At 42.8% G+C, this 57671-nt stretch carries 42 protein-coding genes and 1 pseudogene; 14 read left to right on the plus strand and 29 right to left on the minus strand.

Features of this window, described 5'->3' with window-relative positions; translation table 11 throughout:
- Positions 1-779: 779 nt before the first annotated feature.
- Positions 780-1469, minus strand: coding sequence for a hypothetical protein (locus K8O68_RS04550; RefSeq protein ID WP_230895757.1), 690 nt, complete (start codon positions 1467-1469; stop codon positions 780-782).
- A 721-nt stretch (positions 1470-2190) separates the two neighbouring features.
- Between K8O68_RS04550 and K8O68_RS04555 the strand changes: the two genes are divergently transcribed.
- Positions 2191-2676, plus strand: a complete 486-nt coding sequence (locus K8O68_RS04555) for a hypothetical protein (protein WP_230895758.1) — start codon at positions 2191-2193, stop codon at positions 2674-2676.
- 257 nt (positions 2677-2933) lie between these two features.
- Here the strand turns inward: K8O68_RS04555 and K8O68_RS04560 are convergent, their stop codons facing one another.
- From K8O68_RS04560 to K8O68_RS21390, 4 genes are all read right to left on the minus strand, one after another.
- A complete protein-coding gene (locus tag K8O68_RS04560) occupies positions 2934-3326 on the minus strand; it encodes a type II toxin-antitoxin system death-on-curing family toxin (RefSeq protein ID WP_230895759.1) in 393 nt (130 codons plus the stop codon).
- Positions 3327-3329: 3 nt separating this feature from the next.
- Positions 3330-3596 carry an AbrB/MazE/SpoVT family DNA-binding domain-containing protein gene (locus K8O68_RS04565; protein WP_230895760.1) on the minus strand — a complete coding sequence of 89 codons (267 nt, stop codon included), beginning with the start codon at positions 3594-3596 and terminating at the stop codon, positions 3330-3332.
- 311 nt (positions 3597-3907) lie between these two features.
- Positions 3908-4327, minus strand: a complete 420-nt coding sequence (locus tag K8O68_RS21385; RefSeq protein WP_255717026.1) for a leucine-rich repeat domain-containing protein — start codon at positions 4325-4327, stop codon at positions 3908-3910.
- 744 nt (positions 4328-5071) lie between these two features.
- Positions 5072-5194: a hypothetical protein gene (locus K8O68_RS21390; protein ID WP_255717014.1), complete on the minus strand. Its 123-nt coding sequence runs from the start codon at positions 5192-5194 to the stop codon at positions 5072-5074.
- Positions 5195-5380: 186 nt separating this feature from the next.
- On the opposite strand from K8O68_RS21390, the gene K8O68_RS04575 reads away from it, so the two are divergent.
- Positions 5381-6265, plus strand: a complete 885-nt coding sequence (locus K8O68_RS04575; RefSeq protein WP_230895762.1) for a helix-turn-helix domain-containing protein — start codon at positions 5381-5383, stop codon at positions 6263-6265.
- Between the two features lie 156 nt (positions 6266-6421).
- Here K8O68_RS04575 and K8O68_RS04580 read toward each other — a convergent pair whose 3' ends face one another.
- Both K8O68_RS04580 and K8O68_RS04585 read right to left on the minus strand, forming a co-directional pair.
- Positions 6422-6670: a hypothetical protein gene (locus tag K8O68_RS04580; protein WP_230895763.1), complete on the minus strand. Its 249-nt coding sequence runs from the start codon at positions 6668-6670 to the stop codon at positions 6422-6424.
- 392 nt (positions 6671-7062) lie between these two features.
- On the minus strand, positions 7063-7557 hold the full coding sequence (locus K8O68_RS04585) for a hypothetical protein (protein WP_230895764.1): 495 nt from the start codon (positions 7555-7557) through the stop codon (positions 7063-7065).
- Positions 7558-8386: 829 nt separating this feature from the next.
- Here K8O68_RS04585 and K8O68_RS04590 point away from each other — a divergent pair.
- The 4 genes from K8O68_RS04590 (at position 8387) to hcp (ending at position 11954) form a co-directional block, all read left to right on the plus strand.
- Positions 8387-8806 (plus strand): hypothetical protein, encoded by a 420-nt coding sequence (locus K8O68_RS04590; protein ID WP_230895765.1) that lies wholly within the window; start codon positions 8387-8389, stop codon positions 8804-8806.
- A gap of 363 nt (positions 8807-9169) precedes the next feature.
- Complete coding sequence (locus K8O68_RS04595) at positions 9170-9445, plus strand: hypothetical protein (RefSeq protein WP_230895766.1); 276 nt, start codon at positions 9170-9172, stop codon at positions 9443-9445.
- A gap of 149 nt (positions 9446-9594) precedes the next feature.
- On the plus strand, positions 9595-9726 hold the full coding sequence (locus K8O68_RS04600) for a GapA-binding peptide SR1P (protein WP_230895767.1): 132 nt from the start codon (positions 9595-9597) through the stop codon (positions 9724-9726).
- Between the two features lie 575 nt (positions 9727-10301).
- Entirely contained in the window at positions 10302-11954 is a 1653-nt protein-coding gene (gene hcp, locus K8O68_RS04605) for a hydroxylamine reductase (protein ID WP_230895768.1), read from the plus strand.
- A 173-nt stretch (positions 11955-12127) separates the two neighbouring features.
- On the opposite strand, the pseudogene K8O68_RS04610 reads toward hcp, so the two are convergent.
- The 3 genes and pseudogenes from K8O68_RS04610 to K8O68_RS04620 all read right to left on the minus strand — a co-directional run.
- Positions 12128-12214: pseudogene (locus tag K8O68_RS04610) on the minus strand (SEC-C metal-binding domain-containing protein); the annotation flags it as partial.
- Between the two features lie 3433 nt (positions 12215-15647).
- The gene (locus K8O68_RS04615) at positions 15648-16463 is read right to left on the minus strand and encodes a S1C family serine protease (protein ID WP_230895769.1); all 816 of its coding nucleotides are present in this window, start codon (positions 16461-16463) and stop codon (positions 15648-15650) included.
- A gap of 194 nt (positions 16464-16657) precedes the next feature.
- Positions 16658-17503 (minus strand): GAF domain-containing protein, encoded by an 846-nt coding sequence (locus tag K8O68_RS04620; protein ID WP_230895770.1) that lies wholly within the window; start codon positions 17501-17503, stop codon positions 16658-16660.
- A 252-nt stretch (positions 17504-17755) separates the two neighbouring features.
- Here K8O68_RS04620 and K8O68_RS04625 point away from each other — a divergent pair, with 252 nt between their 5' ends.
- A complete protein-coding gene (locus K8O68_RS04625; protein WP_230895771.1) occupies positions 17756-18079 on the plus strand; it encodes a rhodanese-like domain-containing protein in 324 nt (107 codons plus the stop codon).
- Between the two features lie 84 nt (positions 18080-18163).
- Here the strand turns inward: K8O68_RS04625 and K8O68_RS04630 are convergent, their stop codons facing one another.
- Positions 18164-19066 (minus strand): Gfo/Idh/MocA family protein, encoded by a 903-nt coding sequence (locus tag K8O68_RS04630; RefSeq protein ID WP_230895772.1) that lies wholly within the window; start codon positions 19064-19066, stop codon positions 18164-18166.
- 169 nt (positions 19067-19235) lie between these two features.
- On the opposite strand from K8O68_RS04630, the gene K8O68_RS04635 reads away from it, so the two are divergent.
- Complete coding sequence (locus K8O68_RS04635; RefSeq protein WP_230895773.1) at positions 19236-19868, plus strand: RraA family protein; 633 nt, start codon at positions 19236-19238, stop codon at positions 19866-19868.
- A gap of 136 nt (positions 19869-20004) precedes the next feature.
- Here K8O68_RS04635 and K8O68_RS04640 read toward each other — a convergent pair whose 3' ends face one another.
- Positions 20005-23694: a GH32 C-terminal domain-containing protein gene (locus K8O68_RS04640; protein WP_230895774.1), complete on the minus strand. Its 3690-nt coding sequence runs from the start codon at positions 23692-23694 to the stop codon at positions 20005-20007.
- A gap of 650 nt (positions 23695-24344) precedes the next feature.
- On the opposite strand from K8O68_RS04640, the gene K8O68_RS04645 reads away from it, so the two are divergent.
- Positions 24345-24812, plus strand: coding sequence for a hypothetical protein (locus K8O68_RS04645; protein WP_230895775.1), 468 nt, complete (start codon positions 24345-24347; stop codon positions 24810-24812).
- A 139-nt stretch (positions 24813-24951) separates the two neighbouring features.
- Entirely contained in the window at positions 24952-25464 is a 513-nt protein-coding gene (locus K8O68_RS04650; RefSeq protein WP_230895776.1) for a VanZ family protein, read from the plus strand.
- Positions 25465-25674: 210 nt separating this feature from the next.
- Here K8O68_RS04650 and K8O68_RS04655 read toward each other — a convergent pair whose 3' ends face one another.
- The 15 genes from K8O68_RS04655 to K8O68_RS04725 all read right to left on the minus strand — a co-directional run bounded on the left by K8O68_RS04655 (position 25675) and on the right by K8O68_RS04725 (position 41733).
- Positions 25675-26466, minus strand: a complete 792-nt coding sequence (locus K8O68_RS04655) for an endonuclease/exonuclease/phosphatase family protein (RefSeq protein ID WP_230895777.1) — start codon at positions 26464-26466, stop codon at positions 25675-25677.
- A 202-nt stretch (positions 26467-26668) separates the two neighbouring features.
- Positions 26669-27769 carry an ABC transporter permease gene (locus K8O68_RS04660; protein WP_230895778.1) on the minus strand — a complete coding sequence of 367 codons (1101 nt, stop codon included), beginning with the start codon at positions 27767-27769 and terminating at the stop codon, positions 26669-26671.
- On the minus strand, positions 27766-29037 hold the full coding sequence (locus tag K8O68_RS04665) for an ABC transporter permease (protein ID WP_230895779.1): 1272 nt from the start codon (positions 29035-29037) through the stop codon (positions 27766-27768). Before K8O68_RS04665 ends, K8O68_RS04660 begins: the two co-directional genes overlap by 4 nt.
- An 11-nt stretch (positions 29038-29048) precedes the next feature.
- Positions 29049-29981, minus strand: a complete 933-nt coding sequence (locus K8O68_RS04670; protein WP_230895860.1) for an ABC transporter ATP-binding protein — start codon at positions 29979-29981, stop codon at positions 29049-29051.
- A 238-nt stretch (positions 29982-30219) separates the two neighbouring features.
- Positions 30220-30855 carry a response regulator transcription factor gene (locus K8O68_RS04675; RefSeq protein ID WP_230895780.1) on the minus strand — a complete coding sequence of 212 codons (636 nt, stop codon included), beginning with the start codon at positions 30853-30855 and terminating at the stop codon, positions 30220-30222.
- Positions 30848-31990 carry a sensor histidine kinase gene (locus K8O68_RS04680; RefSeq protein ID WP_230895781.1) on the minus strand — a complete coding sequence of 381 codons (1143 nt, stop codon included), beginning with the start codon at positions 31988-31990 and terminating at the stop codon, positions 30848-30850. Before K8O68_RS04680 ends, K8O68_RS04675 begins: the two co-directional genes overlap by 8 nt.
- 420 nt (positions 31991-32410) lie before the next feature.
- A complete protein-coding gene (locus tag K8O68_RS04685; protein WP_230895782.1) occupies positions 32411-33592 on the minus strand; it encodes a phosphopentomutase in 1182 nt (393 codons plus the stop codon).
- Between the two features lie 6 nt (positions 33593-33598).
- The gene (locus K8O68_RS04690) at positions 33599-34759 is read right to left on the minus strand and encodes an alanine racemase (protein ID WP_230895783.1); all 1161 of its coding nucleotides are present in this window, start codon (positions 34757-34759) and stop codon (positions 33599-33601) included.
- A gap of 20 nt (positions 34760-34779) precedes the next feature.
- Positions 34780-35907 (minus strand): aminotransferase class V-fold PLP-dependent enzyme, encoded by a 1128-nt coding sequence (locus K8O68_RS04695; RefSeq protein ID WP_230895784.1) that lies wholly within the window; start codon positions 35905-35907, stop codon positions 34780-34782.
- Positions 35908-35917: 10 nt separating this feature from the next.
- Complete coding sequence (locus tag K8O68_RS04700) at positions 35918-36832, minus strand: phosphotriesterase family protein (RefSeq protein ID WP_230895785.1); 915 nt, start codon at positions 36830-36832, stop codon at positions 35918-35920.
- Between the two features lie 37 nt (positions 36833-36869).
- Positions 36870-38153 carry a YhfT family protein gene (locus tag K8O68_RS04705; protein WP_093051252.1) on the minus strand — a complete coding sequence of 428 codons (1284 nt, stop codon included), beginning with the start codon at positions 38151-38153 and terminating at the stop codon, positions 36870-36872.
- A 22-nt stretch (positions 38154-38175) separates the two neighbouring features.
- Complete coding sequence (locus K8O68_RS04710; RefSeq protein WP_093051255.1) at positions 38176-38538, minus strand: DUF2620 domain-containing protein; 363 nt, start codon at positions 38536-38538, stop codon at positions 38176-38178.
- On the minus strand, positions 38538-38921 hold the full coding sequence (locus tag K8O68_RS04715; protein ID WP_230895786.1) for a PRD domain-containing protein: 384 nt from the start codon (positions 38919-38921) through the stop codon (positions 38538-38540). Before K8O68_RS04715 ends, K8O68_RS04710 begins: the two co-directional genes overlap by 1 nt.
- Before the next feature lie 63 nt (positions 38922-38984).
- Positions 38985-39917: a GntR family transcriptional regulator YhfZ gene (gene yhfZ, locus K8O68_RS04720; RefSeq protein WP_230895787.1), complete on the minus strand. Its 933-nt coding sequence runs from the start codon at positions 39915-39917 to the stop codon at positions 38985-38987.
- Between the two features lie 244 nt (positions 39918-40161).
- Positions 40162-41733, minus strand: coding sequence for a serine hydrolase (locus K8O68_RS04725; protein WP_230895788.1), 1572 nt, complete (start codon positions 41731-41733; stop codon positions 40162-40164).
- Between the two features lie 484 nt (positions 41734-42217).
- Between K8O68_RS04725 and K8O68_RS04730 the strand changes: the two genes are divergently transcribed.
- From K8O68_RS04730 to K8O68_RS04740, 3 genes are all read left to right on the plus strand, one after another.
- On the plus strand, positions 42218-42874 hold the full coding sequence (locus K8O68_RS04730) for an adenine nucleotide alpha hydrolase family protein (protein WP_230895789.1): 657 nt from the start codon (positions 42218-42220) through the stop codon (positions 42872-42874).
- Between the two features lie 286 nt (positions 42875-43160).
- Positions 43161-43916: a PadR family transcriptional regulator gene (locus K8O68_RS04735; protein WP_230895790.1), complete on the plus strand. Its 756-nt coding sequence runs from the start codon at positions 43161-43163 to the stop codon at positions 43914-43916.
- A gap of 528 nt (positions 43917-44444) precedes the next feature.
- Positions 44445-44621, plus strand: a complete 177-nt coding sequence (locus K8O68_RS04740; RefSeq protein ID WP_230895791.1) for a hypothetical protein — start codon at positions 44445-44447, stop codon at positions 44619-44621.
- A 197-nt stretch (positions 44622-44818) separates the two neighbouring features.
- On the opposite strand, the gene K8O68_RS04745 is transcribed toward K8O68_RS04740, so the two are convergent.
- Entirely contained in the window at positions 44819-45373 is a 555-nt protein-coding gene (locus K8O68_RS04745) for a class D sortase (protein WP_230895792.1), read from the minus strand.
- A 327-nt stretch (positions 45374-45700) separates the two neighbouring features.
- Positions 45701-54265 carry a Cna B-type domain-containing protein gene (locus tag K8O68_RS04750; protein ID WP_230895793.1) on the minus strand — a complete coding sequence of 2855 codons (8565 nt, stop codon included), beginning with the start codon at positions 54263-54265 and terminating at the stop codon, positions 45701-45703.
- Between the two features lie 324 nt (positions 54266-54589).
- On the opposite strand from K8O68_RS04750, the gene K8O68_RS04755 reads away from it, so the two are divergent.
- Positions 54590-57604: an ATP-binding protein gene (locus K8O68_RS04755; protein ID WP_230895794.1), complete on the plus strand. Its 3015-nt coding sequence runs from the start codon at positions 54590-54592 to the stop codon at positions 57602-57604.
- Positions 57605-57671 lie beyond the last annotated feature (67 nt).

The following is a 57671-nucleotide window of genomic DNA, read 5'->3' on the forward strand; positions in this document are numbered from 1 at the left end:
TTTGTAGAGGATTGGGAACAAGTATTGGTCTCTCCTCTACAATAGGAGCTTTTTTTGTGTTTGTAAACTCAAAATTACATTATATTCCATTCATGCAAGGCTACTGGGTCTGTCCCCCCACTTTATGGAAATAGGAGATGCGTGAAGGGGTGGGGCTCGGGTGTTGCAGATGGACGCAGGGCGGGGATGGGAGAGCGCAGGAGGATTGTTGCACTTTAGGGGAGGATTGTTGCACTTTGAGCTGGAATTGTGGCACTTTGAACTTATTGTGACATTCTTTATCTATATTGTGGCACATCGGCCGGGGATTGTGGCAAAACAGCCTGGAGAGGTGATATTACCGGGTGAATGTTGCTTAAATCGTGAATGATGGAGCGAAGTAGGGCAACTCCGTCCTGGTTATGTTGGCTTCACCCTGGATTTGATGCACTCCCTCCAAGCCATGCAGGCATGTTCGATGATCTGATTTACAAAAAGGCAGCCTTCGGGTTGCCTTTTTTTATTTAAAATCATAAGGAGCAGACAAATTTGCCTGCTCCTTAATCCCGACCTTATTAAGACGGTGTCATATCAGTCTCTTATTTCATCTAATTGCCTACGAAACCTTACAGCCGAAATTGCGAATATAGCAAAAGCTGTTGTGGAACTAGCAGTAACTATCATCAATATATTTCCTATTGGGGGGTTGAATAACAGAGAAACCGAGATGATTAGTACAGCACCAGATAGCCCCATCCCTAAAATTAATAACGCTAAAATTGTATGCATAGAATCACTCTTTACGCATAAGCGAAACAAGCTACTACTCCACCAATACCAGCACTACCAAGGGTGGCATAGGCACCAATACACGCAGCGCATATTTTAGCCGTCACTGGTGTAGGTGCCGCACACGACCCGCCACACGCATATGCAATAACAGTAGCCATCGTACCACCAACACCAAGTACCCCTGCAAGACAACCTGCGACTGATCCTATACCCATCGGTTGGATTCCAGCAACTGGTTCTTCTGCAAGTAACTCCTCATCTGTCATGTAGGCGATACCAGTATCCTCTGAATTTACAATTGAACCATCCAAATACGTATCAACCTGGAAGTTTCCTAACTCATTCTTTGAAATCAGCGTTTCATTTACCTGCAATACAGTATTTTCCTCATCTAAGAATATTGTTATGTTACTAGGAAGGCTATAATCGCCATGCAAAGGAACTGAAACAACCGTAACACCACCACCGACAGTATAAACAGTCGAGTCTTCTAAACCAAAAGCAGACTCAGGAGCGATATTCTCAATTCCACCGTCTGCTACCGCAGTTAGTGTTACATCGACCCATTGCTCAGCTTTATCACCTGTAACTTCAACAATATCTTGAGTATCGTCACCTTGTGCAGAAACGCTAGAAAATGGCAAAGTACCTACACATAAAATAAGTAAGAGCACTAAAGCTTTTTTCATTTTCGACACAATAAACCCCTCCAGTAATTTTCAATTTTTTTCTTTCAAATAGGTAAAGAGCAACTCTCTCAAAATGACATTATTTTTGTTCTTATAATGAGTTCTACAAATAGATATATGAGTTAAATAGTGTCAAGATAGTATTTTTGTGGTGAATTCATTATTCTGGTTAAATGTCACTTCAAGAAATATTTTCCAATCTCTTCTTTATAAACCACTTCGAACTCTATGTGCCTTTGAATCGCATAAGAACTACCCCCTATCATGCAAGATTTGAATTTAATTAAATTATTAGTCTTCTTGAGTATATATACTGGAAAAAAATGCTACAAATTTCATATAAAAGGATAGAGCCTTATCTCACGATTTGCCACTTAATGAAGAGGATACATCCTTTCAATATCCTTAAATTCTTTCTGCCATTATAAGTATTGTTATAAATGAGTCTTTTGGAATCAAATTAGAGGGGTGGGTACATAATGAGAGCTCTGTAAACAGGATTTTTCCCCAGTGATAAGCAAATAAACGAGCAGAGCTTCGTTAGTCGCTCACCGTCGATTTAATAACATGCCATTAAATAAATTACTCATCTTCTATAAAAACGGTCCATGCACGAAAAAGGGGCTGACCTTGTCACGATCACCAAACAAACCTCGACGCGGCGCATATTACGTCGTATACGGAACATTTAATCAAAAAGAAACACAGCCGTGTCACGATTAAACGCCACATGTCTGCGATTAAACGATTGCTGGCCTATTATCGTCTGGATCATGCCATGCCGCCAGACCACACGAAAGCCTATCAAGCGCCCCCTTTAAAACCAAGCGACTTTATTAAGACAAAAGAAATGCACAGATTACTCACATCCATGAAGCAGCCAATCGGATCAGTGGCAAGAGATACCCTGATTCACAGAAATCTGGCGATCGTGCATCTCATCAGGTACAAAGTCTTTCGCCCCAAAGACGTGTCTTTGCTTAATATGAGCATGATAACTATGGGGCAGTCGACGATTGCGCTTGAGCCATACGACCCGGAGCCGGTCTATAAGTTATCCGGTGACCACATGCAGCCCATCCGTGCGTATTTACACACCATCGCCCCCCTCAAAAGACCGCAGCGAGGGTCAGATGACCCGTTATTTGTCGCCTTTAACAAGACCGGCGAGCTGCACCTCATCTTTTATCATTTCCTGTATACCTCTTACCGATAGCCGTTTAGGCTGGGTGTAGTCGTAATCGTACTGATAATCATTCTGTCGATTTCGAAAGCTGTCAGCGAAGCACTTACGGAACAGCTGCATCCTGAATCATGTCTTACGTGGTGATGATGAAAAAGACATCCAGAGCTATTTTCATTTGACGCATCCTTTTTCGCTGTACCGCTACCGCTCTTATACCGAAGCAAAAGAAAACCCTGACAGCATATAATGCCGCAGGGTTTTTTCTTATTTAAATAAGGGCGCCTCTCTCATTTCTTTACGGCGTAGTATTCAATCCGTATGGCAATATCATCTACGTCCAAATCTCCTCTTGCCACATCAACGGTAAAATCTTCAATCTCTTGATTGTATTCATGGTTAAACTTATATCCGTTTTTCTTTAAAAAGATCTCTGTTACCGCAAGAGCCGTCCGTTTGTTTCCATTATGAAACGCATGATTTCTTGAAATAGAATGAAAGAGCACGGCCGCTTTTTCCCACAATGTCTTGTAAGCATCTTCTCCAAAAACAGTTTGTTTCGGGCGATGAAGTGCTGATTCCAACAAGCCTTCGTTTTTTACCCCGGCATGCTCTCCTTCACCGTAACGCTTCATCATTAAATAATGAACGAGTACAGCATCTTTATACGATATATACTCCATCGATTATCGATCCCTTAAATGTCGGAACACCTTATCGTGTTCTTCAAAGGTTTCTGCCAACATCTCAAGAAGCTCTGGGTCTACCCTATCCTCCAGCTTACTTTTCTTCTCCAATACAATTCGATTGTTTTCATCTAAGTTAAACTGGAGCTCATCGCCCTTTTTTAACTCAAGTGTATCAATAATCGACTTTGGGATACCAATACCGAGACTGTTTCCCATGCGGTTGACTTTGCGGACTTCATTATTTCTCACGTTCATCACACTCATTTCATAAATTCTCCTCTCTCTAGTGTAATCTATGCAGAAAATATATATACGTACTTACGTAAGTACATTATGACTGATTAATCTCGATAATGCAAATAAACCTACTCCACTTAATTTCTAACTCTCCTAAAAATGTATCTATCGCCATTGCGCTAATCGCAGTCGTTGTCGCTAGTTTTAACACAAAAAAATAGCCCCCTATTCGGCAAATGGGCGAGGGCTATTTTTTCTTTTCAGATTAGATAACGCCAATCCCCTATCAGACGCATGGGTATCTATCTGACCACCGTTCCCTCGATGGCCATGCACACTTAACTAGGGCGGTCACGAAGTGCCCGAAAACTATCGATGTAAGTGGCGTGATGGTCTAGAAGGTCCTCCAGACTTTTATTGTACATCCCTCTGACCTTGACGCCTGCCATCTCCTTCGTACCAAGGTTAAAGGCGTGCCGGTGAATAAACGTCGGCATTCCTTCAAACGTCAACTCGGTCAAGGGGTTCTCACCAAACGCATCAGACTGAATTTCCTGGGTGCTCTCCGGCAACACCAGCTTAGACAGCTTATTATGCCGGAAGGCGGAATGCGAGATCGTAAACAGATTCTCTCCGATCTTTAGCGTCTCCAATTCGTTGTGCATGAACGCCCCGTCTTCGATCAGGGCGATCCCTTCCGGAATACGCACGTCTTTGAGTTTGTTAAACGCAAAGGCGTAAAACCCAATGACCGACAGCGTCGGCGGAAGGAGACCGAGGTCAACCCTTTATTCCAGAAGGCGTCCGGTCCGATGGATACCACCTCCTTCCCGAAAATCGTCGCCGGAATCACGACATTGGTGCCATCTCCCTCATAATTCGTGATTTCTCTTCTGAATTCATCAAATTTAAAATACTTTGCGTCCGTCGTTTTAATATGAATCATCGTCCTGGCATTCCCCGTTCTGATATTTGTTGTATAGTTACATTGTATCCTGAACGGCCCGTGATTTACCTCCTTCTGCCTATCTAGTATCATTAGATTTTGTTTTAAATAATCACGAATAAAGAATACTATAGCGACTGTTGTCGCCATCCCACACATTAAATTAAAAAAGACGTAACCATTTAGGCTACGTCTTTATCAACCCACCAGATTCGTCAGTTATCATCTGAATACACACGTCACAAACAACACCATAATAATAACGTTTAACGGTAATGTAACTGCCCACATAAGTAATGCTCTACGTTCAAGAGACATGTTCCTCCAATGAAGATATGTTTCAAACCCAGCATTCCCTAAAGACATTATAATCACCATTAGTAAATACCAAATAACGTTACTTTGAAAAAACCCAGTCAATATGGGCGATAATGTAATCAATAAAAAGAACTGTATTGTTGAAAACTGAAACTTTTCCCAAAAACTCATAAATCTAAACAACCTTTACGCCCCGGTATTTAGCCGGTTCTTGACCGATCCATTGGTAACACGTACATTATAAGTGTATATATGGAATGTCTTTGAGCGGTTGGATGACGGCACTTGGCTCCCCACTACCCATTGTCGCAAATACCATAAGTGTGACTGCCATTGTTGTAATCAAAAGACCTTTTTTCATTTTCTGTCCCCCCTCATCTATTTTTCTCAGCCTTATCTTGTCACATTGTGCATTTTTGTGTAGATAGAATGTGGGCATATATGAGGAGGTTATCTAGCAGATTTCCTTTATTTTTTCCATTTTTCGGGTAGTGTTAAAAAAATAGTTATATTCAGAAAAACTTTTTGAGAGAGAGGAGGGAACCGGATGGAGTTCAACATTGGCGGGAGAATCAAAGATTTAAGAGTATATAGAAATTTATCACAGAAAGAGTTGGCGGTAGGTATTTGTTCTCAAGCAATGATTAGTAAAATCGAAATGGGGGGAAACCAGCCAAGTGCCGATGTCCTATACCAAATCGCCGACCGGCTTGGGGTGGACATTAATTACTTCTTTGGGATGTCGGAATCGCCTACCCACGATTATGTGGATATGGTGCTAAAAGAATTGGATAAAGCCATCCGTCAAACAAACTACAAAGAGGCATTGGACTTAGTCGCTATCGAAAAGCACAATCCGTTATTTAAAACACCGCACCTTCAGCAAATCCTTTTATGGCGAGAAGGTATCTGCACCCTTCATCTGTCAGGGAAAAGCGATCGGGCACTCCAAAAAATTAACCAAGCGCTTAATTTATCAACGACCGCAGATAACCTTTACTCAGAAGTTGAGCTTAAAATTCTAAACACAAAAGCGATTTTACTGGCCATCAATCACCAGTTAGACGACTCAGAGAGCGTGGTGGCTGATCTGATTAACTATATCGAAACCGCCCCTTATAACATTGACCCGAAAATCATGATAAATATTTATTTTAACGCCAGTAAGAATTCAATCAATAAAAAGGCGTATGAGGAAGCCATGACCCGGTCGTCAAGAGGCATAGCGATTTGTATAAACCATGAATTACTATACTTATTAGGGGAGCTTTACTTCCAAAAAGGGAAAAGTCTTTATTTACTATCAGACAACAACTTAAAAGAGGCTTTAACCTACATGACGACAGCCATCAGCGTGTTTGACATGACCGGAAATGAGACATTCAAAGAGTATGTACAGGATGAAATTTCGCTCATGGAATCCAGCTCTTAGATTTAGAAAAAAGCGCCCGATGATGTGCGCTTTTTATACAAATCGTCTTTATTAAATGACGATCTGGCAAGTCACCTGGACCTGGTTGCTGCGATCCTCGTACGCCAGATACATCCGCATGTAAAGCATCAAATAGTCTCCCCGGTTGACATATAGCTAGCCGTGTTTCACCACGCGTTTATCCCCGTACAGATCGATCGTGTAATCGAGCTGTTCGCTCTCCGGATCGTAGGCGCGATCGATACTGATACACGGCTTCAACAGAGGATAATTTTTGTGGGCGATGTTCCACCTGAGAAGATTTTCAAATTGGCGGCGGTCTGCCGGCGATTCGTCTTCATCCACCCAATTTCTGTATCCCATATCATCCATTCGTTTCGAATATTTCCCGTTTGTGACCCGCAATCCCCGCTTGACCGATGTCTTCGTAAGTTTACTCTTAAACGGCTCGCAGTTCTCCCTTGCCCGGTCTTCAAAGTCCTCAAACCCCTTGGTGTGACTGCGTTTCTACAAAAAACCGTCTATTTTCTTCATTTTTTCTTCCTTTCAGAAAAGAATCAAAAAAGGTACCACTCTTAATCTTTGCAGTCATTAACATAAAAAAGAGGAAAACACCTTTTTAAAGTGCTTTCCTCTCTTTATCAATCTTATTTTAAGACGGCCCTTTTATAGTTGTATATACTAACATACTTATACTCACTATAATTACCCCTATAATTACAAGTAAAAAAACATCCCCTAAGTCGATAAATAACACCTCATTTATCATTTATTTAACACATTCGAAACTGTACGTGTTAGACATTTTCCACCATGCTTTTTTTGGTGCGCCATGTAAACCACCAATATCTCCAGAATCTATTGAGGTCGTGCCACCCATATCGATAACATCTATTAATTAAGTTTTGCTTCTCTACATGATTCAAATATTTTGGAGAGAAGTATAATGCGGTCCCTGTAAAGATTCCTAAAACAGCTATTCCTCCCCAAACAATAGCAGGGGCGACTAATGGTTGCATCTCACCTTCAGAAGTAGCAGTGGCGTGATCTATCATTGCTTGTATTTGATAATCATTTAGATTATCTAACTCATTTTGAATTAGCTCTAAATCATCATTGTTAAACTCATAATAATTTAAAGCTTTCTCATTATCCACATGAGCTGTTTTAGTTAGTGTGTTAACATACACGCTCTTTTCTAACGCTTCCAGAGCTTCACCGCTAAAATTAAAAGTAGCATTATTATTTGCTAATGTTGTCCCTCCTGAAATGAACGCGAGCGACAACATCATTACCGCACAAAAAGAGTGTTAAAGCTTTTTTAATATTTTTCATTATGTCATTTCCTTATAATTTTAAGTATTTTTGGACAATAAATCAATATAGCAATTCGTCTTTCAGTAGTCTACTAGTCTCCGCAACTTCCTTCTTATGTAGGGTTAAATCAAAGGTTCTAAATCCAAATTCTTCCGCCTCTTGACCTTTTTAAGTATATATACTGGTCTTAATTACTACAAAATCCAATTAAAAGGATGATGCCTCCTCTCATGACATGTCACTCAATAGCGCCGAACCATCCTCTACCTACCTTTGAATCCTTTCTTTCAGTATAACTATTGTTATAAACGGAAAAATTCCATTTACGTTTTCGCCTACATTCCCTCGCGTCCCAGGGCTCCCGACCGGTGGATGCCCAGGATCAAAAACGATATCAGGGACTACCCGTCGACCCATAAATAACAAGAAAAGAAAAAAAGAGACTAAGAGGAGAGACGTATGAAAAAGATGAAAAGACTTAAAGAGACCGAAGAAGTCACAAGAAAGGAGGACAAATAATGACTGACCTGCTGACTGTTTTCTAAACAAATGTACGGAATACTATTCATTAATGTGATTACGTATTATGTAATACTAAGTATTAATGTATTAATATGTTACTAGTTATAACTATACTTATAACGCGGCGATCAATTTAAAGGGAATGCGAGCTTATGGTTCTTTTACTAAGAGTCATCTCGTGAGAAGAGACCTTAACCTTTAATTTGAATATTGTTGTAATTTTTTCCCACCTTTAAACTGTATATGCGGTCAAAGTTAGGTGAAGAAAGGGGGCGAAAAAATTTGAAGAAGAAAAACATAATAGTAGGTTTAATATTATTTTTATTATTGGGAGCTGGACTAGCCGCTTATAGTATGGAAAATAAATATCTATCTTCCTCCCCTAATGATAGCGAAGCTGTCGATGTGTTAGAAGAATACATAACACTTATTGAGACAGAGGCTAACATGGACGAATTCCTAGAGATATTAGACACGTCTGCTTGGACAGATGAGTTTTATTCAGACTTTGAGGATCATGTGAATGAGGAAGACCGTGAAAAGTTAATTGCCTATGACATTAATGAACCTGAATGTAACATAGAAGAGACTGAATGTACGATCCCAACTTACATCAGGTGGGAAAACCTTGTAGGGGAAATCACGCATTTTAGACTTATTGAATTTGAGGATGGATGGAAGATTCAGCTCGACCCTGTTTAATATAAGAACTCCTCACCAACCAAGCCCCTTCGACTTGATGTTATTTTTATTTGTAATGATACGGCATACTGATTTGTGAAAAGTATTACATATTACGTAACACCAACTCTTAATATTTTATAAAAAGGTAGAGTATTTCACGCTCTTTCATACTGTATGCCGCATGCAGCAGCTGTTAGGATGCACCGCATGGGCATGGGGTGCAGAAGGAGAGGCTGAACCCCCGCGCGCGCGGCGCACCAGTTAATGGCATAAAGACAATAAAATTAAAGGAGCGACTCTCATGGAAAATAACTCTGTACCTAATCACACTCATACATCTAAAGCGCCGGCGTGTCTCAACGAAGGGGGTTTCTCCCGGATTTGATGCACTCACACCAATTTTTGATGCAACTCCACCCTGGATTTGAAGCACTCACTCCAATATTTGATGCACTTCACCCCGAATTTGATGCACTCACTTCAATATTTGAGGCACTTCACCCCGGATTTGATGCACTCACACCAATATTTGAGGCACTTCACCCCGAATTTGATGCACTCACTTCAATATTTGAGGCACTCCCGCCAGTTACAAAACATTTATTCCTGATCCTCTCCCCCTCCCTTACACCCCCATTTATAAATAAGATGCTCTAATCACATCACAAAACTTAATAGTATGACATATTATATAAAATATTATACAATTATTTTCGTTAAAACCATTGACTTTCTAATTGTGACATACTAAAATGCTATTTAGTAAGCGTTACCAAAAAAGAGTAAATCAAAGGGAGTGGAGTTGAATGGGTACGATTATTTGTCAAGACTGTGAGTCTGTCATCGATCATTTTGATTGTGAAAAGGTTTCTGTTTTATACGGGAAGTGCTGCGAGTCTTGTACCAATGAGGCCTCACTGCAACATACGGAGAGTTAATTACAAATTAAAGCCATAAGACTGCTTGTTATTTAACAGGCAGTTATTTTTTTTGCCTATTTTTACCTGCCCCTCTTATAGTCGGCTCCTCTTAAGGTTCTCCTATTTCACCCGCCACTCCAACTCTCAATCGATTGAGAATCAGGCCATCTCACGTATATGCAAGGCCCCCTGCAACACCTGTGATTCTCTTGTCTCCGTTCCCCGCCAATAAATCGATTTTTCACAACTAAGTGCTTAGCCCCCTTATATTTCGAAATCTCCCAAATCTTCCCACTGTTCCTGTCCCCGCTCCCCCCACCTAAAACTCAATTTTTCACAACTAAGTGTTTATTACCCTTATATTTCAGCACCGTCCAAGCTTCTCCTGTGCCAACTACCACCTTCTCCAGCTGCTTTCACCTGAACCAGCCTCCTTACTCAACAATTTGTCCACCTGTTCCCTCACTTGCCGCTTTTTGACTTTTTTGTGACCATCCGGCCAGTTGTGATTTAGGTCACCTCTATTTATTACTGTGTGCGTTATTCTTAACATGTGAAGAGATAAGCAAACGAGCTAAGGGGAGGCATATATAATGAGTATGTTTTGTTTTCAATGTCAGGAAGCTTTAAAAAATGTTGGCTGCAGTGCGATGGCAGGGGTTTGCGGTAAAACGAGTGAGGTATCAAATCTTCAGGATTTGCTCATTTACACAGTTAAAGGGGTGGCTTTAGTTAATCAGCAAGCGCGCGAAGCGGGGATTAACCGGCCGGAAACAGACAGGTTAATTATGGACGGTTTATTTGCTACCATTACAAACGCAAATTTTGATGATGAATCAATTATCAGACGAATTGAGAAGGCACTTCATGAACGGGAGACTATTAAAGAATCATTGAAAGAGGCAGGTATTTACAAGGAGAGCCTTTACCCGGATTACGCGACATGGTCCGGCCACCGTTATTCATTTATAACTAAATCTGAAGAGAAACAGGTCGGAATTTTAGCAACAGACAACGAAGATATGAGAAGCTTGCGTTCCCTAGTCTTATTCGGATTAAAAGGTATGGTGGCTTATGCTGAGCACGCTTTAAATCTTGGACATAAGAGCGATGACATCTGTGATTTTACCGAAAAAGCGCTTGTGGCTACTGAGGATGATACGTTAAGTGTCGATGACCTTGTCGCTCTTGTGATGGAAACGGGTAAATTCGGTGTTGACGTGATGGCACTGCTCGATAACGCCAACACATCCACTTACGGACACCCTGAAATGACTGAAGTGGAAATTGGCGTCAGAAACAACCCGGCAATTTTAGTAAGCGGACATGATTTAAAAGATTTCGAAGAGCTTCTTGAACAGACGGCAGGGACCGGGGTTGATGTATACACCCACTCTGAAATGCTTCCGGCTAACTACTACCCGGCATTTAAAAAATACGATCATTTTGTTGGGAACTACGGAAACGCCTGGTGGAAGCAGAAAGAGGAATTTGAAAGCTTTAATGGACCTGTACTGTTTACGACAAACTGTATTGTCCCGCCGAAAGCCAGCTATTCCGACCGCATCTATACGACAGGCGCAACCGGATATCCTGGATTTAAACACATCCCGGACCGTACAGAAGGCGGCAAAAAAGATTTTTCTGAAATCGTTGCCCATGCGAAAAAGTTACCGGCACCTACCGGCATAGAAGAAGGTACAATCATTGGAGGGTTCGCTCATAATCAGGTGACACAACTCGCCGATAAAGTCGTCGACGCAGTTAAAACAGGGGCCATTCGAAAGTTCTTTGTGATGGCAGGCTGTGACGGGCGTATGAAATCCCGTGACTACTATACTGAATTTGCCCAAACCCTTCCAGAGGATACAGTTATCCTGACAGCAGGGTGTGCTAAATACCGTTACAATAAGCTTCCACTTGGTGATATCGGCGGCATCCCGCGTGTCCTTGACGCCGGCCAATGTAACGACTCTTATTCTTTAGCGGTGGTCGCCATGAAACTTAAGGAAATTTTTGAGTTAAATGATATCAATGAGCTGCCGATTGAATATAACCTGGCATGGTACGAGCAAAAAGCGGTTATTGTTCTGCTGGCACTGCTTCATCTCGGTGTGAAAGACATTAAGCTTGGACCCACACTTCCAGCATTCCTGTCACCAAACGTGGCTAAAGTGCTCGTTGAAAAATTCGGCATCAGCGGTATGACAAATGTAGAAGAAGATATGGCAGTTTTTATGGGATAATAAGTAAATGACTTGATTACGGCTGGCGCCTTGTGAAAAACACAGGCGCCGGCCTTTTTACTGTGGTGGCTTCTACAGTCTTGAAGCCACCCTCATCCTTTTCTTCTCTAAATCTTTACAAAAAACCACACCCGGCGAAACGGGTGTGGTCTTGAAATGACTATTCAACTTGTTTATGCTCTCATACAGCATTTCTTGTATTTTTTGCCGCTTCCGCACGGACATGGTTCATTGCGTCCCACTTTAATTTCTTTCCGGCGTGACTGGCTATCCATTCCAGCCTGATACAGCCGCATTACAGCTGCCTTTATCTCGTCATAGGACACTTGAGGCTCATTAGTAGGATACCTGACTCGTGACTTGGTTTGGCCGCTTTCTGTCTGACCCGATGCCTCATCATCTGAGGAAGCTTCTTCTTCCACAGAAGTGTGTTCGTTTAAAGCTGCCTGTGTCCCTTCACTTCCATTCAAGCTCTCAACAGCTGAGGCCAGGTTCTCTTCCAGGACGCTTTCCTCTGCCATGTTTTCAGAAATTGCTTCTTCCACTTCTGCGGCTTCCTGCTCCAGTGACAAGCTGCCTGAATCTGTTTTTTCAGTCTCTTCGTAATAAGAAACGTCTTCAGCTTCATTTAAATTGTCTGCCGAATCAACAGTTTCCGGCGTTTCAAGAGATTTTTCCACTTCCGCTTGCTCTGCCGGTTTGTCAACAGAAACGGCCATCTCTATAGCGGAGGCAACCTCTTCAGTTTGTATGGACTCACTCTCAGTCATAGTTTCAGATGGAGACTCTGTCCTTTGAGCCGGTTCAGGAGGAGTATCCTGTTTTTCCTCATTTGCTTCCTTTAATTCTAAAACGGCTTTTACCGCTTGATCCTCATCATTGCCGACATCTGTCTCAGCATTTTCAGTGGTCGCGTTTCTTCCTCCCGGTTCCGGGGTGCCCGCATCCGTTTCACTTTCAACTTGAGCGTCATTGTCCGCAAGGGTGCTGCTGTTTTCGTCCGGTTCCGTTTTAGCGGCGATTCCGGTCTGAACCGGCCCTTTAGTTTTCAAGGAAGACCCGCCTTCCCGGCTGTTTTTGCCCGGCTTTTCCTCATCCGCTTCCTTTTCTTGGCCGGAAGCCCGTTCGTAAGCCGGTTCATTTGCTTCTGGATCCTCTATGTTTTCTTTTTCTGGAGCTTCTTCATCTATCGTTTGCTCTCTGCTGGCAACCAGGTTATTGTCAGTGGCTTTATCTTTCTGTTCAGCTTTATTGTCAGTTAAATCTGTTTCATCTTTAATTAAAGCTTCTTTTTCGGCCAATTCCTTATTTTCTTCATCGAGTTCTTCATTTAAAGCTTCAATATTGTCTTCAGAGTCGCTGACAGGCTCACTTATATAAGCCTCAGACGCCTTGTCTTCAGTCCGAATACTTTCTTCTTCGCGTTCGTCTGATTGAGCGTGCTCCACAGTCACGTCACTTTGCATCCCAGCATCCCCAGATGGGATAATAGCCGATTGGTGGTCATCCTGATCGTCATTAGCCACCTCATCTGGATCTGGCTGTTCCCTTGCCGGTTCCTCTTCTTCTGCAAAAGATAAAGAGGATTTATTTTTGGAAGCGGTACTTAACAGCCTTCTGTAATAGCTGGCGTCATCCTTTTTAACCGCATCAGCACTTTTTACAAGTTTGCCGGAATCCGCGCTTTCCCACTCATCAGTCGCTTCATCGGAGAGTTCGTCAGCCCCTCGTTCGAACGCCGGTTCAGAACGGGAATCACCCTCAGGCACAAGTTTGGTTTCGGGCTTGAGATCCGATTTGGCTTCGTGATCTTCAGGGCTGTGATTAGCTGCAGGCGCCGTCCTGCCTTCAAAATCACGGCCTGTTTCTTCAGCGGTGTTTTGTTCTTCGCCATGGTCGGCTTCCTCTCGTGCAGCCGGCTTCGCAATCTCTTCAGATTCAGAGATTTCTTCCAGCTTAGAAGGTTCATCAGATTCAGAGATTCCTTCCGTATCAGTATGATCCTCCAGCGAAGAGGTATCTTCAGATTCGGTGTTATCGTCTGTAGCTTTGTTTTCCTCTTGTTCTCCGCTATCCCGAGACTCAGCTGTATATTCAAACTTGTCGCTCTCACCAGTTTCAGCGTCAGCCTCAGGTTTTGTGCCGCTCTCAGGTTCAGAGGTTCCTCCAGCTTCTGAGAACTCTTCAGGTTCAGCAGGCGCATCATCAGCCGGTGTGTCCTCCCCTGCCTGCAGATCAACTCCTTCAACCGTTGAGCGCCATTGCCTCAATTTCGGATGATCAATCCCGTTTATGACACAGTTGCAGTACAACGCTTCTTCCAGGTTAAGAAGCATCGTTTCATAGCCGTTCTCCATAAACGACTCGATCAGCGGAATGGCTTCGTCGGACAGCTGTTCACATAAGCCGGCTGCCAGCATTGTTTTAATGGAACGCTTTTCTTCCTGCTCAAACGCCTCAAACAGGACGGTTCTCGCATATTCGGTTTTGATGTTAGCTACGATGTCCACCGCATAAAGGCCGACACGCGAGTCATCAAACCACAATCTAACTGCATTAACCACCTGCTTTGTTCCGATTTTGACAAGAGCCTCACTGAATTCCTCTAAAAACAAATCGTTTTTCTTATGTAAATCCACAAGAGCCATGATATGCGGAAGTGCTGCTTCCAGCCTTAATTCGCCAGCCATCGTAATATCGTAGAGGTCTCTTACTGCCAGCTTTCTTTTCCCCTTCATTTTGTATAAACGGTGCATAAGCTCGGTTCTCCCGACAAGTTCCCGCCTTGCCATTAATTCGACCATCTGCTTGCCGAATACATAATACTTCTCGTTAAATTCTTCTCTTGAGCCGATTCTGTTAATGACCGTGTGAAGCTTCTGCAATACGACGTGGGTCGGGTCCGTACAGAGATCTGTATAAAAACTCAAATTCTGAACCTTTTTTCCCCTGGCTTTATAGGCAGACGCTATGTCATCTTTAAACTTTTCGACGATACAGGGATCGGCATGATTCAACAAGTCCCCGTAGTACGTCAGCTCTTCATCAGGAATCGTTTCGTCCCTCAGGTCGGCCAGAAGACGCTTCATCCCTTCGGCAGGCATCGGCAATTTCTTCAAATAGGTCAGTTTTTCGCTCGTCTTTCTTTCATTCCAGTTCTTTTTGTTCGCTTCGAGGCCCAGCATGAACGTTTTCTCTGTGCCTATGTAACTAGTTTCCATTATATGTAGAACAAAGTCTCTTACTATATAATCATCTGAAATTAGATGGTCTTCCATTTTTCTTAAAAAATCTTGTTGATCCATCAGCGATCACCTCATTTACCAGTACTGTAAAGTGCTGTTATCTATTATACAGGTTATAGGCGCACAACCATATAAGAAAGACGACACAACTCTCACTTTTTGACCTGTTTTTTTTGCGATAAATATGGTACTGCAGTCACCTGTTTAAATAACCAGTCTTATAAAAAACAATGCTTGTTAATTATTCCCTATTAAGATTTATCGACAAGTTGCGGATGAAAGCGACAGAGATTTTTACTTTCATCAGCTAACACAAGGAAATTTTTATAAGACAAAGGCTCTGTTAAACGATTTTGTGAGTTTTAAATCGCCATTTACCTTTAACAGAGCTCAAACAAAAAAGAAGGCAAAATAGTCAATTTTACCTTCTCCCTTGATGTTTGACTGATTAATAGCCGTCAAGCAAGTCATAAATTAAGTCTTTAATATCGTTTAAAGGCACACTGTAGCCGATTGACGGATTTTCCAGATCCGTGGCCGCATTGATTGCAACAAAACTTTCTTCATCTTTTGACAATAAAGGCCCGCCGCTGTTCCCTTCTTCAACTTCAGCGGAAATCTGGTAAATACTCTCATAGTGATAATCGCTAATCACCAGATGTTTGTTATCGTCTTCAATTTCCCCGTAGGTTACCGTGTCTTCTACACCTTCCGGGCTGCCAAGTGCGGCCACATGATCTCCCGGCACCAGCCTTTCATTTTTTTCAATTGAAAAAGGCTCTTGCCCTTCAAGTTCCGGAACATGCAGAAGAGCAACATCCATATACTTAGAAGACGCCACCAAGGCCGCTTCATAGAACTCCCCTTCTTCAGGCATAACGGTAATCAGGCCGACTCCTTCCGGAACAACATGAGCGCTTGTAATAACTATTCCATCCTCGTTATATAAAAAACCGGAGCCCTGCTCTTCAGGTGTAATGACGGTATAGACTGATTCCTGAGCTTCCTCAACCATCGCTTCCATTTCGGCTGCCTCCCTTTCTTCAACAAAAAGAGGGAGCTGAAATTCGCCGTATTTATCAGTGACTTCCGCCCGCTCAGGTAAATTGGAAACCTCCTTTGTGGCTGAAGCTTCCGTGACACCCATCCAGCTGCCGGCAATAAGGAGGCTGAAAAGAGAAACGGCGAAAATCCGCGGGGCTGTCTGCATAAGTAATGAAGCCGGATCTCCCCCGTGACTCTTCCTGCTTTTATGAGAAACCATAAATAGCCTCCTTAAATAGTTTTTATCTATTATACATATTAAACAGTGACAGTTAAAATAATAGGGCTCCTCTGCCTCAGACTTTAATGAAGAAAGAAGGTAAAGCTTATTAAGGGAAAAAATAAAAGGCTGATTTCCAATCCAGTGACTAATTCAATGCTCTTCTGGAAAAATCAACCAAGTCATTCTCGCATTTATTCAGGTTTCACTAATTGAAAGCCGATCCACTTCAATGCTTCTTTTAAGTTTGATTTAGCAGTAAGCCGGTTAATTTGTGATTCGCTGTGGTGAAAGAATATCGCCTGATCCGGTCTCACACCGGTTAAAATAGGCGTCGCTCCAAGCAATTGGATTGACACAGAAAGCCTGCAGATATTATCGCTGACATTATGATTTTCTATAGCCAGACCTGACACATCTATAATTAAATACTCAATTGCGTCCTGATAACTTCTTTGAAGCACCTGCTCCATAATGATTTCCGACCGTCTCTCATCCACCTCACCTGTCAGAGGGAGAATGGCTACGCCGTCGTCCACTGGCACCACGGGGGTTCCAATATCTTGAACCCGGCAGTTCACTTCATCTAAATCTATGACATAACCGAGAAGGCCCGCCATCGTCTTAAATAGTTCAATCTCTTCTTCCTTGTAGACTTTGGGATTATTATCCAGTCCGCATAGTGTGCCATATACCCTTCCATCATTATAATGAATGGGGACTCCAAGCAGAGAACCCTGATTTAATTCCTGTGATAACTCCAGTTCTCCTGTCGTAGGATGGCTTGTTATATCTTCTATAACTAGAGACTCCCTGTCACTGTCTATAATAACTTGACAGTAGGACTCTTTAGCATCGATTATTAAGCCTTTCTCGATAAGTAATCTGTTCCGGTTAAAGGAGTGCATGACTTCTACTTTTTCTTCCTCATACCTGGTGACGAAGACTGTATTTATGTTAATAAATTGGCTTAACCGCTTAAGCACATCAATCGCAGCACGCTCCAATTCTTTTAAACTACCATTTCCTAAAGCCTGCACGTTTGCTTCCTCTCCCTTTATTAAATTTTACAGCAGGTGATACTCCGCCATATGGTAGATTATACCACGCGAATAGTACAATTTCTATTTTTTAGGGGATCATTTTGTATCGTTTACACAGGGGTTCACATGGAGGTCAGTTCACATAGGGGTCAGACCCCCCATTTTATGGAAAAGTAATGCCTCTTGACTTTATATACCCTATTGGGTATATTATGTTTAAAGCTTATTACTATGAAGGAGAGAGACACAATGAACCAACTATCAGCTAAACAAGTTGAACAACAAATAAAGAATAATAAAAAGATGACTCTTATAGATGTGAGAGAGCCGGAAGAAGTAGCTGCAGGTAAAATACCGGGCGTGATTAATATTCCCCTTGGCCTGCTCGAATACCGACTCCATGAACTGGAGAAATCAGAGGAATACATTATTGTCTGCCGTTCCGGTTCAAGAAGTGGCCTTGCCACGAGCTTCCTGGAAAGCCGGGGGTTTAATGCCACCAATATGTCCGGCGGCATGATCAGCTGGGAAGGGGCTGTTGAAATAGCAGGACAGTACCAGCCTGCACGATAAACCAGTTCACTATAACAACAAGAACACACCGCGTCCCCAGGGCCCGGTGTGTTCTTTTTTCACATAGGGGTCAGACCCCCCATTTTATTCCAGTTCTGATATGACTCTTTCGCATATTTCGTGGGTAAGGAGCCCGTCCTGGTTTGTCACTAACGGCTCTTTTCCTGTCTGTATGGCTTGGAGAAAGTCTGCGACCATTTGAACGAAGCCCCTTTTATGCAGGGTTGGTTCCCAATCACTTGTCTCAGGCTTTATTTCTTCTCTTCCTCGCCGGATCACCAGTTCCGCCACATTATAAACCATTCCTTTTTCTTCAGGTCCCATGACTTCTGCTTTCTCCTCAGTTGTCCCGCTGTCTCTGTTCATAATGCCTATTGCCGTCCCTTCCGCAGACTCAAACTGCAGCACCACATGATGAAGAACACTGTCTTTTTTTCTTCCGGTAACTGTTAATTTTTCAATTGTATACGGGAAAAGGTATCTCAATGAATCAACTACATGTATAAAGTCATCAAACACAAATTCGCGTACTTCCCCGGGCAGCGATCTTCTGTTTTTCTGTATGACTGCCATATTGGGCTGGCCGATCTCTTTCAGCCTCTGATAACTCGGTGCATATCTTCGGTTAAACCCGGTCATCAGTAACAGGCCACGGCTGTCTGCCAGTTCAACGAGCGCTTTCGCTGTTTCGTAATAATAAGTTATTGGCTTGTCTACAAACACATGAATGTCAGCCTCCAGTAACGCTCGTACAATCTCCTCATGCGATTCAGTAGAAGAATGAACAAAAGCGGCTTCAACTCCGCTTCCGATTAGAGAATCTAGACTGTCATGCAAATTAGAATAACGGTACCTCTCCCCCAACTTTTTTAATTTAGCTTGATTTCTTGTAAATAAATGAATTTCTACACCCTCAACTTCACTTAATACTGGTAAATAAGCTTTCTCCGCAATATCACCAAGCCCAATCACACCGACTTTAGCCATGTTAGCCCCTGCCCTTCCGCTTTTTTTATTTATTTTTTACTGCAACGTTTCTTTCATAAATTTACTATTAAACACATGAAGCTCAGATCCCTCTTCGACTCTATTATTGCAAATAGTCAAAAAACTATTATAATTACCTGTAGATTATCATTTTAGGAGGAATCAGGAAATGACGGATGCTGTGATTAACGAATTTCAAGCTATTCCAACGACTGCTGTCTCAGATGCAATGGACGGTTTGAACAATTTAGACCCTTCCATCAAACCATTAAAGGAAGACTATCATATGGTAGGCCGCGCTTTAACAGTAAAAACCTCTCCAGGAGATAACTCAGCTGTTTTAAAAGCGATTCATGCGGCTGAACCAGGTGACGTCTTAGTCATTGACGCAAAAGGAGATACCTATCGGGGAGTCGCCGGGGATTTTGTATTAGGAATGGCTCAAACTTTAGGAATTAACGGTTTTGTCGTGGACGGTGCGATCAGGGACCTGGTAGACTGTAAAGCGTTAAACTTCCCTGTTTTTTGCAAAGCCACCACCATAGCTGCCAGTGAAAAAAACGGCCTCGGCCAAATTAACGTCCCAATCACCTGCGGCGGTGTGTCAGTTCAGCCGGGCGATTTAGTCATTGGCGATGCTGACGGGGTGACTGTCGTACCTAAAGACTTGGAAGACGACGTACTAAGTAAAGCACGTAAAAAATTAGATAAAGACCAGGCCCGGGACGAGAAAGTCTCTGGAAGTAAAGAAGCTATTAAACAGTACCTGGAAGATATGATATCGAAGGCCTACAATAAATAATTTCTCATAAATCTTTTATAAGAGTGACGACATACAAAAACCATCCTAATTTTCGGCAAAAAGAGAGCAGAAGGGTTTCTCCTCTGCTCTCTTTATTTTTGCAATACCGCCTTTATTCACAGGGTTCACCTGATTCTTACCTTTCAAAAGACCTTCCTGGGTTTGCGGGTCTTCCCGGTTCTCCAGCATGATCAGGCCGGTTCGGGTTACTCCCGTTCAACCCCGGCGGGCCTTCTCCCCCCGGAGGTCCGGCATGTCCTGGCGGTCCTGGATTATCCGGCGGGCCGCCTTGCCCTGGATAACCCGGTCTGCCTGGTTTTTCTTCATCAGAATCTTCTTCCAACCCGTAATAAGTGACCAAGTGATCATTTTCAAATTCTGTATCAAGATCGACTGGCACATTTATATTATCGAGGTTAATATGTCCAAAGCCGTCCGTTTTCCGGTCGACCACTTTTAAATATAACTCTTCTCCAATATAATCTGACGCATCCCAGCGCACCCGTCGGTACTGTTCAGACTGGTGCCCTGTCGCCTGCATTAGATATTCATCATCGGCCGCCCGGACTAATGCAACATACAGCTCGTCAGGCGCATTGCCTCCAGCAACAAGAAAATCAATACTGCCGTCTGCTCCTAATATAAATGACTCTGAACGCATGGCGCCTGTTAAGGAATCGCCGCCCAGGTCCGGATTAAAGCCCCAATAATGATAATGGTGCGGGTCAACTCCGGTATGAGCCTGGTTAAAAGGACCTCCCCAGCCCCAGCCGTCAGCATCTGTGACGTGCTCATCCTGGAATGCGTCTCCTTCAAGTACCTTCCATCCGGACAGATCGCCCGTCTGAAAATCATGGTTTGGAAGAGACTTATGAGGGATAACTTCTTTTACATCTGCATCCATTGGCGGCACAGTTTCACCGTAAGCCGACGTCATTTCCCATACCTCAAAGGATAAAATTTGCACGTCGCCGCCTTCACTCCATATATCAAGCCCCATCGCATCCATCGTCGGGTACACTCTCGACGTGATGCTCCGTTTCCCATTTGCATAAGCTTCAACCATTGAACGGTCAAGGAAAATCTGCAGCTGAAGCGTCTCATCATTTAAAGAAAGTTCCCCTTCATGAATGCCTTTCCTCACATCCGGGTCGAGGCTCGACTGGTTTCGGTCAATACCTAACGCTTCCTCTGAAAAATTGTAGTAAAGAAGCGTCTTTTCTCTCAGATCATCACTTTGTCTGAGGTTTAATCCGAAGGCTTCAGCATCCGCATTTTCAACTTCCACATTTATTTCAAGCATATCTCCCTGTATCTGACTTAGTGTTTCTTGCAGTTCAGACACAGACACATTATTTTTTGAAACTAACTGCTCTCCTCGTAAATTCTTAACTTCTTCAATGGGTTCAATCCCGAGCTCATTCTCACTCGTGAGCGACAAACTGAGAGGCAGTCCGGCATTGTGAGCCCACCCTGCATCATAATGTGCCTGCTCGGAGCGGCGATCCTGGGCGATGCTGTAAAGAATAGAGCGGCCATCATGGTCTTCAAACCCGCTTGGCCCAGTGAAATGCTCACCATAATCAAACAGCCGTGGCTCTTCATGATCAGGGATAAATTTGTTATTTTCCCGGTCCCATTCCCCAATCCAGTGCCACACATACTTAACGTCGTGCTCACTGTATCCGTCATACCAAGGATTAATAAAGAAAGCATATTTCCCTGTCTCTTCGCCATCTTCATCAGTTAAAGGCAGGAATACAGGCAGTTCCCAGACGTGTCCTGTAGCAGGATACTGCTGCACGTCACCTGTAAAGAAAGGTCCTTCATACTCCCACTCATACAAATCGTCAGACGTGTAAAGGAGCGCTGTCCCTCCTACATGCTTGTCGCCGTCCATAATACCCGAACTTACCAGCTGATACCAGGTTCCGTCTTCTTCCCAGACGTAAGGGTCACGGAACTGGCCGAACATGACCTCTCCTTCGTCTGCATGAAGATTTTCCTCCTGAACATTAACCGGCTCATCGTGCATGTTCCAATGAGGCAGATTCACATCGCCATCTTCAGGAAACGTACTTTCAGCGAGGCCGACCATCTGATTAGGCGTTTTACTGTCATCTCCGGCTGTAAATAGGAGAACTGGATTGCCATCCGTATCAAATGTGGCGTCTCCTGACCAGACACCGTCCGGCGAGACTGAGCCTCCCTCAGGAGCAAGCGCAATCGGCATATCCTCCCAGTGAATCATATCGTCACTGACAGCATGTCCCCAATGAATATGGTTCCAGTAAGGACCTTGAGGGTTATGCTGGTAAAAAATATGGTATTTGCCCTCAAAATAAAATGGCGCATGAGGTTCGTTCATCCAGTGTTCCGGTGAAATCATGTGATACTGGGGCCGATGACGGTCTTCGTCATAGCGGCTCCGATCGTAATCCAGGTAAGGATCAGGGTGTTCGCCGTTTTCAAAGCCGTCAGCATAAGCGGCGTACTTTTCGCTCACTTCCTCTTCACCTAAAGCTGTACCGTGGACTTTTATTTCATCCATCATGCCATTAAACATATTCGCTGTAAAAACACCGTTAATTATCGCAGGTTCATTATGTTTCCCAATCCTCAACGGTTCAGAAGCTGGAACAAATGTGCCGTTCCGCGGAAGATCAGTCTCCCCGACTTTTTCTCCGTTCAAATATAACTCCATTACATTTCTGCTTCCGTCTAATGTAGCAACGATATGGGACCATTCGAACTTTTCGAGCGGTGCATCTTCATCTGCCCATACTTCGAACCACTCCCCATTTACTCCGGCTTCGAAAGCCCAGCTCCCATGTCGCCCCATTCCAAGATTAAATCCTTCTTGAAAATTACGATTACTTTGGGTAATAATGGTTGATTTTTTACCTTCATTGCCCCACTCATAAGCTCTCGGTGCCACCCATGCTTCAAGGCTGAAGGTGTTATCTAGCTTAACGAAACCTTCTGGATCCCGCTCAATCCAAGTAGAGTAACCGTCAAATAACAAACCGTTATTCACAATGCCTTCTCTCCAAAGAGGGTCTGTCGATGGTTTATCTACGGCATCATTAAACACATAATGAATAGCGTCTGTATAGTCCATCTCAGTATCTGTTGTTACGTTCCCACTTCCTTCGTCAAGCGGCCAGTGAGACACAAGTTCAGGTAAATCAGAGGGAGTATCTCCATTACCATCATCTTCTTCAGTATAGTATGTTCTGAAATCATCTACATTAATGTGCCCCCAGCCACCCTGAAGGTCATTGACTATTTTAAAATACAGCTCTTCTCCTAAAAACTCCGACGCGTCCCAGGTCACCCGGTTATATGATTCCCCGGCACTGTCATTCCATCTTCTGTTTGTGGCCCGCATCAGTTCTTCGCCAGTTTCCGCATGAAACAGGGCTACGTAAAGCTTATCAATGTTATTTCCTCCTCCGATTAAAAACGACACAGTACCGGTGCCGGCCAGCTCAAAATGGGAGGATTTCAGCTTTCCTGTTTTATCATCCCCTCCGTTGAGAGCACCCCACAGATGGAAATTTCCTTTATGCCTAAACGGTACCCCATCCCAGTAGGTTGCCTCTGAAGACACATTTGCATCACTGAAAGCATCGCCTTCGATCACTTCCCAGCCGGATAAATCACCTGTTTCAAAACCAGGGTTTTCAATTTCATAAGACAGCGTGCCCTCAGCTTCTGAGTTATTAGCAGCTGCTTCCCTTTCGGACAATGGAATAATTAACGATTGAAATGCGAGCATAAATACTAAAAAGATAAACACACTTTTCCTTTTCTTTAACGGCACTAAGCATTCCCCTTTCAATGGTTAATTTAATTTGAACTGACCTGCTTTATCTCCACGTCCTCCTCCCCTTAATCTTTAGAAAATCGTTTACGTAATCGATTACGTAATAATCAAAAATAAAAAGCAGAAAGATTGCTTAAATGTAAACGGTTACGTAATCGTTTACATAGAATTATAGATTTAAATTACTTTTATGTCAATTCTATTTTAAAAGAGTTTTATCCAATATTTCTCCCTGGCAGTCTCCCCTGATCCCCTTTTCATTTGTAAAATAAATCTAATTTTGAGCAAGTGATCCGAACAGAGATCTTCACCGAATCCCCATAAATTAAGCCAGCCATATAATGACAGACTCCCGGAAATCTGCTATTCTATACTTAAACAAAACCTCGCCCTTTAGTGCTAAGCAACGAAATGCAAACTCATTAACTTTACCGCGTTTTTTTATCAATACTCTGCACTTGTACCTTAATTTCTCACCGTTAAATTAACCATGTTTTTGTTTTACCTTAATTAAAATTTAGCCTTAAATAGATACTTATTTCACTTTAAACTACCTGCATGTCACCATTATGCTCACTCATTCACAACACCTTTGTTTCACCCCCGCCGTAAAGCCGCTTGAAATGATTAAAAGGGAGTTGATCTGCATGCGTAAGGAAGAATTCAACGAGTTGCTTCTAGCTGATGAAAAAATCTGCCCATCGTCCCCTGTCAAACAAGTACTGGAGAGATACAAGAAATCCTCGATCTTTTACAACCTGTGCCGGACTTTCTACTTACTTGTTTACAATGCAAACATAATTAAACGCGACCATCTGCAATTCGAATGTTATATCAGTGATGATGATCTGATTCCAGCAGCCTGTGAATTTAACGAAACAGTGAAACTCCTCTCAACTCAATACCAAGCGCCCGCTGAAGAAGTTAAAGAAGAACTGTTTAACCTTATAAAAAGATATTACACCTGTGCTGCCACGCCTGAAGAGCTGGACTGTAAGTTCCGTATCGTCGGAGGCGACCCGGACCGCTTCCCGAAAGAATTCATTATAGTATATGACATGAACGAATTCCCGAACTGGGACCATTTCGAAGAACGCATCCGCTCGTTTGTCTAAACCTTCCCTCAAACTGAACAACCTCCCTCACTATCTCCTGAAGCGGATCGTGAGGGAGGTTGTTTTGTTTCCGCCCTCCCCCCTGGTATATTTTCCCTGTCGATGTGAAAAGATAGATTACTAGACAGGAGGGATATTTATGCGTACGTGGGCTGTAATAGTTGTGATTATTCTGCTGGTTATTTCTATGAGCACTTTAGCCGAAATGGCTGCTTCAACTGATGGTTTATTGGTGCAGGCGGTATATAAAGAAGAAGCTTCACTAATGTTTCTCGCTGACCTTGAGAGCTCATTTTATGCTGCCTATTCCTTACATAATAACTTTGACTTGCAAATAAGAAAGGCAGGCCATTTTGTCATTTACGGAGCTATAGCTCTCTTAATCTTTTTCTTAACTTCCGTAAAAAATTTATGGGAACGCGGTTTATCAGGGGCCGCTTCATCAACGTTCATTGGACTGATCGATGAAATCCACCAGTATTTTTTAATCAACCGCTCCGGCCGACTTTTAGATGTCTATATAAACGCGACAGGCAGCCTCACTTTCGTGACGGTCGCCTGTGTTGGTTACCTGATTTTCTGGAAATTAGGAATTAAAAAGACTGCGGAGGTTGGAACTGATAGAGAGAAGGCCCTTCCAAAGAGTATGTAAGGGGAAAGAGCAAGGTGTTCACATATCGGGTGAAGTGTATCAAACGTGGGGGCGATCGGCATCAGTTGTCGACGGGTACTGCATCAAATATCTCCGCTACTGCATCAAATACTGAAGTATGAGATAAAATCAAAACCCTGCTGCCTGCCTCATCAATCAGCAAACACCAGGGTTTTAATTAAATCAGAGCTGACAGGCCGCCACAGAAGACTAATCCAGTTCCGTTTCTATCCCGAAATGGTCTGAGATGACAGGTTCGACTTTTCCGTCAAAAATGATTTTTGAGTACTTTACCTTAGACGGCCAGTTAGTAAAAATGTAATCAATTTTTAAACCATTTAAGTTTTCAGACCAGCCGGCAATTTCTCCTTCAATTGTAGCGTGCCCTTCTTGTTTTTCAGCAGTGCGGTGAGTATCATAAAGACCCTTGCCAAGAAGATAGTCGTAACCTTCTCCTTTTTTTACGTCCGGGCTGTTAAAATCCCCCATCAGGACAAAACGTTCGCAGTTTCCTGCGTTTTCAATGAGCCGGTCTACCTGGTTTTTGTAAGGTTCTTCCTGATCTTCCCACCAGCCGAGATGACAGGAATAAAGGCCGACCGGCTGACCGTCAATTAGAAATTCGCCGCCTATAATTTTTCTCGTCTTCCAGAAATCCATCGAGCGGGAGGAAGTGAGATAAAACGATCCAATTTGCTTTGCGGGATGACGCACGAGGAGAGCAACACCCTCCTCATACCACACGTATCCGTAATGGGCCGCGTCCCAGTAAAGTTCGTAGTCTGTGCTTCCAAGCTTCACCAGTTCATTTTTTAACATTAGTCCGTAATTATCAGCCCGAAGTCTGCCATCTTCCTCGAGGGGCGCTTCCTTATGCTGGCTTACTTCCTGAAGAGCCACAGCGTCGTACCTTCTATTATGAATAGTCTCAGCCAGCAGCCTGATTTTCTCCAACTGATTTTCTTCCTGCCAAGAGTGGACATTTAATGTGAGCAGTTTCAAACATTAGCCTCCTAACCGGTCGTTTATTTATGATTTTAGCACATCTGCTTTCAGTTCATAAATCGCCTGTATACCCTCCCCCGCAGCCATGCTCACTCAATCATCCGCCCGGTGAGAAGACCATATATTCGTTTTATCGTCCGCTCACTCGATCATCCGCATGTTGAGTGGACCATATATTCGTTTAATCAACTCTCTTTTCCTAACCCCTCCGTTCCATTAAATTAACTCCCACGCCCATGCATACGACACCGAAGAGGATTAAGATGCTGAGAGGCTGGGCTAAGTCGGCAAGACCGCGGCCGTATATGGCGATGCTTTTTAAAGCGTCCAGCGCGTAGAGGATCGGCATGCCCTGTGACAGGAACAGAACGATGTTATTTGTGACGATTTCTATCGGCCAGAATGCGCCGCCAAGCATAGCCATGGCTGTGGCCACGATCGGTATGACGGCCTGGAGCTGCTGAGATGATTTGACAAGCCCCATCAGCAGTGTGCCGAGAGCGACAATAGCAAACGCATAGCAGCCGACAACGATAAGAATAGCAGGGAAATTCCCGCCAAGGTCAAATCCCAGGCCGTATTTAAAAAGGAGAAAAATGACCACTATTTGGGCATAGCCCACTGTGAAACAATAGAGAAAATGCCCAATATACATCTGTGATTTTTTTAATGGAGAGACAATTAATCTGTCCCATGTACCCGTCCGCTTTTCTTCAGTGACATTCATGAGGCTGAAAATCATCGTATAGATGGAGAAGAAAAGGGTCATTCCAAAGAGTGTCTGAATTTGATTGTCATAAACAAAAGTGCCTTCAGCGCCCTGGATCGTTTCAGTGGTAACGGTGAGGACCGGGTCTTCGAGGGACGACTGAATGTCTTCACGTATGTTTTCTCCTCCGGCTTCTTCCGCCTGCTTTAGACGGAATTCTTCCCGGAACACCTGAGCCGTGTAGCTCTCTACTGTAATAAGATTGGCGTCCTCAGCAGCCACCACCATGCGGTAATCCGAATCACCGACGGCAAGAGCAAAATTCGTACGGCCGTCCCGCATCATCTCACGGACCTCTTCTTCTTCTCTCAGATCAAAGAACATCCCTTCAGATTCGTTTAAGCGGTCGCTCCACTCTTCGGCGGCTTGATCTGAGGAGCCCTCTTTTACGAAAGCAAGCACGGTGAATTTATCATCCGACTGAAACCCGGCAAGTGTAAAAACAAAAACGACTGTTAATAAGAAGAAGGACACAACGAGCATCGGCGCCCTGCGAAACCGTTGCCACTGGTGCAGGTAGATTGATTTCATACGATCGTCGACCTCCTTCTTGGAAAAATTAACAGACTGACAACTATAATAATAACTGTAGCCACAGCAATACGGAGAAGTGAGCCCATAATTACCGACGTCTCGTAGCCCTGGAGCCATTGCACATATGCCGCAAGGCCTGCCCCGTTAGGTGTCCAGCTTCCAATGAAATTAAAGAAAGCAGGCATGTTATCCGTCGGGAAAAAGCTGCCGCCAACGAAGGCGAACAAGGAAACAACCCCACCTGAGAATATACTTGAAATAGCGTCGTTATTATACCTGACTACAAGAGCTGTCAATAATGCTGCGAGCGCCCCCACGCATAGTGAGAGTGCAGCTGAAATTCCCGCCATGCCAAGCCAGAAATTAATGGAATGAAACGTAAAGGCCTGGAAAACGATTGCCGAGAGGGAAAATAATATGGCAAGCTGAAGGAACGCAATCAGCGACGCAGATATAAATTTTCCACTTAAATAGGTCACCGGGTGGGTTCCCGTCAACAGGATCCGGTAAAAGACGTGTTGCTTTTTTTCCACAAAAGCTTTACTCGACAAAGTTGAACTCACGTAAAGGACAAACATGACGGCCATGCCGAGAGCGTAATACTGCATTGAACTGACCGGATCGGCCGCTGTGGCCGATTCCCTCCCGCCAGTCTCTGCCTCTTCTCCGAGCGGCAATCCTCCGCCGTATGCCTGAGCAATTGCCGTTTCAAAATTAAGTTCTCTTACAAACTGACTAATTACATCGTTAAAAATACTTGCCCGGAGAGAGCCATACTCCGTTACAGTTAAGGCAAGCGAACTGCCTTCCCCTTCATCGAGCATCATTTTTCTGAGCGAATCGTAGGTGAAATGCTCGGGAATGGTTAAAACTGCCGCCACTTCTTCGTTTCGTACATAGGACTCAGCTGTTTCCTGATCCGTCTCAACAATTGCAATGATTTCTTCAAGCTCATCATTTTCAAACATTGCCATTAGAAGACGGGACGGGCTGATGTCGCGGGCAGCATTTCCTAGCGCCTGAACCTGCTCATCCGGTGCCCCGCTCTCTTCAAGGTCTTCAATAAACGCCTCAATACCTGCTTCCTCATCATCCAGCTGCACGAGCGCCACCTCCATCTCAAGAGCAGCCGTGTTTCCTTCAAACATGCCCCGCAAGGCGAAACCGAGGATCCCAATCAGGATGAGCGGCATTAACAGAAGGACAAGCAGTTCTGTCCTGTCACGGGCCATAATTTTTAAATCTTTAAGAATAAATGAAAGCATGCCACTCCCCCCTAGTCCCTGAGTTTCCTGCCGGTCAGGTGCAAAAAGACATCCTCAAGCGTCGGCACTTGAACGGTAATGTTTGATATCTGGGCGCCGTGCCGTTCTGCTGCCTGAAAGATTTTTCCGAGCAGCCGGCTTCCTTTCGGCACGATAAGCTTCAGCCCCTTATCAATTTCTATCGTCTGCAAAATCGCCTCATCCGCTTCCAGTTCTTTTACAAGCCCCGGATAATCCCGGTCCATCTCGACTAAAATTGCTTCTTCACCTGAAAGAATGCTTTTCAGTTCATCCTTTGTTCCAGAGGCGATTACTTTCCCGTGATCCATAATATAGACCCGGTCACAGAGCCGCTCAACTTCCTCCATGTAATGGCTCGTGTACAGCACTGTCATCCCTTTCTCTTCATTCAGCTTTCTGACTGTATCCAGAATGTAGCTCCGGGACTGGGGATCGATGCCGACGGTTGGTTCATCCATAATAAGAATTTCAGGCTGATGCAGAAGAGCGGCGCCGATATTAATTCGCCGTTTCATTCCCCCGGAATACGTTTTGACAAGATCTTTCTGGCGATCTTCCAGGCCAAGAAGCTTAAGCACTTCCTGAACCCGTCTGCTGAGAGCCTCTCCCTTCAGTCCGTAAATCCGCCCGAAAAATTTCAGGTTTTCAAAAGCTGTGAGTTCGGGATACAGGGCAATTTCCTGAGGCACAATTCCAAGCACTTTGCGGATCTCATTCGGATGCTTAAGCACACTTTTTCCATTAAGACGGACGTCCCCTGCCGAGGGCGCTATGAGTGAAGCGATCATAGATATCGTCGTCGACTTCCCTGCCCCGTTTGGCCCTAACAGGCCGACTGACTCTCCTTTTTCCAAAAATAAATTGACGCTGTCCACAGCTGCCGTCCCTTTGTATACTTTACGAAGCTCTTCCGTTTCCAACACCGTCCACCACTCCATTCTTTTTCTTCTATCTGAATTGATTATATAAAGAAAGAGACAGTGCTCCCACTGTCTCCCGTCACTTGTTTATTTAAAAGATATGACTTTAGTCATTTTTTTTAGAAAGGTGGCGTTTTCCGCCGTCCCCTAAAATAATAGAGACGCAGTCGAAAGACTGGGATGCTGATTCATTGTCAAGTCATTGCCGGCTCATCAAAAGTCTGCGTCTGTGTTATAAAAATTATACGAGGTGATGGCGAATCGCGTAAATAGCGATCTGAGTACGGTCGCGGAGCGTTAACTTATCCAATATGACACTGATATGATTTTTTACGGTCCCGACAGACAAACAAAGCTCGTTCGCAATTTCCTGGTTGTTTTTGCCGTTTCCAATCAGTTTAATAACTGCAATTTCCCGCGGTGTTAAATTCGGGTCGAGCTCCTGTTTCTCATGAACCTGGTTTAAGAGTCGGGGCATGACTTTAGCAGCGACATGGTCCTGAAGGGTGAGCCCGCCTGATAAGCAGCTTCTTATCGCCCGGATCAGTTCTTCCGCATCAGCGTCTTTCAGCATATAGCCGCTCGCACCGCATTTTAAGGCTTCAAGAGCATAGTCATCGTCATTAAAAGTCGTCAAAATTAGCATTTTCTGATCAGGCCAGCGCCGGTGGATTTCTCTCGCAGCCGCGAGTCCGTCCATAACAGGCATACGGATATCGAGAATCACCAGGTCGACAGCATGGCTCTCGCAAATAGCCACTGTCTCTTTCCCATTCTGGGCCTCTTTTAACACTCTCATTTCCGGGTCTGTTTCGATCATCATTTTCAGCCCTTGGCGGACCATGCTCTGGTCTTCAGCGAGTAAAATATCAATCATTGCTGCCACCTTCCTTTTTGTACAGAGGTAAAGTGCCCCGAACGATAAAACTTCCCGAATGCTTTAAGACATCCAGTTCTCCCCCAGCCTGCTCAACCCGTTCGCGCATGGCTTTAATTCCAAATCCTTCTTTTAGAGGTCCATCGTTCGTTGTTCTGTGGCTGACTTCAAAACGGAAAACCGACCCTCCCGGCACTTCAAAAATGACTTCCGCTTCCTTCGTTCCGCTGTGCCTCATCATGTTTGTTAATGCTTCCTGGACAGCCCTGTAAACAGCAATCGCCTGGTCGTTCCTTAAAGGAGCCGTCAGCGCGCCATGTTTAACGCCAAAATGCACTCTCAGGAAACTCTCCGCTTCAAGCTTGCGGATAAGACGGATGATAGCCGGCAATCCTCCGGTCTCTTCTTTATTCAACGTTTTAACCGCCCGCCGTGTTTCCTCCAGACTGTCTTTTGCGAGACGTTTTAACTCGGAAACAGCCTCCTTATGAGTGTCACTTGCCTGCAGACGAAAGACTTCGAGCTGCATAAGAAGGGCTGTCAGTTTATGGCCGACCGAGTCATGAATATCACGGGCAATCTGTGTCCGTTCTTCCCGCCTGACCGCTGCTTCTCCTGCCGCAGCTGAACGTTTCAGTTTTCTGAATTCAATCAGCAGGGCTTCATGCTGCTCACTCATTTGCCGCTCCCGGGACAAATTCTGGTAAAAAAAGACACTTCCTGCTGTTATAAGGAGTGTTAAAAGCAGAAGAAATGCCGGTGGGTAAGCGGGAAGACCTGCGGCCACAGGCAGCGCCAGTCCGGCCGCCAATACTCCTCCCATGGCAGCCATTTGCCATGGTTGCAGCCGGTATACCGCCTCTCCCATAATCATGACAACCAAAATGAGTTGATAAGGATTAGCCTCCCATCCCGTTTCAGGCCAGTACGCCCATGTAAGCGCCACTGCCCCAACGCAGAAGAGGACAGTTTGCCCTATTTTATGACTATTAAAAAGAGGAAGTAAGAAATACAAACTGAAAAAGAGGGCACTTCCCGCTAACCGAAACGGGTCATCTATCAGTGTCCCTCCGCCATGCATTAACCCTAATCCCCACGTGATTAACAGCAATCCGATCCACGCCCAGAACCGCATCTGATACTCACCCCGCTTCGATACATTTATCATGCTTTTATCATAGCAAAAAAGTCTGGGGATTATTAGTGGTTATTTAGTTTATGGAGGAGATGTCAGTGGAGATTAAAGGAGCGTGAAGTACAGGGGTTAAGAGCGCTCAGGAATTAAAAGATCGCCGGATTATTGGGGGTTGGTGCCTGAACTGGCGGAGTGCTGATTTGTTCAGTTTCGGCAAGTGCCGCAATCTTTGCTAAATTGGGGGGCTAGCTTTACAACGTTAATGTGCGAGGAGACAGTCCCCTTAAATCATAAAGGGAAATTTTGTTTGTTATATTTTTCATATTATACGTAAAAATCCCCTCCACAGTATTAGATGTCTCGTTAACATTCTTCTAATCTCTGCGCACAAAAAAAGGGAGCTTCTCCTCCCTTTTCCTCTTATAGAAAACTTGTTCCTTTTTCTGTTGGTTTAAGGCTGAAGTAGCTGGAAAGTGTGGCGCCTACATCGGCCATCGTTTCGCGCTCTCCTAAATACCCAGGTATTACTTGCTTTCCTGTCACAATGATGGGGACTTGTTCACGGGTGTGGTTTGAATGGCCTATTGTCGGGTCATTGCCGTGGTCAGCCATAATAATAAGAATATCATTGTTTTCAAGTGACGGTATGAACCCTTCTAAAAACCGGTCGACTTCTTCCAGGATTTCACCGTACCAATTGACATCTTCTTTGTGGCCAGCAAGATCAGTTTCCTGGACGTTTACTAAATAGGCAGCATCACCCGTTTCTTTCATGTATTCTTCTTCAAGCTTTTTTAGGACGTCGGCAGTCTTCACAATCGGATAGGCGGGTCCCTCCCCGTGAAGGACATCAGCGGTTTTACCGATTCGGTATACTGGAAGTCCGGCGCGGGCGGCTATCATTGGAAACTGCCCGTAAATATTAACGCCATATCCTAAATGAAAGACTTCATAACCTTCCCCGTATACGCCGGATTTAGGACTGTCTACTCCCCATTGGCCTGCCTTCCCTTCACGTACGGCACCCAGAATATCATCCAGTGTAGCCTTCCTTGCGTTCCCGAAAGCAATTACCCTGCTTGTATCAACAAATTCTCTTACAGTTTCTGCAAGTTTTTTAACATCCTGAAAAGGCATTTTATTTAGGTCCGCTGTCATATTAATAATATTTCCGACAGCTGACTCCAAATTGTCCCCAATAACGACTGCCTCGTTAATAAGCAGCAGGGGCTTGTTATTCCAAGGGTACTCCACCTTATAGCCAGCCTCTTTAATTTGATTACCTAGAGCAGAATGAATATCCTTCATAAGCCGCTTGGCAGGAGCCTTTGGGAAACTGCCCGCTATTTCCTGGTGCCCCATGTACGTATCTGCTCCTGCGTGTGCAAGGTTTGCTTTTCCGCAAGCAGCTTCCTTGAATTCTTTTCTCCCTTCGACAAGACCGGCCAGTCCTAGCTTATCCAAGACTGGTATGTGCAAAGGGTAATGTTGACGTATATGATTTAAAGTATGGGCGTTTATGTCTTCAGGCTTGACTTCTTTACTATCTTTCATGGCACCAATCCCGAGTCCGTCCAACACAAGTAGAATTGCTTTTCCCATTAGGGATCACCTGCTCCTTTCCAAATGATAAAGTCTCGGAGTACCTGACTGGATACCTGCCACAAGAGCTACATTTGCTCTGGTTACAAAAATCTGGGTTCGAAAACTGTAAACCACGCTCTGGCCAGTCAGCCTTTCTGACTCGCTGTTTTTCTTTAACATGCCATAATAATCAATATTTTCAAGGGAAGGCGGAACAGCGTCCAGTCTGTTGTCAAAGATGGTCTCTGGCCGGCTCCCGACAAATGCGCCTGTCACCTGCCCGCGTACGTAAAAACCTCCACCGATCACGTAAGCATGTTCCTTATCTTCGTGGGATACCTCGCTCACATAAATCATCGCCGGCTTTTCAGGAAGTGTAACTTTGCTGTGAAGAGGGGTCGTCCCTGTGAGCGCATGACCGGGTTCCCCGTGGGTCACCCCATGCCCCTCTAATATAGGCGTGGTTTCAGAACAAGTCGCACTCGGACCGTTCACATGCCTCACCTTTACTCCTTCTTGTTCAAGTAAAGCCTTTGCTTTTAAAAGAGTTTGAAAATTATGGGTCGGTGAAAAACCAGTTTGCTCATCATTTAACATAAAGTTGGGAAATGAAGTCACTCCCACTACTTCTATACCTTCCAGTGTGATAAGTTCTTTAAGCTCATCCCGAAGCCCCTTAAGTTGAAACCCGCCTTCCTGACCAGGGAAAACTATATCTCCTTCATCTATTACCCTGAGAATAACTGGCTGGCACATATGAGCCTTCAAAGCCGCCTCAGATAATTGTTTTGCCCGAGCAACAGAAAATAAAGTCACAACTTCCGGCTTCCAACGGAGGACTTCTTCCCATTCATGTTTTCCGGGTTGTACAAGGTGACCAATATTCCCTATCTTGATCCCTGCTTCGTGAAGGATTTTTCCTTCGTTGAACTCCACTGCTACCGCTTTTTCAATACCATTGTCACGAATCCACCTGGCAATCTGAGGCAACCTTCCAATTTGTTTACTCATAAAATAGAGTTCGAGATTATTCTTTTCAGCATCTGATGCCAGGGAGCGGACATTACTGGCCAGCATATCCAGATCAATAACGTAAGTGTTCGGTGGAATAGTTCCGTTTTGATGCATAGCTGCCCCTGTTTCTGCAAGGCCGGGGTTCAGCTCTCTGACTTTATCTAAAAACACATTCATCCACCTCCTGACTTTTATCGTTTAACATTCGCTAATGCTTTTTCAAGAATCGACAAGATATGATCCGCATCAGATTTCATTGGATTAATTCTAATCCCGTGATCTTTTAATCGAGGATCGCTTTCAATAAAGCTCCCTGACGGCTTATAAATAAGAGGTAAAATCTCATATTTTGATTCAGCTCCAATGGGTTTGTTAGCCGCGCCAAACGCCACACTCGCTTCAATCACCTCTTTAGCCACAGGTTCCTTAAATGTAAGCAGAACATTTTTTGATTGGGCATTTGTCAGCTGAACACTCTCGACACCGGAGAGCCCCCCTCCTTTAAGCTTTTTATACAACTCAGTAACCTGAGCATTCTGAACTGCCAGAGAAACAGGCGCTAACGTCATCATTCTCAGAAGATCAAGCGCTTCAAACCCTTGTACTTGGCCGCCTCCGGAGTAATTTCTCTCACGTACAGTTTTTATTCCCTTCTCTAAACCTGCAATGACTCCGACACCTTCAGGCCCCAGCACTTTAAACCCTGAAAAAGTAGCATAATCTGCCCCGTACTCAACGCCAATCCCTGGTGTTTTCATAGCACAATAGTTATCATCAGTGACTATCGTCAGATCAGGGCGATGGTCTTTTACCAGTTGAATCACCCGCTTGATATCATAATTATCAGACGGCTGCTGTCTGGCGTGCTGAATATAAAAAACTTTTGCCTCTTTTGAAGTCTTATCGTTTTTTAGAAAATCGGTTAAACGATTTAAATTATTAAAATCTGTTTTTATCGTTTTCAAGCCGAGCATCCTGAGTGTTTCTTTCGTAGTGTTATAGGCAGGGGCTTCATGAATAATCATTGTATCTCCCGGGTGAAGCAGAACACTGAGCAGCGTCCTTATACCTCCGGTTCCCGAACCGCGGACAAGAACGGCGGCTTCTGCTTCAAAGAAATCCGCCAGCACTTGTTCAGCTTTAGCGGTTGTTTCAGGCCGTTTATATTGAGGGTGTAATCCTAAATCACCATATGACATAAATGAATTTCCATCAAAATACCTGCTGATAGACTTAACAAATTTGAACTGTTTCTTCATAGCTTCTTCCATAGACATTACTGGAAGAAGCGATTGGTTTTCTGGTTGATGGCTGCTCATCCTGTTCACCTCATTTATTTATTGAAAAAGCACGGGCAGGGTTTTTCACCAGCAGTTTATGAATAAGGGTATCATCTGCCCCTTTCTTCTTAAATTCAGGGATAAAATAGTCGAGGACAAGTCCGTACCCTGGACCGTTATACTTTTTCCAGTGGGATTTCCTTGTCAGGTCTGCTGAAAGAAGAATCTGATCTTCGCAGCCTGCCTCGACAAACTTAATTAAAGAAGCCATTCTATCACTATCAGGCCGGTAATTGGTTTTACCAATGGTATCGAAACCTATATAAGTCCCGGTTTTCAGTACTTCAAGAACTTCTTCGTCATCAGGATTAAGATCCTGGTGACCGATGATAATCTGTTCAGGCGGGAGACCGAGCTTATCAAATAACATCATTTGTTTTTTTCCTAAAGTTCCAAGAGTAGTGTGAGTAGTAACCGGCAATCCTGTCACCAGCCCTGCTTTGGCTGCCCCAGTCAGAAGCTCTTTCTCCACAGGTTTCATTTCATTTTTGCTCGTTCCTACTTCCCCTATAATACCTGGATAGATAGATGTTCCTTCAATTCCTTCTTCCGCTTCTTTAATGAAATGTTCAGCAAAACGTTCAGCTTCCCATCCCTGTGCAAAAGAAGGGATGAACGGGTCCTTATAGAACCCGGTACACGCGACTATATGGACATCGGCTGCTTCGCTTATTCTTTTAAGTCTTTCTGCATCCCTGCCCATTCCATCATTTGTCACTTCAATGATAGCTTCGCCCCCGGACTTAGCAAAAGCTTTAACTTCTTCGATCGCGCCCTCTTCATCATCAAGAATAGTATCCGGATCTTTTTTTATTCGCGACAGATCAATGGACAGATGTTCATGAGCGGCACAAATGCCCAATTCTTTACTGTCAATCCTTCCTCTGACTGTTTGTATAAACATGGTGTCCCCTCCAGAATTCATAGTTTTGCTATATGAGTTACATTAAGCCTATTAACGCCAGAATGTTCGCAATGATACCAACTGCAATAGCACCTACCGGACCTACAGCCACACGGACAACTGGACGCCCTGCAGCTTCGTTAAGCAAATAGAAGCCTGCGATAATAAAGAAGCCCAATCCCGGTGCAATAGCATTCGCTGCGTTAGCTCCGCCGATTAGCAGCGCAACTTCCAGCAAACGGGTCATAGCACTTCTAATGTTTTCTCCAGAGTTTCGTATTCCAGGGTAACGGTCAAGGAAACGCGCAATTGAACTGAGCAGCAATACTTCCAGAATAATGACGACAAACCCTAATCCAAGTGCCAGCCATACGTTTGGTACAAAGAATCCGACTACAAAGACGAGAGTAAACCCAACCGGGCTGTAGACACCTGTAGCTATTGCCGTACTGGCCACAAGCGGAATAAAGCCGATCGCTCTTGCAGCTGCTGCAAAGCCTGCATCATTAATTTGGCCTTCCGACAGCAACGTTAATGATATAGGGTCACCGGCCATAATAAAGGCGTTAGTTCCAGCAGCAATCAGAGCCCCTAGAGCTGCGAGTACAAACATATTCTTCCTGATATTTTTCACCTTTTCACTGAACATACTGGCGAGATCCACCCCGCTGCTGTCCTCATCCCTTTTTTCGTTCATCGCAAAAATCAACAGGAAAACCATACCGACAATAAGGGCCATCCCTTCCTGGTTTAAAACTACTTCTGTCCCTCCAATGGTTAATAGACCCGTTTCATTAAACCAGACAGCAATTTGCCGGACGAGTGCGGCTATCAGAAAAGTGATTACACCTTTTTTCACACTGAACTGAAACGCTATCGCCAAGGCGGGGAAAGCCATAAAGGTGACAATAACAGGCGCCCCTATCATTTCCATTTCTTCAAGGAAATTGATTGGCAAATACTCGAACATGTTCACAAAACCCTCGAGACCGATAAGAAGACCCGCGCCGTATAAGCCGCCCACAGCTGCGGCCACTGGCGTTCCCCATTTATTTTTAGGAGTCATCAGGCCGATAATATCTGTCCCAAGTAAAATACTATGAACAAGAATAATAGCTGCGGTGAGTGTAAATGGAATACCAAAACCTATAACCAGACCAAAACTCATGGCGAAGGCTGTAAGTCCTAAATCCCGCCGGCTGAGACGCCCTTCTATGTGTTCTCCCACAATAGGACGTAGACCGTCATTAAATACTGCAATATTTCTGTTAGCTAAAACAGCTGCGAGCGCACCAATTAAAACTATTAAGATCATTTCCATTATTATCCGCTCCCTTTAATAATTAGGACTGCTTGTTTTTTAAAGCTTCAATAATCATAGGGACAGCTGTATCTTTATGATCCGAAGTAAAGCCGAACGCCTTCTTTCCATTAGCCACAGCTTTATCAATTATTTCCTTCTTTGGAGGACGTCCAGGCATTGAGACTGTTTCACACTGGTCCCCACCAAGCATTGCCATAGCCATAGCCAGCGCACCTCCCCCGCCTGTGTGGCAAGCACCGATATAATAATCTGCCTGTCCGCTTTTAACCGCCATAGCCGCCTCTAAATCTGATTTTACAGTAGTCGTGATACCGCCATCCTGTTCCTTAACCAGCTTTTCAATGTCCTTCTTTTCTACTTGGCCGCCAATTACAATTTTCATTAGTTATCCCCTCCTAAATAATGTGTAAAAATAGTCGTATAGTGAAGCTGTAAATATTCCTTTTCTTCCTGCGGGAGCGGACGCCCCCAGTCTTTCTCCACTTCGGATACTGCAGCAACCGCTTCAGAAAAGAAGGGCGACGTTTGCACTTCTTTAAACAATTCTTGTGGAGGCGCTTTCAATTTTTCTTTCTTGTCAACCCTCGTTAATGCCATTGGCAAATGAGTAAAAAGCATTTGAGACTGTTCGATTTCATCAGCAGATAAGTCCAGTGTCTGTACCAGCCGGTCAAACGCTTTGACAGTAACCCTTACAGCTTCAGTGTTGACTGTGCCGCTCTCCTCTAAAAGCTTAAGCCTCGTGGTCAACTCTTCTTTTTTCATTTGAAACACCCCTTTATAAGGATAATCAATATACAGTATTTTGTATATTTTAGGTAAAAAACTTTAATATTGGGGAAACATGTCTTCATTTTCAACTTTCTTCTGAATATCACAAATAAACTGTGAAGGAATTTTCCCAAAAATTGATTTAATATCCTCACGGCTTGATTCAATGACGATGGATGCTTCACTGACTTTTTTAGAATGTTTAATTGAAGCCTGCGCCTTAACAGGAACGGAAGGATAAAGATCAAATGACAGATTCTCATCACTGTTCCATACTGCAGCATCTATCTTTTTACTTTTTAGCATTTTAAACATTTGCATATAATTAACGTCTTTCAACTCAACATCAAGTCCCTGGCATTCATATTCAGTAATAATAGCCTGGTCCATGGAAGAATAATCGATCCCCACTTTCATACCTGATCTTAATTCTTTTTCCTCAGGTGAAGCGAAAAAAACCCGGTGGCTTGTAACATAGGTCTTCTCCCCTAAAGACATGATAATCTCCAGGTTGTCTGACTGAGCACATGCTTTCTCAGCTGCCATTTTTGATACGATAGCAAAATCATAGCGGTTAGCAAGCACAGCCTGCAAACGGTGATTAGCCCCCCGCATAAATGCAAGATTTCCCCGGTACCCTGACTGGTCAAGAGCTTTTAATACTCCTGTTGCTAATCCCTCATATTTCTTTGAATATGGTAAGGGCATCGCCCCGATTATCGGTCCTATTCCGGCAATATCCATAAGCATATCAGCATCGCGCCTGATCAAGTAGGTACCTTGATAACCTTTAGTTTCAAGAGTAATCGCCCCCATCTCCTGAAGAAGCTTTAACGCGCCTTGAACTGTGCCTCTTCCAAGAGAAAGATCTTCTACGAAATCACTGACCCTTGGAATCCGCGACGGGACGTCCAGCTTAAGTAATGCCTCGGCAATATGTTTGGCAGCAAGACCATTTTTAGAGTATAATTTTTCGTGTTTTCCAGCCATAACTTAAACTCCTTCAACGCGTGTCGTCTTTGCAGCTTGCTGTGTTTATTAAATGCCCTAAGCGAGGGTCACCCAAAGCTTGTACAAAATATTGTATATTATAATCGTACACTATTTAAGCTGGCGCCGCAACCTTATAAAGCGTTTTCATTTATTTGGCAGGCGGCAAACAGCTGCTTACGCTACAGTCAACCGCCTGATTTTATAAAGTACTTAAAGCTGCATTTGCCAATCAGCCAATTATTTACTCTTTAATAGATTGGTAGACAGTATCAGTTATGTTTCTGCTGAGAGGGCCCGTACTGAAATAAGAACCAGAGGAAATTGTCCCCATATTTTGCTTATTAGTAAGGATAATAATCTGGAGCTGCTCTGCAGGGTCAAAAATAACCTGGGTTCGGGTAAAACCTGTATGTCCAAATGCCTCAGAGTTTCTTTCGTCACCCATATACCAGCGTGAATCAACTTCCCAGCCGTACCCGTGTCCTGACCTCTGCGGTGAAGTGAATTGCTCTACTACTGGATGAGAATAGAGTTTATTGTTACCATACCCTCCTCCATTAAGCATTAACTGACCGAGTACTGATAAATCCCTGGCCGTGGAAAACAACCCTGCATGCCCTGCCACTCCTTCATTCGCATAGAAACTTTTTCCATCATTTACTTCGCCGGTCAGAGTATAGTCTCTCCAGCTGTCGAACGCCTCTAAATCTACATCTACCTTATAACCAAAATCAGGGTCGTGCACCATTTTGTATTCATATGGATTCCCCCAAGAAGTAGACGCAATCCGGTCCGTGAAATCAGACGAAGGTGTAAATTGAGTATCTTTCAACTCTATTGTTTTATAAATGTCCTCCTCGAGGTACTGATTCAGCTTCTGCCCTGAAACTTCTTCAATTATAAAACCCAGCATCATAAAGCTAAAGTCGCTGTAAGCCCGGTTTGTCCCCGTCTCATAATCCAGCGGCATGCTATTAATATAATCCAGCACACCTTCTGAGTTGTTCGCGTAATAATAAGTCGGTGCCCATGGGGTTAAACCTGAAGTATGGGTTAATAAATCTTCAATTGTTATGGCCTCTTTCCCTTCCTGTCCAAAGGCAGGAATGATATCTGCTACTTTATCTTCTACATTTAGTTTACCATCGCTCACTAACTTCATTATTCCCTGAGTAGTTCCCAGCACTTTGGTCACAGAGGCTAAATCAAAAATTGTATCAGTTTCCATTAGGCGCGGTTCTTCCAGTAACTGCCCCATATCATAATTCTGGGCATCACCATAACTGGATTCTTTAACAATCACACCATCCTTGGCGACTAATACCACTCCCCCTGGGATAATACCATCATTAATCGACTGCTGGACAATTCCATCAATTTTATCCAATTTTTCCAAAGACATTCCTACGTCCTCTGGAGCACCTTCTTTAAGGGTTAGATAGGGTATAATCAGCTTAGGACTGAGGGCGTTATTCCTTTGAACGACTTTAAGTTCATTATCACCTTGTTTCATATACTCACTAATATCAATTTTTACAGTGTTCTGCTGTCTAAGGTTACTTGGATGAATAGCCACATCTTTCCCATTGATAGTAATGTCAAGATTATTTTTAATACGCTTACCTCTGCTTTGAAGAATCAGCTTGCCTTCACCCTTATGCCCTGCAAACTCACCTGAATAAGTATCTCCTCTACCCTCTAACTCAATTTCAACTTGTCCGTTTAACTCAAGGACGGCAGATGACTGGACTGCATCCGTTGCGGCTGAAAAAAACGAAGCAAACACTAAACTTTGAAGTAATACGATGATCATTAGCTTTTTAATTAAAACATAAATAACCTCCAGTTAAAGTATTCAAAAAAAAAACTCTTCACTTCTCCTTCCTATAGTATTTTAGGAAAAAAAATTTATCTTGAGTATAATCATGAAGTACACATTAAGGAAAATTTATTAGACACGGGGTGGTTAATATAACAAAATATTTTATGTTACTGATGCAACCCGGACTCTTTAAGTTAGTGGAAAAACTGTAGTTTAATAAATGTAAAATATTATTAAAGCGCTTTCAACAGATTTCCCACTTTCTTAGTATTCTCATCGTTAACTATCATGGTTTTTTCGAATGGCCCCCTTCTATGTTTTACGACCTATACTTGTCGCTCTGACGGTTTACTGTTCAGTTTTAAAATTGCTTTTGGTACCGTAATATCCTATAATTTACTTTGGTGATTCTGTCAATTGCCAAGGTACGCCCGCATTTTAGTTTTTACTATCTCTAGCAGAAAGAAGGATTAAAATGAATAAAGAAAAGATTTTAGTATGTGTAAATTATGGACAGACCGGCAGAAGATTAATAAGACGAGCAGGACAGCTTTCCGGTAAATTAGGAGCGAAGTTAATCATCTTGATTATTGATACGTTGGCGGATGATGAATTTGTTTATCATAAAGAAATTGATATCTCAGTGTTTAAAGAACTTGCCAAAGCATACGAAGCGACAGTAGTTATAAAAAAAGCCAAAGCAGTAGACCTCACATCTACCATAATTAATACAGCCAAAAAGGAAAATATTTCGCAAATTATTTTAGGTCAGACGGTTGAAAGCGTGTGGGCTTCAATATTAGGGCGCTCGTTAATTGATGTCTTGTTAAAAGAAGTCACTTCTGCTGATATTACAGTTATTCCAAGGGAGCGCTCCTCGGCCCAGGAGGAATGGGAATATGACCTGGGAACAAAGGCATTCCTGTCGGAAGAGGAAGATGGTACTTTCAACTTGCAGTTTGAAAAAGACAGGAATACTAAATATGAAGGAGTCTTTTTAAAGTCTCTGTACACGGAATTTGATAATGGAATATTTGCTTTTTTATCAGATAATGACACGACAATGGAAGTACGTGTAATTGACGGAAAAGTATTCTCCCTAGTAGATATTGATGAAAGTGATTTAAATTAAAATCAACAATTCCCCCTGAGAAAAATTTCAGTATTTTGTTTATGTTTAAAATATAGAAAGTACCGGATTGATGAAGAGTCTGGTACTTTTTAATTTGCACGTTCATTTTAATAACAGCTTTTATCTACCAACTACTTAGTTGTTAGTGTATAATCTCTTTCAGGTTTAGTTTGGAAACATTGCAAAAAAAGCATAAGGCGGGCATTTTAAAACAAAATGAGTTGACTTTTTTATAAATAATATTATTTACTGTCTAGTAAAAATAATTACTCAGGGGGATAGTTAAATGCCAGAAATGTCAGATTCTTTAAAAAAGATAGGCCTTACTCAAAAGGACGTTCTGTACCTAATTATTTTACAAATAATAAATAACACACCAGCACATGCTGCAGAAATTCACCGTCTGGTCTCAGAATATTCAAGGAAAGATAAATTCGGTCCCACGCGTTCAAGAACCTATATTTATAAAACAATAGAAGAACTCCGGGAGACTCATCTAATTCAATTTCAGAAGGATGGAAGAAAGAAAATATTTTACTTAACCGAGCAAGGGGCCGAAAATCTTAAGGATTATCGGAAAAAAATCTATCCGACTTTGATAACACTTGCCAAAATAACAGAACACATGAAAACGATAATTTCCTCTCAGACATTAATTCCATTCGGGACAGAGCCATCCTCTCAAGAGAAACGATACCTAAGCAAACTGGTTAACGTTAAAGGATTAATACGGTGGTATACACTGCATCGCCTTATTCAGGAAGGGCCCTTGCACGGCGGTCCTTTGTATAAAGAGATGAACATCTGGTTCGGATGGATGAATAATCACGGCTATTTTTATCAAGTGCTGAGAGAATTAGATAATGATGGATTAGTGTCAAGTACCTGGTTAGATGATGATACACGTGTACATCGCATATATCAGATTTCCGACTGTGGCAAAACTAAATTCAATCTTATTTCAAAACAAATGGAATCTCATATAAATGACGTTCATCAGGCTTTAAGATTTATGATTCAACAAATTGATCATACCTCTTAAAACTTGAGGAACAAAGCATTCTCTAACCAATGTTCAATATATTTTAAAGTGCTGCACTTAAACAGGCAGCGCTTTTTTCAATTTACCTCACTTAATCCACCTCTTTTTGTCTAAATGCATTGTTTCTTAATTAAAATAAAGGATCGCATCAACCCGTTTGCAGAGTATAGGACGTTATAATCGTTTTCTTTTTCCTGAATTGACAGCTACTTTAACAAAATAATCATTTTATGTACCTTTAGCAAGTAACATGGTATTATATATATATGAACAAATATCACATCACCATTATCTTAAATATAATAGAGTGTCTAGTTATCGAAGGGGGTGGTTCTCTTGCCGTCACTACTGGCTTTAAATATATTTTTGAAAAAGGAACCAAAACTTGAAAATTTGCGCGGCGCAGTACAGCCATTTGGCCTTTTTCAACACTCGGAAAATATGTAAGGTTGCATAAGAACTTAAATTACCAGAGGTTTATATAACTGATTGTAAATAAGCCTCTGAAAATAATCAGGAGGTAAAGTTGTGGCTACTACTACTCGTGGGAAGGTATTACGTGAATTAAAAAGTTCAGGGAGAGGCACATGCCCATTGTGCGGCCGGACACGAATAAAATTGCTTTATGATCACATAAATGAGGAAGGCGAAACGATTAAAGTATGTAAGATTTGCCGCCCTAAAAAGAAACTTATTAAGAAATAAGGCTCAGAGAGAAAATGAGTTGGAGTAAAATTACAAAGTGCCTGTCCATTGCTTTTAAGCAGTTGGACAGGCACTTTGTAATTACTCAGTTTAAAGCACGCACATGTTTAACTGTTTTTTAAACCCTTGTCTCAGGTTTTACTTGTTAACAACATTCAGTTCCTATAATAAAACTTTTACATTTAATCCGCTCCATCCTATTTTGCACTGGTCAGTTCCGCCTCAATTATATACCTGTCCGGCGCATCCCCTAAAAGGTGGAAAGGATAACACGTAGAGAGTGTCAGCGTCGCTTCATCTTTGTCAACCACAACGGACGTGTCCTCTGCAGATGTGATCCAGATATCACTGATAGCGTAAGTATATGAAACGCCATTGTATTCAACGATCATTTCATCTCCTTCCCGCAGATCGCCGAGTTCCCGGAAAACGGTGTCCCGGTGGCCGCTCAGCAACGTATGTCGTTCTTCCTCAGGGGTGCCGGTCCACTCGCTGTCATGCATGCCTACTCCTTGATCAAGCGTCTCATCATCTGTCCCCCAATATGTTAAATACTGCTTCTCTAAAACAGGAATCTTTAATACAGCAATTTCTTCACCATGTTCAAGAGAAGTTTTTTCAATTTCGCGGCTGGATGTTTCCCGTTCATCTTGGATTTCCATTACACCCGAGGTCGCTGATTGGTATTCAAAATAAAAATAGCCGATTATGCCTGCCCCAACTATTAGAAAAAACAGCCCTATTTTTTTCATAATCCAGTGACTCCTTTGGCTAAAGCGTTCGGTTCCTTTTATATAGCTTTCCCATTCGCCCACCGTTCACCTTTTAGATTAATGCTCATTGATTGGAAAACAAGCAGCTCTCACATACATAAGTCGTTCGTATGTGAAAGCTACTCATTTCTATAAACTAAACTCTGTTAAACTGGAGTATTGCCTCATAATAACTTTAATAAACTAAGGATCTGGCTTTCAGTTTATAATCCAGAGGACTAAAACTTCTGAGTGGCATAGTTCTCTTGTTCGTCTTGCAAGCTTTCCAAAGTAGCCACAGCCCTTATGTTCATATACAAAAATCGATTATGCTTTTCTTTGCCTGATTCGGCTGATTATAAGCAGGGCAAAACCTGTAAGAATGAACATTGCTCCGAACAGAAGCAGACTGAACATACTTGTTGCAGTTTGAGGCAGCACACCTCCGTCACCTTTCGTTCCGCTCTTCTTACCTTCACTGTCAGCCGGTTCATCTGAAAGATCACCAGAACCGCCATATTCAGACTCGTCTGTCAGCTCTTCTTCAGCTTCTTCCTCCGGTTCTTTCGGTATAAGAGTATTCGTAAGGTTAAAGCCATCTGCGTCCGAGCGGTATCCATCCACTTCGAGCTCACCAATGGTGTAATCATACTTAACACCTTTTTCATCAAATTTCGGCAGATCCATGAAAGCATATTTCCAATTATCAGCAGCGGTTACTTGTTTAGTTTTAAATGTCTCTCCGTTTTGATAGAGGACTACCACAATAGTCTCGGGACGGTCGTTTTCATTATCACCCTGCCACGTTTTCGTTCCTGACACAGACATGACACCTGTGCGAACGTTAATAATGTCGTAGCCATTATAGATTGATTCATACCCTTCTACCTCATCCTCTACAACTTTGTAAATATAGGCGGCACCCTGTTCATCGTATTCCGGCAAGCCTTCGAATCTATACATCCAGTTATCTTCTGCGGTGACGGCAGTCTCTCTAATAACTTCGCCATTTTGCAGAAGGGTCACTTCAATCATGTCAGGCCGGTCTTCTGACTCGCTATCCAGCCACGTTTTCGTCCCTTCCACATCCACAATTCCAATGCGTAAGTTTGTAATATTGAAGCCCTCGACTGAACTCTCATAACCTCTGACTGGTTTCTCTTCGACCGTGTAGCTGTAGGCTATCCCCTGGTCATCATATTCCGGCAAGTTCTCAAACGTATAGATCCAGCCATTCTCTGCGGTGACTTCCGCTTCTCTGAATACTTCACCATTTTGAAGAAGGACCACTTCGATCATGACCGGCCGGTCTTCTGACTCATCATCCAGCCATTCTTTCGTTACCTCCGCAGAAATTTCACCGGATCGGACGTTCGTAATATCATAGCCATTCACGTACGATGCATAGCCTTCGATCTCATGCTCCTCCACAGTATACGTAATGGACTGCCCATTTTCGTCATAAGCATCAAGATTTTCAAACTTATACTCCCAGTCATTGTCCGCCGTAACGTTTACCGTTTTAAATACAGCACCGTTTTTCAGCAGATCAACCGTAATCTTTTCCGGACGGTCCCCTGACTCTCCATCTAACCAGGATTTTGTAACAGTGACTGAAGTTTTATCCGTTCGCGTGTTAATAATTTCAAAGCCATCGATTTCTGACTCATATCCAGGTACTCCATGTTCTGTCACTGTGTATGCATAAGCCTCACCTTGGTCATTAAATCCATCAAGGCCTGTAAAACTGTAAGCCCAATCCATGTCTGCGTTTATTTCCTGTGTCTCAATGACCACACCGTCTTGCAGTAAGTTCACCACAATCGTTTCCGGCCGGTCTTCCGGGTCGTCATCCAGCCAAGTCTTGGTCACATTAACATCAACGGTCCCAACGCGCAGATTCGTGATATGAAAACCATCAATCAATGTCTCATAACCACTGACGGGCTCTTCTTCTATCGAGTAACTGTATGCCACACCCTGATTATCATATTTGGGCAGGTTTTCAAACGTATAGCCCCAATCGTCTTCTGCGGTGATTTCCTGTGTCTCAATCACATTACCGTTCTGGAGCAGGTTAACCTCTATCTTGTCCGGACGGTCTTCTGACTCATCATCCATCCATTCTTTCGTGACCTCCGCAGAGGTTTCGCCCGACCTGACGTTTGTCATGGAAAAACCTTCATCAGTTTCCATTATTGATTGCTGTTCATAACCTGCAACAGGTTCTTCTTCAACTGTGTATAAATAAGCTTTCCCTTCATCATCAAAGGCAGGTAATTCTTCGAATACATGAACCCAATTACTGCCATCCCCAGGGTCAGTAACTATTACCTCTTCAAGTTCCACGTTGTTTTGGAAAAGTTTTAGTGTAATCTCATCAGGGCGGTCAGACATATCTTCATCAAACCAGATTTTTTCTACTTCAACAGCTGTTGTGCCAGTTCTTGTGTTGATAAGGTCATAGCCGTTTATTTCTGCCTCATATCCCTCCGGTACTGCCGCTTCCTCTACTGTATACGTATAAGGAATACCATCGGAATCAAATTCGTCCAAACCTGTAAAACTGTAAGTCCAATCCCCGTCTTCAGTAACAACCTGTTCTTCAAGGAAACCGTCATCCCCTTCACGGGTCAGTTCTACAGTGATCTCATCAGGGCGTTCCTGCCAATTGTTATCAAGCCATATTTTCCCGCCTTCTACTTCTATCAGTCCTGAACGGACATTTGTAATCGTAAAAGTGTCCCCCACTTCAGAAATACTCGTATCATAACCTGCAACCGGGATCTCTTCTACTTTATAGTCATATTCTTTCCCCTGATCATTAAATGCTGGCAGGCCTTCAAAAACGTAAGTCCAATCCCCTTCACTATCCGGGCTGATATCCTGAAGACTCAAAGCGTCTTCAGGATATTCCTCTTCATCATACAGCTTTTGGAACAGTTCGATTGAAATGCTGTCTGGCCGGACTGCAGTTCCTTCTTCATCTCTCCATTCTTTAAAAACTGCAATATCTTTTTCACCAGAACGCACATTAATTATCTCAAAACCGTTATCCATATCTCCTGTAATATCTTTTAACGTATAGTTACCATCCTGATCTGTTTCTATAATTGTATAGTCGTAAAGGGCACCATTTGCATCATATACAGGTAAATCAGTGAAAGTGTAGGTCCATGGTTCACTTATAGTAACAGTTTCACCTAAAGGGTCCTCGTTTTGAAGAAGATGTATCGTTACGTTGTCCGGACGGTCCTCGAGACGGTTATCATCATCTTGCCACGTTTTTGCGACATCGATGTCCCGTATCTGAACGTTCGTCATCTCAAAGCCTTCTTCAGCGTTTCCTGTAATGCTTCCTTCAAGCTGATAGTTGGCTACATCCTGTTCTGCAATTGTATAGTCATATTTTTCTCCGTTCGAATCCACCGCTTCTAACTCTTCAAATGTATAACCCCAGTTATCATCGCTTGTGAGGTTCGCTTCGTCCAGCTTTTCGCCGTTTTGTAACAGATCAACGGTAATGGTTTCTGGCCTTAAACCGGCCTCATCACCATCGTCATTCCACTGTTTCACAACGTTGAAGTCAACTAATTCATAGTTTAATACATCTAACTCAACCTCTTCATGAGAACCAAACTCAATTTCGAATTCAATGTCGCCCCAATGCCCTTGATAACCATCAAGCGGTTCTGTTTCTTTGAAAACATACTGGCCCGGCCGCAGATCTGCAACTAAGATCTGACCATTTTCATCAGTGGTGTGAGTTGTTTCATCGTACGAACCATTATTGACTAATGAAGTGGCTCTTAAAGTAAACTCGACACCTTCGAGAAGTTCTTCTGAGTCGCCGTCTATTTTCGTGAGTGCCACTGCACCGGTGATAATGTTATTCTCAACCGTTTCGATTGTCAGCGTTTCAGTGCCTGCTCCTGCCTGTACTTCAAAAGCTTCAGTTAACCCGTCTCCTTTAATCGTATAGCCATTTGGAGCAGCAGTTTCCTTTAATTGATATTCACCTATCGGCAGTCCTGTAATAGTTAACTCACCATTCTCATCTGTTACTAAGCCTGTAAATCCGTCAATGCTATTATCCGGGTTTTCGGCTTCCACTACGTCAAATACTGCACCTTCCAGCTTGTAGCCGCTGTCTGCATCTTCCTTTTGCAGCTGGACATCTGCATATGGGCTGTTTACGAATTCAGTGCTTACCGTCCGGCTATATCCAACATCATCAAGTGTCACCTCTATTTCAATAGCCTCATCACTTTTAATATAGCCTTCTGGTGACTCAATTTCGTCTATTTTATAAGTTCCGGGTTTTAAGCCCTCAAAAATAACAATTCCATCTTCATTTGTGGGTGCAGTCTGCTCATCCACTTCATATTTTCCATCTTTATAAGTCAGAGTAAACTCAGCACCGGCTAGAGGCTGACCGTTAATATCATCTATTTTCGTTAATTCAATTGATGTTGTCTGGACGCCGTTATCAATTGTTCCTTCACCAATTTTAATCGGTTCGTCCTGGCTTCGCTCTATTTCAAATGCTATCGGCTCATCCTCTGCCGCTTCAAATCCGAATGGCGCCCCGGTTTCCACCAATTGATAATATCCCGGCCGCAAATCACCAGTTTCAACTAACCCATCTTCATTAGAAGTAACCGTACGTACCACAACACCTGAGGCTGCCTGAACTTCAAATACAGCACCTTCAAGCCCCGTGGAAGGGTTATCAGCATCTACTTTGGTAATAAACGCACTTCCCTGAATCAGCTCATTCTCTACTGTTACTTCATCAATTTCCGTTTGTTTTTCATCAATCGTGAAATGATGTTCATCTGTATTTCCCTGATAATCTACTGCCGGCTGCGTTTCGACAAAGTAATAGTCACCCGGTTCTAAATCTTCTATATAAATAAAGCCATTCTCATCTGTTGTAAATGTGGCAATTACGGAATCGTCAATTGCATCCCATAATTCAAAAATGACGCCTTCCAGAGTTTCTCCATCAGTGCCATCAACCTTTGTCAATTGAACGTGGCGCTTAATTTCTTTGTTAGTAATCTCAACTTCTGTACTGCTTTGATTAACTGTCACTGTTTCAGTATCGTCTATCCCCGCCACATAACCTTCAGGTGCTTCTGACTCTTTTAACAGATAGTCACCATATAATAGATTGTTAAACTCAACAATCCCATCCTCATCAGTTACGGCCGTTCTAAGTAACACCTCTCCAGAGTCATCATATAGTTCAAACGTTGCCCCTTCCAAAGTTTCGCCCGTGTCGTCAAAGTCCACCTTTGTAACTTGCAGGGAACCGACTTCACCAGAAATTGAACCTCTGATATTATCGAAACTAATAGCATTTGATGTTCCGTCGCTACCACTGATGTCTTCTTCGCCTTCCCCTTCAAACATTACTGTGTTGGCGATTTTCCCATCACCTTCGTATAAAATATACGTATCATATTCTAAAACGTATGCCCTGTCGACCTCATTATTAAACTCGACTGTAAACGACTCCTGGCCACTTTCGTCTCCCGCAAATTCCAGAGAGTAATCTTCGCCTTCTTCTAAAACCGCATCCGGATCTTTTTTAATATTATTCCCATCAATTGTTGTTCCGTAAATAACTACCGTATCTCTTAAAATTGTCTGATTAACACTTGGTGTATCAACAATTTCAAAATCTGTAACAGTTGACTGGCTGAAGTTAATATTAATCCCCCAATTAACGATACGCCCATTACCTTCATTTTGCTGTCCAGTCTTTGTTGAAAACTCACCTCCGTAGCGGGGGGTTACCGAAGCAGACAAACCAATATCTTCATTGTTAGAACTGGATACAATCGCTTCATTATTGTATTCATCTTTAACGATTTGACCGTTAAGATCTGTGGTATACTGAATAACGTAACCAGTCGTTATATCACCGAGAGTGACGGTAAAGCCAGGTTCCTCATCAGGACCTTCAGCAGCTTCGATCACAGCATCGGTAACATCGTCCCCTGGTTCATAACCATTGGCACTTCCGGTCAGGTTCATCTCATAAACTTTAACACTATCAATGTCAAAGTTCTGGTTGCCTAAAATATAGTCTTTCACTACGGCATTGTTAAGTGTTTCATTATTATAGTTAACTCCAATGGTCCATGTAATTTCTTTATTCTCAATGTCGTAGTTGCCATATTTAAATCCGTTATTTTTCGTATAATCATCCGGGTCAAACGTAGCTTCACCCTCACGTGTAACCGTCTCTGATTGACCTTCAGGCACCCATTCAAGCACAGCATTGTTTGTGTAGCCGTCATTTCCTCTGCCTGCTTCATCAAAGTCAATGAAAGTTGTATATCTAATATCAACACGTTTCTCTAAATCCTGATTAAACTCTATTCTGATTTCCCGTGTTGATTCATCATAGCTATAGATATACTGCTCATCATTTGACCAGGCAGCTCCATCATACAGCACCTCAAATTCTTCCGGTGAAAATCCTTCCGGCAATGTATCCGTAAAGACAACATCCTTCATTACTTGTTCATCACGATTAATTATCACCGACCAGGTCGTTTCTTTAGCTTCGTAGTCAGTGGAACCGTGTGATTTAATGAAGATCCCCTGGCTGATGGAACTGCTGCCTTCTGATGTATTATTGAATTCATCTAAAATCGTATTATCTACCGTGATATCCTCATCCACACGATCGATAGCTGTGGTCTGATACAAAATTTTATAAGCACCATCAATCTGTTCTGTAAATTGGAATTCGAAACCATCATCAGTCACTGCAAAAGAATAATCGTCAGAGTCGACAGATTCCGTTCTCACTTCTTCTCCAGTATCCTGATCAATTTCCACAGCCTTTACGTCAAAGCTGTTATCCACTAATTCCTGGTTATCCCCAAAACTATCAGTCAGCTTCGCGTCTTCCTGTGAAATCACTTTTTCATCATAGTTATATCTCACTTCCCAAGTGATTGTCTGGGAAACGTCATCGTAATTTACAGCTTCTTTCTCGAGAGGCTGGCCCCGTGTTACAGATACACTCGCTTCTGTACTGACAGGATCATATTCATCGCCAGTTAATGTCACGTTGTTTTTATATGTTTCTCCGGTCATATCGTTGACTTCTGTTTCATAAACAACCCGGTAGGCAGAATCAATCGTTCCAAGCTCAAGCGGAAACACAGATCCAAACCCGTGATCTGTTAATTCAACAGCGCCATCAACGTTACCGTTGGCATTCATATCCAATTGGTAAACTTTCAAAGAGCCATCTATAAATGAATGGCCCCCTTCTGTTAAGACATCCTCTAATACTGCGTTGCCAATTGTCTGGAGGTTTTTATTAAAATCGACCGTCCATTCAATTGTTTCTGTATTGTAGCCGCGATTCCCGCTCCCTTGTTTTTCAATGGCAGACGCATCCGGAATAAACTTAATTGGAAACTCTACATTTTCTTCCTCTGCAACAGGAAATGTAATGGTGTCTCCAGTAGCTGGCCCGTCATAGTTGTCATCCATATTGGATTCCAGACTTATGTTTCCGGAAATGTCAGATTCCATCTGAATATTTTCATTGAATGTGATAATAATGTCATTGCTATCTGTATAGAATGTCCCAAAAACAGTGCCATCTCCTCTAACCAGGTCCTGTTGTTCTGAGTCTGGAACCTGAGGAATGTTGAACATTTCCGGGACCTCAATTGTGAAAGTTGATCCCTCACCATAAGTATGATTATTAGGTAAAGCAAAATCGTAATCCAGTACGAACTTTGATTGACTGTAAGGACTTTCTATAACAATTTCCTCTCCGTCCTGGAGTTCGGTGCCATCCCGTGTCAACGTCACACCAGTAATTATATTTTCAGTAATTTCAGTACTCGCAGCAGAAAAATCATGTGCAGTTGCCAATGAATCGTCTTCACCGGACGTCTTTTCCTGTTCGGACTGAGTCTTGTCACTATACTCGTCTTGGTCATTCAATTCATTTTTCGTGCCGTTTTTTTCATTATCTTCAGCTGCTTCCTCATTTTCTGTGCCGGTTTCTTCGTTCCCTTCAGCTGCTTCCTCATTTTCTGTGCCGGTTTCTTCGTTCCCTTCAGCTGCTTCCTCATTTTCCGTGCCAGTTTCTTCGTTCCCTTCAGCTGCTTCCTCATTTTCCGTGCCAGTTTCTTCATTTCCTTCAGTTGCTTCCTCATTTTCCGTGACGATTTCTTCGTTCCCTTCAGCTGCTTCCTCATTTTCCGTGACGGTTTCTTCGTTCCCTTCAGCTGCTTCCTCATTTTCCGTGCCAGTTTCTTCATTTCCTTCAGCTGAATCTTCATTTATCTCATCTGATTCTTCTTTCTTCTCCTCATCTGTTGAACTTTCGTTATCAACCGATTCTTCAGATGGGTTATCGGTTGACTCCTCAGGGTCAGACCCATCTTCCTCCTTTTCACTGGTTACTACAGCATCAAAATAGATAGTGCCTTCAACTTCCTCAAACTCTTGAATGAACTCATTAAAGATAACCTTTAATGTTCCATCAGGTGATATGTCATACGTCCCAACTCCCACGTCCTCTTTCTCTGCACCTTGCTCAATGGTCAAAGAACCTGACTTTCCCATTTCTATATGTATATCATCAAGCAGGACCAGTGATTCTGAATAGTCTTCTTTTATCTTAACTTCTGCATCAGACCATGAAACTTCTACGTTTATTTTTTTTGAGTTATCCACTTTCTCCAAGTCAACTTGCTCACCTTCATTATCAGTAAACGTTATATCGGAAAAAACACTTGAATCATTGTCACTTGCTGAAGCTGCGTGCTGGATAAACAGACTGCTTGACAGCGTTTGAAAAACCAAAGCCATGATTAGCAGCATGTTCAGTGTCTTTTTAACCATTGTAATCCTCTCTTTCTCTTTAATTATTTTTTAATTCATTGAGTTACACACACTTAAAATGACTGATCCATTCAAGTATGAATCAGTTTAAACATTTAATATAATTTTTGAATTTCAAGTAACGCATACTCTATCTGCTGGTAAATGTGGTACAGTGAAAACGGGTGGAACAGCATTAAACAAGTTTAATTTAATGAGTTATTACTAGTTTCACGTAACATTCCTCCCTCCGAAAATGACATTTATTAGACTGATATACAATTTTCAGTTTACTGAACGAAACTGTACAATTTCTATACAACACAACAAAAGCAGGAGCATTCTATGCAAAACAAGTCACCAAAAATCAACATCATACTTTTTACCTTGTTAACTGTTATTATTATTCTGAGTTTCAGAGTGAGCTGGCTTAATTACTTTCAACCAGAAACGTTCCACCCAGTGGAGAATGGATATATTGACCTTACTGATGCGGCTCTCTCCGAGGATAAGTATTATTTACTGGAGGGGGAATGGCATTTCTACCCTGAAAAATGGATAGACCCGGCTGATATTCCTGAAGAAAGTGTTACAGTCAGTGTTCCATCTAACTGGCCGGATGAGCTTCTCAATTCCGATCAAAGTATGATTGGGAAAGGATCTTATCACCTGCAAATAGATTTACCTGAAGATATTAGCAATGAAGCAGGGATCCGGTTTTACGAGATCATAGCCGCTGCAGAAATATATGTAAATGGTCTTTCAGTTTACACACGCAATGACTTGAATCATTCTTGGGGAGACAAAGGGATGCAACGGGGGCCGGTGGATATTTATTTTGAGCCACCTGAAGGCGAGACACTCGATATCGTCGTTCATGTATCCAACTTCAATCAGACAGCACAAGGCGGAATTAATCAGGATGTGGTTATCAGTTCAGGTGACCAAATCAGTTCCCTGTCATTTCTCTCTAAAGCACTTCAGTTTTCTGCAGGGGTCATTTTAATTCTCCATGCCCTTTATGCATTTATACTCTATTTCATGCAAAAAAAATTCGCCGCAACGTTTCTAGTTACATTCGGTTTTATGCTTCTTCTATTTGCATTCGGTATATTTATTGACGATGAGACACTTTACATGCCGCCTTTAACTATGTCAGAACATTCAAGGCTGCTGTTAACGATATTTGTGAGTACATTATTTGTAATGTTCAAAATTATATCTGATATATTTAACGTTTCGAAGCGTAAAAACAGACACGTTTTTGTCCTTTATATCTCACTCATAGGTCTCATCATGTTTTTCCCTTATGAAAATTTAAGGGTTCTCGTCCGGTTCATTTTCGGAGTTTATCCTGTCGTTATCGGTTCCATGATTTATTTTACTGTTTGTTCGATTTTGAGAGGAAATACATATGGCTATTTCATCCTGGCATTCCTGTTGGCATATTCGTCTAATGCTGTATGGGGGGCTTTAATAAAAATAAATGTCATTCATATTCCTTTCTATCCATTCGACTTTATTTTTTCCATGGTGGCTTTAATAGCACTCGTTTTAAAACGCCACTCTGACGTAACAAATGAAAACGAAAAACAGGCTGATCTTATTATCCAAAATGAGAAGAGTAAAGACACATTTCTGGCGAATACGGCGCATGAGCTCAGAAATCCGCTTCATGGAATTATGGTCATCAATGACACGCTTTTGAATCATCTCAAAACCAAACCTAAAGATGAGATTGAGAAAGATTTGATTCTCAGCCATAAGATTGCCCTTCAAATGAAATTTATCCTTGATGACCTTCAGGATTACACTCTTCTAAAAGAACAGCGGCTTCGGATTAATCGGAAACCTGTCAATATTCAGGCTGTCGTCACGACAATCAGAGACATCCTGATGTTTCAGACAAAAAGGGATTCAGTCCAGTTCAAGACAGACTTCCCTGACGATCTGTCTGCTGCTTACGGGGATGAACAACGCCTGTTTCAGATCTTCTATAATTTACTGCACAATGCCGTTAAATTTACAGAGAAGGGCGAAATCCGCGTTTCTGCCGTTTCCAGTAAAAACTGTCTTCACATCACAATAGCTGATTCCGGCCTCGGCATTACCCAGAAAGACTTAAACAGAATTCTTAATCCTTACGAAAAAGGAAACGACTCAACCCAGAGTGGAATTGGACTCGGGTTAAATATCAGCCGGGAGCTGACGTTATTACACGGCGGGGAATTTTCCATAGATTCCGCAGAGGATCAAGGTGTAACTGTAAACATCAAGCTTCCTTCTGCGAACAAAAAAAATATGAGTGATGAGACCGTTTTTTACGAAAATGGAGATGAAACGAAGTCTGCTGCAACATATGACGGTGCAGCTCCTGATTCACCTAAAGTTTTAATTGTGGACGACGATCCATTTAACCTGGATATACTCGAAAAAGCACTGCAGCCTGAATTTAACGTGGTTAAAGCATCTTCCGGCGAAGAGGGATTAGCCAAACTTTCCAAACAGACATTCTACCTTGTGATCAATGATGTGATGATGTCTGGAATGTCAGGTTATGAATTTACAAAAAACATCCGGAAGCACTATGATCTTGCAGAGTTACCCGTTTTACATTTAACAGCCAGACACCATACGGATGATATCATTACAGGATTAAATTCAGGCGCAAACGATTATGTAAGTAAACCAATTGAGCGTGAGGAATTACTTGCAAGAGTTCATACCCTGGTCAACTTGAAACGTGCTGCAAATGAAAAAGTGGAAACAGAAGCTGCCTGGCTTCAGGCTCAGATTAAACCTCACTTTCTCTACAATACAATGAACGCTATTGCCTCCCTCAGCCAAACAGCTCCCGATCAAATGGTTGATTTGCTGTATGAGTTTGGCGCCTATTTAAAAAACAGTTTCCAGCTCCCGCTGGAGAGTGGGCTGATCTCTTTATCTGATGAGCTTAAAATTATTAAACCGTATCTCTACATTGAACAAACACGTTTTCCGAAGAAACTCGAAGTCATCTATGACACCCAGGATGCTGACACTATCTTCATACCAAGATTGGCGATTCAAACGCTGGTTGAGAATGCTGTCAACCACGGCGCTCTTAAAAGCAACAAAAAGGGAATTGTGCGTTTAGAGTCCCGAAATAACAAACATGAAGCAACGATTACCATATCAGACAATGGGCCTGGGAATGTGCAGGAATTAACGAAATTTATTCAGCAACAGCATACTAGCGGCGTTGGTCTGATTAATTCTCATGAGAGGATCAAATTTATAAATTGTAAAGGGCTGACTATCGAAAAGAACAGCTTAGGCGGCATCAGTATCATTATCTCTATTCCTCACAAGGCAACGTAAGCACTGATTTTTTAAAAAACGTGGCTTATCTCGAACTCAGGGCGGACTGGCCCTTTTAACTGCTTTC

This window comes from Salipaludibacillus sp. CUR1 (genome assembly GCF_021028955.1).
In the GTDB taxonomy this organism is placed as follows: domain Bacteria; phylum Bacillota; class Bacilli; order Bacillales; family Salisediminibacteriaceae; genus Salipaludibacillus.

Bases quoted from the DNA above. Each gene is read 5' to 3' on its own strand.
- K8O68_RS04555 (WP_230895758.1), top strand. From the start codon at position 2,191: ATGTCTGCGATTAAACGATTGCTGGCCTATTATCGTCTGGATCATGCC.
- K8O68_RS04560 (WP_230895759.1), bottom strand. From the start codon at position 3,326: ATGGAGTATATATCGTATAAAGATGCTGTACTCGTTCATTATTTAATG.
- K8O68_RS04565 (WP_230895760.1), bottom strand. From the start codon at position 3,596: ATGAGTGTGATGAACGTGAGAAATAATGAAGTCCGCAAAGTCAACCGC.
- K8O68_RS21390 (WP_255717014.1), bottom strand. From the start codon at position 5,194: ATGAAAAAAGGTCTTTTGATTACAACAATGGCAGTCACACTTATGGTA.
- K8O68_RS04575 (WP_230895762.1), top strand. From the start codon at position 5,381: ATGGAGTTCAACATTGGCGGGAGAATCAAAGATTTAAGAGTATATAGA.
- K8O68_RS04585 (WP_230895764.1), bottom strand. From the start codon at position 7,557: ATGATGTTGTCGCTCGCGTTCATTTCAGGAGGGACAACATTAGCAAAT.
- K8O68_RS04600 (WP_230895767.1), top strand. From the start codon at position 9,595: ATGGGTACGATTATTTGTCAAGACTGTGAGTCTGTCATCGATCATTTT.
- hcp (WP_230895768.1), top strand. From the start codon at position 10,302: ATGAGTATGTTTTGTTTTCAATGTCAGGAAGCTTTAAAAAATGTTGGC.
- K8O68_RS04615 (WP_230895769.1), bottom strand. From the start codon at position 16,463: ATGGTTTCTCATAAAAGCAGGAAGAGTCACGGGGGAGATCCGGCTTCA.
- K8O68_RS04625 (WP_230895771.1), top strand. From the start codon at position 17,756: ATGAACCAACTATCAGCTAAACAAGTTGAACAACAAATAAAGAATAAT.
- K8O68_RS04630 (WP_230895772.1), bottom strand. From the start codon at position 19,066: ATGGCTAAAGTCGGTGTGATTGGGCTTGGTGATATTGCGGAGAAAGCT.
- K8O68_RS04635 (WP_230895773.1), top strand. From the start codon at position 19,236: ATGACGGATGCTGTGATTAACGAATTTCAAGCTATTCCAACGACTGCT.
- K8O68_RS04645 (WP_230895775.1), top strand. From the start codon at position 24,345: ATGCGTAAGGAAGAATTCAACGAGTTGCTTCTAGCTGATGAAAAAATC.
- K8O68_RS04650 (WP_230895776.1), top strand. From the start codon at position 24,952: ATGCGTACGTGGGCTGTAATAGTTGTGATTATTCTGCTGGTTATTTCT.
- K8O68_RS04660 (WP_230895778.1), bottom strand. From the start codon at position 27,769: ATGAAATCAATCTACCTGCACCAGTGGCAACGGTTTCGCAGGGCGCCG.
- K8O68_RS04665 (WP_230895779.1), bottom strand. From the start codon at position 29,037: ATGCTTTCATTTATTCTTAAAGATTTAAAAATTATGGCCCGTGACAGG.
- K8O68_RS04675 (WP_230895780.1), bottom strand. From the start codon at position 30,855: ATGATTGATATTTTACTCGCTGAAGACCAGAGCATGGTCCGCCAAGGG.
- K8O68_RS04680 (WP_230895781.1), bottom strand. From the start codon at position 31,990: ATGCGGTTCTGGGCGTGGATCGGATTGCTGTTAATCACGTGGGGATTA.
- K8O68_RS04685 (WP_230895782.1), bottom strand. From the start codon at position 33,592: ATGGGAAAAGCAATTCTACTTGTGTTGGACGGACTCGGGATTGGTGCC.
- K8O68_RS04695 (WP_230895784.1), bottom strand. From the start codon at position 35,907: ATGAGCAGCCATCAACCAGAAAACCAATCGCTTCTTCCAGTAATGTCT.
- K8O68_RS04700 (WP_230895785.1), bottom strand. From the start codon at position 36,832: ATGTTTATACAAACAGTCAGAGGAAGGATTGACAGTAAAGAATTGGGC.
- K8O68_RS04705 (WP_093051252.1), bottom strand. From the start codon at position 38,153: ATGGAAATGATCTTAATAGTTTTAATTGGTGCGCTCGCAGCTGTTTTA.
- K8O68_RS04710 (WP_093051255.1), bottom strand. From the start codon at position 38,538: ATGAAAATTGTAATTGGCGGCCAAGTAGAAAAGAAGGACATTGAAAAG.
- K8O68_RS04715 (WP_230895786.1), bottom strand. From the start codon at position 38,921: ATGAAAAAAGAAGAGTTGACCACGAGGCTTAAGCTTTTAGAGGAGAGC.
- yhfZ (WP_230895787.1), bottom strand. From the start codon at position 39,917: ATGGCTGGAAAACACGAAAAATTATACTCTAAAAATGGTCTTGCTGCC.
- K8O68_RS04725 (WP_230895788.1), bottom strand. From the start codon at position 41,733: ATGATCATCGTATTACTTCAAAGTTTAGTGTTTGCTTCGTTTTTTTCA.
- K8O68_RS04730 (WP_230895789.1), top strand. From the start codon at position 42,218: ATGAATAAAGAAAAGATTTTAGTATGTGTAAATTATGGACAGACCGGC.
- K8O68_RS04735 (WP_230895790.1), top strand. From the start codon at position 43,161: ATGCCAGAAATGTCAGATTCTTTAAAAAAGATAGGCCTTACTCAAAAG.
- K8O68_RS04745 (WP_230895792.1), bottom strand. From the start codon at position 45,373: ATGAAAAAAATAGGGCTGTTTTTTCTAATAGTTGGGGCAGGCATAATC.
- K8O68_RS04750 (WP_230895793.1), bottom strand. From the start codon at position 54,265: ATGGTTAAAAAGACACTGAACATGCTGCTAATCATGGCTTTGGTTTTT.
- K8O68_RS04755 (WP_230895794.1), top strand. From the start codon at position 54,590: ATGCAAAACAAGTCACCAAAAATCAACATCATACTTTTTACCTTGTTA.